63 protein-coding genes (1 of these 63 running past the window's edge) are annotated in these 57,671 nt (G+C 42.0%); 22 read left to right on the top strand and 41 right to left on the bottom strand.

Annotated features, from left to right (window positions below; genetic code table 11):
- Positions 1-144: 144 nt before the first annotated feature.
- The 6 genes from NST59_RS17225 to NST59_RS17250 all read right to left on the bottom strand — a co-directional run bounded on the left by NST59_RS17225 (position 145) and on the right by NST59_RS17250 (position 7,033).
- Positions 145-342, bottom strand: a complete 198-nt coding sequence (locus tag NST59_RS17225; RefSeq protein ID WP_082700883.1) for a hypothetical protein — start codon at positions 340-342, stop codon at positions 145-147.
- Positions 343-479: 137 nt separating this feature from the next.
- Complete coding sequence (locus NST59_RS17230; protein ID WP_099663766.1) at positions 480-1,622, bottom strand: acyl-CoA dehydrogenase; 1,143 nt, start codon at positions 1,620-1,622, stop codon at positions 480-482.
- Between the two features lie 16 nt (positions 1,623-1,638).
- Positions 1,639-2,751, bottom strand: coding sequence for an acyl-CoA dehydrogenase family protein (locus NST59_RS17235; RefSeq protein WP_341040847.1), 1,113 nt, complete (start codon positions 2,749-2,751; stop codon positions 1,639-1,641).
- Between the two features lie 11 nt (positions 2,752-2,762).
- On the bottom strand, positions 2,763-3,626 hold the full coding sequence (locus NST59_RS17240; RefSeq protein WP_039182159.1) for a 3-hydroxybutyryl-CoA dehydrogenase: 864 nt from the start codon (positions 3,624-3,626) through the stop codon (positions 2,763-2,765).
- Entirely contained in the window at positions 3,626-4,819 is a 1,194-nt protein-coding gene (locus NST59_RS17245) for an acetyl-CoA C-acetyltransferase (protein ID WP_341040848.1), read from the bottom strand. The genes NST59_RS17240 and NST59_RS17245 overlap by 1 nt, the downstream gene beginning before the upstream one ends.
- A gap of 102 nt (positions 4,820-4,921) precedes the next feature.
- Entirely contained in the window at positions 4,922-7,033 is a 2,112-nt protein-coding gene (locus NST59_RS17250; RefSeq protein WP_341040849.1) for a heterodisulfide reductase-related iron-sulfur binding cluster, read from the bottom strand.
- A gap of 143 nt (positions 7,034-7,176) precedes the next feature.
- Here NST59_RS17250 and cls (NST59_RS17255) point away from each other — a divergent pair, with 143 nt between their 5' ends.
- From cls (NST59_RS17255) to NST59_RS17265, 3 genes are all read left to right on the top strand, one after another.
- Complete coding sequence (cls, locus tag NST59_RS17255; protein WP_059374562.1) at positions 7,177-8,373, top strand: cardiolipin synthase; 1,197 nt, start codon at positions 7,177-7,179, stop codon at positions 8,371-8,373.
- Between the two features lie 12 nt (positions 8,374-8,385).
- Positions 8,386-9,348 (top strand): UV DNA damage repair endonuclease UvsE, encoded by a 963-nt coding sequence (gene uvsE / locus NST59_RS17260; protein WP_144489918.1) that lies wholly within the window; start codon positions 8,386-8,388, stop codon positions 9,346-9,348.
- A gap of 73 nt (positions 9,349-9,421) precedes the next feature.
- On the top strand, positions 9,422-9,676 hold the full coding sequence (locus NST59_RS17265; RefSeq protein ID WP_039182170.1) for a hypothetical protein: 255 nt from the start codon (positions 9,422-9,424) through the stop codon (positions 9,674-9,676).
- A 29-nt stretch (positions 9,677-9,705) separates the two neighbouring features.
- Here NST59_RS17265 and NST59_RS17270 read toward each other — a convergent pair whose 3' ends face one another.
- The 4 genes from NST59_RS17270 to cls (NST59_RS17285) all read right to left on the bottom strand — a co-directional run bounded on the left by NST59_RS17270 (position 9,706) and on the right by cls (NST59_RS17285) (position 14,524).
- Entirely contained in the window at positions 9,706-10,704 is a 999-nt protein-coding gene (locus NST59_RS17270; RefSeq protein WP_341040850.1) for a S66 family peptidase, read from the bottom strand.
- A gap of 87 nt (positions 10,705-10,791) precedes the next feature.
- Complete coding sequence (locus NST59_RS17275; protein WP_039182177.1) at positions 10,792-11,034, bottom strand: hypothetical protein; 243 nt, start codon at positions 11,032-11,034, stop codon at positions 10,792-10,794.
- A 151-nt stretch (positions 11,035-11,185) separates the two neighbouring features.
- Entirely contained in the window at positions 11,186-12,901 is a 1,716-nt protein-coding gene (locus NST59_RS17280) for an ABC transporter ATP-binding protein (RefSeq protein ID WP_047202612.1), read from the bottom strand.
- Positions 12,902-13,006: 105 nt separating this feature from the next.
- Complete coding sequence (gene cls, locus NST59_RS17285) at positions 13,007-14,524, bottom strand: cardiolipin synthase (protein WP_249117613.1); 1,518 nt, start codon at positions 14,522-14,524, stop codon at positions 13,007-13,009.
- Positions 14,525-14,661: 137 nt separating this feature from the next.
- On the opposite strand from cls (NST59_RS17285), the gene NST59_RS17290 reads away from it, so the two are divergent.
- On the top strand, positions 14,662-15,633 hold the full coding sequence (locus NST59_RS17290; protein ID WP_099663759.1) for a S66 family peptidase: 972 nt from the start codon (positions 14,662-14,664) through the stop codon (positions 15,631-15,633).
- A gap of 411 nt (positions 15,634-16,044) precedes the next feature.
- Here NST59_RS17290 and argS read toward each other — a convergent pair whose 3' ends face one another.
- The 5 genes from argS to speE all read right to left on the bottom strand — a co-directional run bounded on the left by argS (position 16,045) and on the right by speE (position 20,460).
- Positions 16,045-17,718 (bottom strand): arginine--tRNA ligase, encoded by a 1,674-nt coding sequence (argS, locus tag NST59_RS17295; protein ID WP_058838538.1) that lies wholly within the window; start codon positions 17,716-17,718, stop codon positions 16,045-16,047.
- Positions 17,715-18,137, bottom strand: coding sequence for a DUF1934 domain-containing protein (locus NST59_RS17300; RefSeq protein ID WP_003215400.1), 423 nt, complete (start codon positions 18,135-18,137; stop codon positions 17,715-17,717). The genes argS and NST59_RS17300 overlap by 4 nt, the downstream gene beginning before the upstream one ends.
- 124 nt (positions 18,138-18,261) lie before the next feature.
- Complete coding sequence (locus NST59_RS17305) at positions 18,262-18,609, bottom strand: hypothetical protein (protein WP_341040854.1); 348 nt, start codon at positions 18,607-18,609, stop codon at positions 18,262-18,264.
- 78 nt (positions 18,610-18,687) lie between these two features.
- Complete coding sequence (gene speB / locus NST59_RS17310; protein WP_039182190.1) at positions 18,688-19,560, bottom strand: agmatinase; 873 nt, start codon at positions 19,558-19,560, stop codon at positions 18,688-18,690.
- 69 nt (positions 19,561-19,629) lie between these two features.
- Positions 19,630-20,460, bottom strand: coding sequence for a spermidine synthase (gene speE / locus NST59_RS17315; RefSeq protein ID WP_003214614.1), 831 nt, complete (start codon positions 20,458-20,460; stop codon positions 19,630-19,632).
- 224 nt (positions 20,461-20,684) lie between these two features.
- Between speE and NST59_RS17320 the strand changes: the two genes are divergently transcribed.
- Entirely contained in the window at positions 20,685-22,754 is a 2,070-nt protein-coding gene (locus tag NST59_RS17320; RefSeq protein ID WP_341040856.1) for a transglycosylase domain-containing protein, read from the top strand.
- A 125-nt stretch (positions 22,755-22,879) separates the two neighbouring features.
- Here NST59_RS17320 and NST59_RS17325 read toward each other — a convergent pair whose 3' ends face one another.
- Together NST59_RS17325 and NST59_RS17330 are read right to left on the bottom strand one after the other, a co-directional pair.
- Complete coding sequence (locus tag NST59_RS17325; protein ID WP_039182196.1) at positions 22,880-23,398, bottom strand: YwhD family protein; 519 nt, start codon at positions 23,396-23,398, stop codon at positions 22,880-22,882.
- A gap of 12 nt (positions 23,399-23,410) precedes the next feature.
- Positions 23,411-24,067, bottom strand: a complete 657-nt coding sequence (locus tag NST59_RS17330; protein WP_371412193.1) for a site-2 protease family protein — start codon at positions 24,065-24,067, stop codon at positions 23,411-23,413.
- Positions 24,068-24,180: 113 nt separating this feature from the next.
- On the opposite strand from NST59_RS17330, the gene NST59_RS17335 reads away from it, so the two are divergent.
- The gene (locus NST59_RS17335) at positions 24,181-24,366 is read left to right on the top strand and encodes a 2-hydroxymuconate tautomerase (RefSeq protein ID WP_003214939.1); all 186 of its coding nucleotides are present in this window, start codon (positions 24,181-24,183) and stop codon (positions 24,364-24,366) included.
- A gap of 50 nt (positions 24,367-24,416) precedes the next feature.
- On the opposite strand, the gene NST59_RS17340 is transcribed toward NST59_RS17335, so the two are convergent.
- Complete coding sequence (locus NST59_RS17340; RefSeq protein ID WP_058838532.1) at positions 24,417-25,229, bottom strand: zinc-dependent metalloprotease; 813 nt, start codon at positions 25,227-25,229, stop codon at positions 24,417-24,419.
- Positions 25,230-25,597: 368 nt separating this feature from the next.
- Here NST59_RS17340 and NST59_RS17345 point away from each other — a divergent pair, with 368 nt between their 5' ends.
- Positions 25,598-26,926, top strand: coding sequence for an LLM class flavin-dependent oxidoreductase (locus tag NST59_RS17345; protein ID WP_059377951.1), 1,329 nt, complete (start codon positions 25,598-25,600; stop codon positions 26,924-26,926).
- Between the two features lie 39 nt (positions 26,927-26,965).
- On the opposite strand, the gene NST59_RS17350 is transcribed toward NST59_RS17345, so the two are convergent.
- The gene (locus NST59_RS17350) at positions 26,966-27,850 is read right to left on the bottom strand and encodes a LysR family transcriptional regulator (protein WP_330545658.1); all 885 of its coding nucleotides are present in this window, start codon (positions 27,848-27,850) and stop codon (positions 26,966-26,968) included.
- A gap of 150 nt (positions 27,851-28,000) precedes the next feature.
- Between NST59_RS17350 and ssuE the strand changes: the two genes are divergently transcribed.
- Genes ssuE through NST59_RS17390 form a run of 8 tightly spaced genes read left to right on the top strand, consistent with a single transcriptional unit; the run spans position 28,001 to position 33,507 of the window.
- Positions 28,001-28,552 (top strand): NADPH-dependent FMN reductase, encoded by a 552-nt coding sequence (ssuE, locus tag NST59_RS17355; RefSeq protein ID WP_251180974.1) that lies wholly within the window; start codon positions 28,001-28,003, stop codon positions 28,550-28,552.
- The gene (locus tag NST59_RS17360) at positions 28,536-29,561 is read left to right on the top strand and encodes an LLM class flavin-dependent oxidoreductase (protein ID WP_341040857.1); all 1,026 of its coding nucleotides are present in this window, start codon (positions 28,536-28,538) and stop codon (positions 29,559-29,561) included. Before ssuE ends, NST59_RS17360 begins: the two co-directional genes overlap by 17 nt.
- Positions 29,561-29,815 carry a glutaredoxin family protein gene (locus NST59_RS17365; RefSeq protein ID WP_251180972.1) on the top strand — a complete coding sequence of 85 codons (255 nt, stop codon included), beginning with the start codon at positions 29,561-29,563 and terminating at the stop codon, positions 29,813-29,815. The genes NST59_RS17360 and NST59_RS17365 overlap by 1 nt, the downstream gene beginning before the upstream one ends.
- A gap of 26 nt (positions 29,816-29,841) precedes the next feature.
- Positions 29,842-30,405: a GNAT family N-acetyltransferase gene (locus NST59_RS17370; RefSeq protein WP_058838526.1), complete on the top strand. Its 564-nt coding sequence runs from the start codon at positions 29,842-29,844 to the stop codon at positions 30,403-30,405.
- Between the two features lie 13 nt (positions 30,406-30,418).
- Positions 30,419-31,180, top strand: coding sequence for an amino acid ABC transporter permease (locus tag NST59_RS17375; protein ID WP_048237685.1), 762 nt, complete (start codon positions 30,419-30,421; stop codon positions 31,178-31,180).
- 17 nt (positions 31,181-31,197) lie between these two features.
- Positions 31,198-32,040, top strand: a complete 843-nt coding sequence (locus NST59_RS17380; protein WP_341040860.1) for a transporter substrate-binding domain-containing protein — start codon at positions 31,198-31,200, stop codon at positions 32,038-32,040.
- A gap of 16 nt (positions 32,041-32,056) precedes the next feature.
- Positions 32,057-32,767, top strand: a complete 711-nt coding sequence (locus NST59_RS17385) for an ABC transporter permease subunit (RefSeq protein ID WP_144468026.1) — start codon at positions 32,057-32,059, stop codon at positions 32,765-32,767.
- Positions 32,764-33,507: an amino acid ABC transporter ATP-binding protein gene (locus NST59_RS17390; protein ID WP_058838523.1), complete on the top strand. Its 744-nt coding sequence runs from the start codon at positions 32,764-32,766 to the stop codon at positions 33,505-33,507. Before NST59_RS17385 ends, NST59_RS17390 begins: the two co-directional genes overlap by 4 nt.
- Positions 33,508-33,599: 92 nt before the next feature.
- Here NST59_RS17390 and NST59_RS17395 read toward each other — a convergent pair whose 3' ends face one another.
- From NST59_RS17395 to NST59_RS17405, 3 genes are all read right to left on the bottom strand, one after another.
- Positions 33,600-34,100 (bottom strand): YwgA family protein, encoded by a 501-nt coding sequence (locus tag NST59_RS17395; RefSeq protein WP_058838522.1) that lies wholly within the window; start codon positions 34,098-34,100, stop codon positions 33,600-33,602.
- 30 nt (positions 34,101-34,130) lie between these two features.
- Positions 34,131-35,432 carry an HD domain-containing protein gene (locus NST59_RS17400; RefSeq protein WP_341040862.1) on the bottom strand — a complete coding sequence of 434 codons (1,302 nt, stop codon included), beginning with the start codon at positions 35,430-35,432 and terminating at the stop codon, positions 34,131-34,133.
- A gap of 170 nt (positions 35,433-35,602) precedes the next feature.
- Complete coding sequence (locus tag NST59_RS17405) at positions 35,603-35,824, bottom strand: DUF1450 domain-containing protein (RefSeq protein ID WP_003215259.1); 222 nt, start codon at positions 35,822-35,824, stop codon at positions 35,603-35,605.
- A gap of 242 nt (positions 35,825-36,066) precedes the next feature.
- Between NST59_RS17405 and NST59_RS17410 the strand changes: the two genes are divergently transcribed.
- Positions 36,067-36,876: an RsfA family transcriptional regulator gene (locus NST59_RS17410; RefSeq protein WP_034281253.1), complete on the top strand. Its 810-nt coding sequence runs from the start codon at positions 36,067-36,069 to the stop codon at positions 36,874-36,876.
- A 33-nt stretch (positions 36,877-36,909) separates the two neighbouring features.
- Here NST59_RS17410 and NST59_RS17415 read toward each other — a convergent pair whose 3' ends face one another.
- From NST59_RS17415 to pta, 17 genes are all read right to left on the bottom strand, one after another.
- Positions 36,910-37,143 carry a DUF5970 family protein gene (locus NST59_RS17415; protein WP_024426379.1) on the bottom strand — a complete coding sequence of 78 codons (234 nt, stop codon included), beginning with the start codon at positions 37,141-37,143 and terminating at the stop codon, positions 36,910-36,912.
- Positions 37,140-39,416, bottom strand: a complete 2,277-nt coding sequence (locus tag NST59_RS17420) for a glycosyltransferase (protein ID WP_247543879.1) — start codon at positions 39,414-39,416, stop codon at positions 37,140-37,142. The genes NST59_RS17415 and NST59_RS17420 overlap by 4 nt, the downstream gene beginning before the upstream one ends.
- A gap of 105 nt (positions 39,417-39,521) precedes the next feature.
- Positions 39,522-40,007: a tetratricopeptide repeat protein gene (locus tag NST59_RS17425; protein ID WP_047202590.1), complete on the bottom strand. Its 486-nt coding sequence runs from the start codon at positions 40,005-40,007 to the stop codon at positions 39,522-39,524.
- A 36-nt stretch (positions 40,008-40,043) separates the two neighbouring features.
- Positions 40,044-40,889, bottom strand: coding sequence for a lipoate--protein ligase family protein (locus NST59_RS17430; protein WP_058838518.1), 846 nt, complete (start codon positions 40,887-40,889; stop codon positions 40,044-40,046).
- A 240-nt stretch (positions 40,890-41,129) separates the two neighbouring features.
- Positions 41,130-41,543, bottom strand: coding sequence for an SMI1/KNR4 family protein (locus tag NST59_RS17435; RefSeq protein ID WP_332606913.1), 414 nt, complete (start codon positions 41,541-41,543; stop codon positions 41,130-41,132).
- Between the two features lie 87 nt (positions 41,544-41,630).
- On the bottom strand, positions 41,631-41,900 hold the full coding sequence (locus NST59_RS17440; RefSeq protein WP_064498876.1) for a hypothetical protein: 270 nt from the start codon (positions 41,898-41,900) through the stop codon (positions 41,631-41,633).
- A 174-nt stretch (positions 41,901-42,074) separates the two neighbouring features.
- A complete protein-coding gene (locus NST59_RS17445; protein WP_106025648.1) occupies positions 42,075-42,437 on the bottom strand; it encodes a hypothetical protein in 363 nt (120 codons plus the stop codon).
- Between the two features lie 343 nt (positions 42,438-42,780).
- The gene (locus NST59_RS17450; RefSeq protein ID WP_106025496.1) at positions 42,781-43,176 is read right to left on the bottom strand and encodes a CDI toxin immunity protein; all 396 of its coding nucleotides are present in this window, start codon (positions 43,174-43,176) and stop codon (positions 42,781-42,783) included.
- Positions 43,177-43,187: 11 nt separating this feature from the next.
- Complete coding sequence (locus NST59_RS17455) at positions 43,188-44,723, bottom strand: T7SS effector LXG polymorphic toxin (protein WP_247543887.1); 1,536 nt, start codon at positions 44,721-44,723, stop codon at positions 43,188-43,190.
- Positions 44,724-44,734: 11 nt separating this feature from the next.
- Complete coding sequence (locus tag NST59_RS17460) at positions 44,735-45,013, bottom strand: YwqI/YxiC family protein (RefSeq protein ID WP_073978845.1); 279 nt, start codon at positions 45,011-45,013, stop codon at positions 44,735-44,737.
- 4 nt (positions 45,014-45,017) lie between these two features.
- Positions 45,018-45,416: a YwqH-like family protein gene (locus NST59_RS17465; RefSeq protein WP_099663812.1), complete on the bottom strand. Its 399-nt coding sequence runs from the start codon at positions 45,414-45,416 to the stop codon at positions 45,018-45,020.
- A 173-nt stretch (positions 45,417-45,589) separates the two neighbouring features.
- Positions 45,590-45,856 carry a hypothetical protein gene (locus NST59_RS17470; protein WP_039182253.1) on the bottom strand — a complete coding sequence of 89 codons (267 nt, stop codon included), beginning with the start codon at positions 45,854-45,856 and terminating at the stop codon, positions 45,590-45,592.
- Positions 45,857-45,869: 13 nt separating this feature from the next.
- A complete protein-coding gene (locus NST59_RS17475) occupies positions 45,870-47,204 on the bottom strand; it encodes a TRAP transporter large permease subunit (protein ID WP_341040863.1) in 1,335 nt (444 codons plus the stop codon).
- 46 nt (positions 47,205-47,250) lie between these two features.
- Positions 47,251-48,126, bottom strand: a complete 876-nt coding sequence (locus NST59_RS17480) for a prephenate dehydrogenase/arogenate dehydrogenase family protein (protein WP_341040864.1) — start codon at positions 48,124-48,126, stop codon at positions 47,251-47,253.
- Positions 48,127-48,139: 13 nt separating this feature from the next.
- On the bottom strand, positions 48,140-48,811 hold the full coding sequence (locus tag NST59_RS17485) for an RraA family protein (protein WP_341040865.1): 672 nt from the start codon (positions 48,809-48,811) through the stop codon (positions 48,140-48,142).
- A gap of 150 nt (positions 48,812-48,961) precedes the next feature.
- A complete protein-coding gene (locus NST59_RS17490; RefSeq protein WP_341040866.1) occupies positions 48,962-49,813 on the bottom strand; it encodes a MurR/RpiR family transcriptional regulator in 852 nt (283 codons plus the stop codon).
- A gap of 129 nt (positions 49,814-49,942) precedes the next feature.
- The gene (gene pta / locus NST59_RS17495) at positions 49,943-50,914 is read right to left on the bottom strand and encodes a phosphate acetyltransferase (protein WP_024423792.1); all 972 of its coding nucleotides are present in this window, start codon (positions 50,912-50,914) and stop codon (positions 49,943-49,945) included.
- A 240-nt stretch (positions 50,915-51,154) separates the two neighbouring features.
- On the opposite strand from pta, the gene hemQ reads away from it, so the two are divergent.
- The gene (hemQ, locus tag NST59_RS17500) at positions 51,155-51,925 is read left to right on the top strand and encodes a hydrogen peroxide-dependent heme synthase (protein ID WP_024423793.1); all 771 of its coding nucleotides are present in this window, start codon (positions 51,155-51,157) and stop codon (positions 51,923-51,925) included.
- A 121-nt stretch (positions 51,926-52,046) separates the two neighbouring features.
- Here the strand turns inward: hemQ and NST59_RS17505 are convergent, their stop codons facing one another.
- Positions 52,047-53,015, bottom strand: a complete 969-nt coding sequence (locus NST59_RS17505; RefSeq protein WP_341040868.1) for an alpha/beta hydrolase family protein — start codon at positions 53,013-53,015, stop codon at positions 52,047-52,049.
- A gap of 120 nt (positions 53,016-53,135) precedes the next feature.
- Complete coding sequence (locus NST59_RS17510) at positions 53,136-53,615, bottom strand: Lrp/AsnC family transcriptional regulator (protein WP_047202792.1); 480 nt, start codon at positions 53,613-53,615, stop codon at positions 53,136-53,138.
- 145 nt (positions 53,616-53,760) lie between these two features.
- Between NST59_RS17510 and NST59_RS17515 the strand changes: the two genes are divergently transcribed.
- The 5 genes from NST59_RS17515 to NST59_RS17535 all read left to right on the top strand — a co-directional run.
- Entirely contained in the window at positions 53,761-54,993 is a 1,233-nt protein-coding gene (locus tag NST59_RS17515) for an MFS transporter (RefSeq protein ID WP_058838509.1), read from the top strand.
- A 149-nt stretch (positions 54,994-55,142) separates the two neighbouring features.
- Positions 55,143-55,745: a bacilysin biosynthesis protein BacA gene (locus tag NST59_RS17520; protein WP_024423797.1), complete on the top strand. Its 603-nt coding sequence runs from the start codon at positions 55,143-55,145 to the stop codon at positions 55,743-55,745.
- 1 nt (position 55,746) lies between these two features.
- Positions 55,747-56,454 (top strand): cupin domain-containing protein, encoded by a 708-nt coding sequence (locus NST59_RS17525; protein WP_058838508.1) that lies wholly within the window; start codon positions 55,747-55,749, stop codon positions 56,452-56,454.
- A complete protein-coding gene (locus NST59_RS17530; protein ID WP_144489897.1) occupies positions 56,451-57,212 on the top strand; it encodes a glucose 1-dehydrogenase in 762 nt (253 codons plus the stop codon). The genes NST59_RS17525 and NST59_RS17530 overlap by 4 nt, the downstream gene beginning before the upstream one ends.
- Positions 57,213-57,227: 15 nt before the next feature.
- Positions 57,228-57,671: the start of an ATP-grasp domain-containing protein gene (locus NST59_RS17535; protein WP_058838506.1), read on the top strand. Its footprint extends 978 nt past the window's final position; only the first 444 of its 1,422 coding nucleotides appear in the window; its start codon is at positions 57,228-57,230; its stop codon lies off the right edge, out of view.

Raw genomic sequence — 57,671 nt, forward strand, 5'->3', positions numbered from 1 at the left:
AAATTAGGGGAGTTTATGCCACCTTTATTGTTGTTAATTTTTGATTTTTATCACGAGTAGCGCCAAGAGGTCCATCATCTGTATGAAAATGGACCGGTTCTTGTATACGGCATACTTTTTGTCTTTCAGTTGATCACGTCTATTTTAAAACTGGATATTCTGAATGGATGAGAGAACGAGAAAAATCGTGAATAACATTCCCGCTGACATGAGTACGATTAGTTTTCTGCGGCTGTTGTTTTTTTCTTCCTTCTTTTTTGTAGACTTTGTAAGCTCTGCGGAAACCATAATCCAGATAACCATTGTGACGATTGCTGTAATGCCCATAAATGTTGAGTTCAATATCACACCCCCATATTATTCCTATTTTTAACATAATACCACATGCTTATGGATTATGATTGGAAATTACATTACATACTAACTGCATGGCCCACCAAAACAGACCACCTCACATTCAGGTGGTCTTTGCTTCGTTTCTACATATCTAGCAGTTTCCTTGAGATGACCAGACGCTGGATTTCCTGTGTTCCTTCATAAATTTGAGTGATTTTCGCATCACGCATGTATCGTTCGACTGGGTAATCCTTTGTGTAGCCGTACCCGCCGAAGATTTGAACCGCTTCTGTTGTCACCTTCATCGCTGTATCACCGGCAAAGAGCTTGGACATGGCTGATTCCTTTCCATACGGGAGGCCTTTCGTTTCGAGCCATGCCGCCTGGTAAGTAAGCAGCCTTGATGCTTCAATCGCGGTGGCCATATCAGCCAGCTTAAAGGCGATCCCTTGCTGCTGAATAATCAGTTTGCCAAATTGTTTACGCTCCTTGGCATAATCAACCGCCGCATCAAGAGCGCCTTGAGCAATCCCAACTGCCTGTGCAGCAATGCCGTTTCTGCCGCCATCGAGCGTCATCATGGCTATTTTGAATCCTTCTCCTTCTTGACCGAGCCGGTTCCTTTCATGGATTCGGCAATCTTCAAATCGAATTTCAGTTGTTGGCGATGAGCGTATGCCCAGTTTGCTTTCCTTTTTGCCAACGGAAAAACCAGGTGTCTCTTTTTCTACAATAAAAGCAGTTGTATTTCGAGATGAAGCTCCTTGGTCTGTTACGGCAAACACAATATAATAATCTGCAATGCCTCCATTTGTAATAAAGATTTTCGCCCCGTTCAGAACATATTCACTGCCTGCCTTGACAGCCGTTGTCTTCATTCCGCCAGCATCTGAGCCTGAACCACTCTCTGTGAGCGCATATGCTCCTATCTTCTGCCCTTCTGCAAGCGGCTTTAAATAGGTCTCTTTTTGTTCATCTGTTCCAAATGTATAGATTGGCCATGAAGCAAGAGAGGTATGGGCAGACAGGGTGACGCCTGTAGAGGCGCATACTCTTGAAAGCTCCTCAACTGCTATAACGTAGGCTAAATAGTCACTGCCGATTCCGCCCACGTCTTCCGGCCAAGGGATACCCGTTAAACCGAGTTCCGCCATTTTGCGAAAAATAGATGGATCATATGTCTCTGTTTCGTCTCGCTCTGCTGCTGTTGGCTCCACTTCATTTTTCGCAAAGTCTCTCACCATTTTTTGAATCATTTCATGTTCGTCACTTAATTGGAACTGCATCGTGAGCCACCTCGTTTCATATTAGCTGTTTACAGATGACCAGCCTTTGAATTTCACTTGTTCCTTCATAGATTTCACAAATTTTTGCATCACGAAAGTAACGTTCTGCTTGATAGCGATTCGTATAACCATCCATGCCTAGCAAATGGATCACTTCTGTACTGATCTCCACCGCCGTTTTTGACGCAAATAGCTTTGCCATTGATGCTTCCTTTGTGACGGGACGATTGGCCTCTTTGAAAGAAGCAGCTTGATAGACGAGCAGTTTGGCCGCCTCAAGCTTCGCCGCCAAATCGCCCAGTCGAATGGTCGTTTCAAGACCTGCTGGATGTCGCTTTAAATAGCTGACTGCCTCGGTTAAAGCAGCTTCTCCAATGCCAAGGCTTTGAGCCGCAATTCCGATTCTCCCTGCATTTAAGCTAGACATGGCAATTTGAAAGCCTTCTCCTTCTGCACCAAGCAGCTGATCTTTTGGAATCCGCACGCCATCAAAATGAAGCGTGACTGTTTTTGAACCGTGCAGTCCCATCTTTTTCTCATCTTTTCCAATCGTAAATCCCGGCGTATCTTTCTCGACAATGAACGCCGATATATTTTTTCTCGCAGAAGCCGGATCGGTCACCGCAAAGACAAGATATAGCTCTGCTTCTCCGCCGCTTGTGATAAAGATTTTCGTTCCATTTAATACATAATCGCCGCCCATCCGCTCTGCTCTTAATTGAATACTGGAGGCATCTGATCCAGCCTTTGGTTCAGTCAGACAAAAGGCGCCTAGCTTCTCTCCTGATGCAAGCAGCGGGACATAGGATTCTTTTTGTTCCTTCGTTCCAAAAGTCAAAATAGGCATCGTCACAACAGATGTATGAACGGACACAATGACACCGATGGTCGCACTCACTTTCGATAATTCATGGATTGCGATGATATACGTTGTAAAATCTGCTCCTAAGCCTTGATACGAAGCTGGTATTGGAATCCCTAGATAGCCTTGCCTTCCCATTTCACTTAAAAGGGTTTTTGGAAACCGGCCTTGTTCCATGGCTTCTACTTCAGGGAATATACGCTGGCGTGCAAATTCTGCTGTCTTTTCTCTCCAGAGACGCTGTTTATCCGTAAGCAAAACATCCATCTTGACTCCCCCTATGAGTGGTCGTGGTATGTGTAAAAACCTCTCTTTGTCTTTTTGCCCAGCCAGCCTGCATTCACGTATTTTTTTAAAAGAGGACAAGGTCGATATTTGCTGTCTCCAAGTCCTTCGTGAAGGGTATTCATAATAAATAAACATGTATCCAGTCCAATGAAATCAGCTAGACGAAGCGGCCCCATTGGATGATTCATCCCAAGTGTCATCACGCCATCAATGCTTTCTGCATCTGCCACGCCTTCATATAGGGTGTAAATGGCTTCATTGATCATTGGCATCAATATGCGATTTGAGACGAACCCTGGGAAGTCTTCCACTTCAATTGGGGTTTTGTTTAATGTCTTCGCTGTTTCATAAACAAATTGATATGTGTCATCACTCGTTTGCAGCGCGCGAATGACTTCAACGAGTTTCATGACAGGGACGGGATTCATAAAATGCATGCCAATCACTTTCTCCGGTCTGCTCGTCACAGCTGCTAATTCTGTGATCGACAAGGAAGACGTGTTTGTCGCAAATATGGCCTCCGCCTCTGCAAATTGATCAAGTGTTTCAAAGATTTGTTTTTTGACACTCATTTGTTCAGAAGCAGCTTCAATTACTAAATGAGCCTGCTGGACGTCTTTTAAATCTGTGGATACGGCAAGCCGCTGCGTGATATCTCGGACGGCCTGATGTGCCAGTTTTCCTTTTTCTGCCCGCTTCGTCAGTTGTTTGGTCATGGAGGAAATCGCTCGATGAATCTGCTTTTCTGATGCATCATGGAGCAGGACTGTATAGCCTGACTGTGCAAACACTTGAGCAATGCCTGATCCCATTTGACCGGCTCCAACGACCAAAACGGTCTCTTCTATACTCATCAAAAAACGCCCCCCTTTTCATCTACCTTTATCATGATCGCATCTCCTTGACCGCCTCCACTGCAAATCGCTGCAATGCCAATGCCACCGCCTCTTTGTCTTAATGCATGAATCAATGTCAATATGATACGTGTTCCGCTTGCCCCAATCGGATGACCGAGTGCGACAGCCCCTCCGTTGATATTCATTTTCCGCCGGTCGATCCCGGTCATTTTTTCACATGCCAGAGCCACAGCTGAAAAGGCCTCATTGATTTCAACCAAATCGATATCCTCTAGGCGCTTTCCTGTTTTCTTTAAAAGCTTCTCGATGGCAAGGGCTGGTGTTTTCGGGAAATCCTTCGCCTCTACAGCAACCTGAGTATGACCGAGAACGACTGCCATAGGCTTTACACCATGCCGTGCAGCATACGTGTCTTTCATTAGAAGAAGTGCACTTGCACCATCATTGACACCTGGTGCATTTCCAGCGGTGATGGTACCTGTCTGATCAAAAACAGGCATGAGCTTTGACAGCCGTTCATATGACGTATCACGCCGCGGAGATTCATCTTCTGTGATAAGCCTTTCTCCCGTTTTTGTTTTGACGGTGACGGGGGTGATTTCATATTGAAAAAAGCCACTTTTTTGCGCTTCGATGGCCCGTTCATGACTTCTGAGTGCCCACAGATCCTGCTCTTCCCGCGTGATGCCCAGCTCCTTTGCAGCCATACTTCCATACTCACCCATATGAACGCCTGTAAACGAACAGGTTAAGCCATCTAAAATCATCGCATCTTGTACTGCACCATCTCCCATTTTGTAGCCCCATCGCGCTTTTTTTAGCAGATAAGGAGCGTGAGACATGGATTCCATACCGCCCGCCGCGATGACCTCAGCATCTCCGGCTCGAATGATTTGATCTGCCGTACTCACACTTCGCATGCCCGATGCACAGACTTTATTGATGGTTTGTGTTGGAACAGACCAAGGAAGATCAGCATATCTTGCTGCTTGCCTTGAAGGAATCTGCCCTTGCCCTGCTTGTAAAACACTTCCCATAATGACCTCATCTATTTCATGAGAACCCGAAACTCTTTCCAGTGCAGCCTTGATCGCTATACCGCCTAGTTCTGCGGCAGTCAAACCACTGAGAGCACCGCCTAGTTTTCCAAATGGTGTTCTTGCTCCAGATACAATGACCGTCGTACTCATGTATGTCCCTCCTAATTGTTACCGCTTACATATCATCTAGGCAGCTGATGTAACAGCGCCATGGATAAGCCGATGAACATTCTATTCATCGGCCTGTCATCTTTACGACACCTGTTTTCCAGGCTCGCCAAACACTGATTTTTCAAGAAGTTCGGCGACATCAAATGTGCCTACCTGCTCCTCTACTTCCTTCGCCTTCGTCCCATCTCCCAGCATCGTTAAGCAATAAGGACACCCTGAGCTGATGATGGACGGCTGGACCTGTAGCGCCTGCTCCGTTCGTGCAGTGTTAATCCGGGTACCCGTCTCTTCTTCCATCCACATTAAGCCCCCGCCTGCTCCGCAGCACATACCAGTTTCACGGTTGCGTTCCATTTCTTTCAGCGTCACACCTGGAATGGCTTTTAAAATGTCTCTTGGCGGGTCGTACACTTCGTTATATCTACCTAAGTAGCAAGAGTCGTGGAAGGTAATTACCTCGTTCACTTCATGTACAGGCGTTATTTTCCCTTCTTTCACTAACTCTGCCAATAATTCTGTATGATGGTACACTTCTGCCTCAAGTCCGAAGTCTGGATATTCATTTTTAAATAAGTTGTAGGCATGTGGATCAATCGTGACGATCTTTGTGACGCCGTTTTTCTGGAATTCTTCAATGTTTTTTGCAGCAAGCTCTTGGAATAAAAATTCGTTTCCGAGTCTTCTTGGTGTATCGCCTGAGTTTTTCTCTTTATTGCCTAGGATCGCAAAAGATACCCCCGCTTCATTGAGGAGTTTTGCAAAGGCAAGTGCAATCTTTTGGCTTCGATTGTCATATGCCCCCATTGAACCAACCCAGAATAAATAATCAAAGGTTTGCTCTGCTTTTTTCAGCTCTTTCACTGTCGGCACACGCACATCTTCTCTCAGTTCACGCCAATTTTCTCTTTCTTTCCGGTTCAATCCCCACGGGTTCCCTTGGCGCTCAATGCTTGTCATGGCACGCTGTGCATCTGCGTCCATTTTTCCTTCGGTCAGCACAAGATATCTGCGCATATCAATAATCTTATCAACGTGTTCATTCATGACAGGGCATTGGTCTTCACAGTTTCGGCATGTCGTACATGCCCAGATCTCCTCTTCTGTAATGACCTCTCCAATAAGAGAAGGATGATATATAGAGCTGGCAGCCGACTCTTCCGCACCTGCTCCTCTCGCCTGCAGTGCCAGCTGGTTTCCTGTTGTCTGCTTGAAGGCTAGATGCGGGACCCAAGGTGTTTTCGATGTAATGGCGGCCCCTTTATTGGTTAAATGATCTCTTAACCTTAAAATCAAATCCATTGGAGACAGCATCTTCCCTGTCCCTGTTGCCGGGCACATATTCGTGCAGCGCCCGCATTCCACACAGGCGTAAAGATCGATCAGCTGAGACTGACGAAAGTCTTCGATTTTCCCCACACCGAAGGTCTCTTGTGTCTCATCTTCAAAATCGATTTTTTGCAGCTTGCCTGGCGGGTCTAATCTGCTGACAAATACGTTGACAGGCCCTGCAATCAGATGGGCGTGCTTTGACTGAGGAACGTATACTAAGAATGTCAGCAAAATAAGAAGATGCACCCACCATGCGGCATAAAAAACAATCGCAGCCGCAAGAGGTGAAATTCCTCCCAGCAAGAAAGCAATACCAGAAGCGATTGGCTCAGTTGGTGATAGAGAGTGCCCATGCCAGATGATGTTCATGCCGTTCCCTAGTAAGACTGTCAGCATTAATCCGCCAATAAATAAAAGCACTAGACCCGATTTAAAACCTCGTTTTAAACGGACAAGTTTTTCCACATATCTTCTATGGAAAGCCCATACAACGGCCACTAAAATGAGAAGTGTGACCACCTCTTGGAAAAACGTAAAGACGCCGTACACCGGACCTAAAGGAAGCCCGCTGTCTGGAACAAGCCCCTTCAAAATAAAATCAAGGGCTCCGAACTGTACAAGGATAAATCCGTAGAAAAACAGCACATGAATGATGCCGCTCTTCTTGTCCTTTAACAGCTTCTTTTGCCCAAATACATTGACCCAAACACGCTCTAAGCGTTTCTTCATGTCTTGTTGAAACTCTTCTTTTTTACCAAGACGAATATACGCCGCTCGTGTTCGAATGAGATAAACAAACAAATACAGAGCGTAAGCGGTCACCGCCGCAAATGCGATCAAGTTGATGATTAAAAGGCTATTCATCTTGCTCCCCCTTTCATTCCCCAAAACCCACTTTGTTCCGTTTCCATGTTGTACCTCTATCATAAATAATGAATGAGTATTCAGTCAATATTTTTTACGCGTTTGGGTACACTATTGAAATATGCAAAAAAGGAGGAAGTTTCATGATCGCATTGATCATCCTACTCGTACTCATTGCCATCGTTTTGCTCGTCATGTTAGACCTTTATATGGGGAAGAAATATTTTTCTACGCATGCATTTGAACGGTCTTTTGACCAAACAAGCGGCGATGCCACCTTTTATCATGATGGCGAACCATTTTTCGATCAGCTGCTTACGGATATACAGCAGGCCTCTTCTTCTATTCATATGATGTTCTTTATTGTAAAGAACGACAAGATTGGTCAAAGGGTGTTCCAAGCATTGAAAGCCAAAGCGGAGCAAGGCGTTTCCGTCTTTTTGCTAACCGACCGATTAGGCTCCTATCCGTTTGATCAAAAGTCGATTGACATGCTAGAAAGAAGCGGCATTCAATTTTACTTTTTAAATAAGCCCCGTTTTCCTTTTTTGATTTACCGGTTAAACATGAGAAATCACCGTAAAATTACGGTGATTGATGGGAAGATTGGCTATATTGGCGGATTTAATATAGGCGATGAATATGTTGGGAAAAAAGGCCGCTTTGGCATTTGGAAAGATTATCATTTGCGGATGACTGGACAGGTTGTCGCAGATCTCCAGCATGTGTTTCTGAATGATTTGTACCGGTCGTCTGGCATTCATCAGCTGCAATATGAGGTTTTCCCTGCATTGGAACCGGGAACATTACAATGCACAACACGAGCGACTGCCGGTTTTTCTTTAGAAGCTTTATTTCTCCAAGATATTGAGCAAGCAAAGAAACAGATCATCATCTGTACGCCTTATTTTATTCCATCAGCCCATCTTCTGAAGGCGCTGCTTGATGCACGAAAGCGGGGCGTCACAGTTGAAATTATCATTCCAATGAAAGCGGATCACCCACTTGTCAAAGAGGCTGGTTTTCATTATTTGAAGGATCTCATTGCCTCTGGATGTCTTGTTTATCGTTTTTATAAAGGGTTTTATCATTCGAAAGCCATATTGATTGATCACAGCCGCTGTATGATCAGTACCGCGAATTTTGATAAACGAAGCTTGTTTTTAAACGAAGAAGTAGATGTAGCCATTGATGATCCCAACTTTACTGCACACGTAGAGGAAAAAATTCGGGAGCATATGGAAGTATCTGAGATCCTGACAGAAGAAACATTGTCAAAGCGCCCTCTTTTCACACGGCCGCTTGAGTGGGTTGCCGCCATGTTCTCGTATTTTTTATAAAGGAGATGACCTATGCGTTATCGATTTGGTTATGTATCCAATGCCGTCACCTTGTGGGAAGCTTCTCCTGCCAAGTCGTTGACCTTTGCAAGATACAGCAAGCTCTCTAAGGAAGAAAGAAAAGAGGCTTTATTGCGAACAACGAAAGCCAATCTTGTGAATACATTAAGAACGCTTTATTTCGCCATTGCTCATGATATCCCGCTGTACCGTTTTTCAAGCTCGATCGTCCCGCTCGCGACCCACCCCGAGGTGCGCTGGGACTTCGTGACACCTTTTCACAAAGAATTTCTTGAGATTGGCAAGTTGGTGAAACGGCACAACTTACGGGTAAGCTTTCACCCCAATCAATTCACCTTGTTTACCAGCCCAAAACTTTCAATTACAGAAAATGCCGTCATCGATATGACGTACCATTATCAGATGCTTGAGGCGATGAAGCTCGAAAAGGAAGGTTACATGAATATTCATGTAGGCGGGGCGTATGGCGATAAAGAATCGGCTCTTCAACGCTTTGATGAAAATATCAAACAGCTTCCGGCTCATATCAAAGCGAGAATGACACTTGAGAACGATGACAAAACATATACGTCGCTCGAAACGCTTGGTGTATGTGAAAAGCATGACATTCCGTTTGTTTTTGATTACCATCATCACGTGGCAAATAAAGATGACGATGCCGCACTCGATGACATCCTTCCAAGAATGTTCGACACTTGGACAAAGACTGGCATTCCGCCCAAAATCCACTTGTCTTCACCTAAATCAGAAAAAGCCATACGCAGTCATGCAGATGGTGTAGATATGGACTTTGTCTTACCGCTTTTTCAAGCATTAAAACCGTATGGCCGTGATGTAGATTTTATGATTGAAGCAAAATTAAAGGATCAGGCTCTGCTCCGTCTAGTCGAAGAGCTGTCTGCGATTAGGGGCAATAAGCGGACGGGCGGAGGAACCATTGAATGGAAATCATAGAGAAAGGTTTACCTTTGTGCAAATGGGGGTAACAAAGCTATTGTGAAAAAGTAATTAACAGGAGGATATGAAGATGTCTCAAATCTATTCAATCCGAATCGCTGCAAAAGCGTTGAATTTACATAAGCTTATTTCTCTTTATGAAAAGTGCCAGCAGGCTCAGCATCGTATATATGTGTATTCTAAAAAAACAATGTGCAGCATTAAGAACATCGTAGAGCTTGAAACCTTCAGGCTCACTCATTTAGAATCTGATTACTTAATTGTGGTTGAAGGGAAAAAAGCGCAAGATCTTCTTCAGCCGTTTGAGAAAGAAAAGGTTTCATAAAAAAGAGCAGCCTCGGGCTGCTCTTTTTCTTATATCCAATCTTCTGTTAACCAAACTTGTTTAGAAGCTGCATCTATTTTCACTTGTGCCCCAATTGGCATCGTAAGCATTGGGTGCGTATGGGCACAGTCAAAATCAGCGATGAGTGGTCTCTTCGTCTCTCCGAGCACCTCAAGCAAAATCTCGTAAGGCTCTTTGCCCGTCCCTTCATCATCAAACAGCTCATGTTTTCCTAAAAGAATCCCTGACACCCGTTCAAACACTCCATTTACTTTCAATAAAGAGAAGTTCTTTTCTACAACAGAAGCGGTTTTCATGCAATCTTCAATGAGGAGGATGTCTCCGTTTTGGATGGCTGGCATGAACTCACTTCCCCAAATGCCGTACATCGCATTCAGGTTCCCTCCGATCAATCTGCCTTCTGCCTGTCCCTCTATGACGCACAGCCAATCATTCGGACGCTGCTTTTTGTCACGCGTCTTTTCTTCCCAATTGATTCGTTCATCTGTCCAAAAAGGCGGTTTTTCAATCTGATAAGGAATGCTTTGAGGAGACATCAAGATGTCCTCAAATGACTGATATGTATAATCGACAAACGGTTCAAACTCGCCAAAAGAAGGAACAAGCGCCGGCCCGTAGAAAACAGGAAGTCCCGTTTTTTCATACGCCGCCAGTAGAATCGCTGTCGCATCTGAATAACCGATCATGATTTTCGGACGTTGATTCAGCAGCTCAAAATCAAGATAAGGCAGCAAGCTATTTGAATTCGTCCCGCCAATCATTGACATGATGCACGCCAAGTCCTCTCTAGCCATCAGCTCATTCAGCTCATCAGCTCGTTCTTGAATTGTACCGGAACGGTAGTGATCCTCTTTCCCTGTTAATGATCCTGGGATCACAATGAATCCTTTTTGCTCAAGCCACTTCTTCGCCCGCTGATACCTAAGAGGCGAGGTCGCTGATGCAGGACTGGAAGGTGAAAAAATACCGATCTTATCGCCCTTTTGTAATCGCCGAAGCCCCTTCATTCCATCAGATCCTTCCTACACGCATTTTTTCTATCCTAACAAAAAAAGCCCTTTATCAAAAGGGCTACTGAACGAATGAAAATCTTTTCAAAAAAATATTTTAAAAAGGCCAAGTAATATGAGCGTAAAACTAATAATCAATGCTATCGATATTTTGACTTTGCTTAAAGAACTGTCTATAACGTTTACAAAAAGGTGGATGCCAAATAGAATAATCCCAATGTAAAAAAATACTGGGTTGATTCCAGCTGGAATGATCAATATAAATAAACCAACAAGAGTCACGTAGTGAATGCTTTTCAGCATGAATGTTTTTGCTGTTTCGCTCAAACAACCCTCTCCTTTTGGATCTAATTTCCTTAAATTATATCAAAATTCCATTTAAATGGTGATTTAAATATTTGCAGGACGAACCACTTTTTATTATCACATGTAAAAAAATGAGTCCAACTCAATAGCTGAACTCATTTACGCCTTACTATCAATGACCAAACTGCGCTTCATGCAGTCTGCTGTATACGCCGCCCATTTGGATGAGTTCTTGGTGGCGGCCTTGTTCTTGAATGCCTTCTTCTGTTACGACGATGATACGATCGGCGTGTTTAATTGTTGCCAGGCGGTGGGCAATAACGAGTGTCGTCCTGCCGACAGCCAGTTCGCTCAGTGCATCCTGTATAGCTTTTTCTGTTTCTGTATCAAGTGCTGATGTGGCTTCATCTAAAATAAGAATTGAAGGATTTTTTAGGAACATCCGCGCAATCGACAGGCGCTGCTTTTGACCGCCTGACAATTTGACGCCGCGCTCTCCTATGACAGTATTTAATCCTTCTGGGAAACGCTGAACGAGTTCCTCTAAATGCGCACGACGTACAGCCTCCCAAATCTCTGCATCGCTGGCTTCTAGGTTGCCGTACGCAATGTTTTCTCGAATGGTGCCTGAGAATAAAAAGACATCCTGCTGCACAATGCCGATCTGCTGTCTTAAAGAAGAGAGGGTCATCGATTTTGTACTCACACCATCAATCGTAATTTCCCCTTCATCCACATCATAAAAACGCGGCAGCAAACTGCAAATCGTCGATTTTCCGGCTCCTGAGGGCCCGACAAACGCAACGGTTTCTCCTTGTTTGATTTTCAAATCGATATCCTTTAACACATGACTGTGCTCATCGTAGCCAAATGTCACGTTTCGATATTCAATTTCACCTTTCAGCCCGAATACATCACGAGCTCCTTCTGTATCCTTCACATCTGGCTCTGTTTCAAGTAAGTCGACATAGCTTTTAAAGCCCGCAATGCCTTTTGGATACATTTCAATCACTGTGTTAATCTTATCAATCGGTCTGAATAAGACGTTTGTAATCAGAACAAACGCGATAAATCCACCTGCCGTTAATTGACCCTGCAGAACAAACCATGTCCCTGCTAGAAGGACAAACAGTGTCACAAGACGTGTCAGAATGTAACTGATTGAGCCGTTAACCGACATGATTTTATATGAAAGAAGCTTCGCTTTCCGAAAGCGGTTGTTGTTTTCAGCAAAACGCTTTTTCTCAAAATGTTCGTTGGCAAAGGCTTGAACAAGACGAATACCGCCGATATTGTTTTCAACCCTTGCATGAAAGTCTCCAATGTCATTGTTCAGCTGTGTAATCGCCTGTGTCATCTTTTTATTAAAATGAAGGGCAAGCCAAATGATGACAGGCATGATCAGGAAGGTTAAAATGGCAAGCTGCCAGTTAATCATTAGCATAACAGCAAAGGCGCCAAGAATCGTCATAATCGCAATAAACAAATCCTCAGGTCCGTGATGAGCCACCTCACCAATGTACATGAGGTCATTTGTCATCCGAGACATAAGCTTACCCGTTTTGTTGTTATCAAAAAACTTAAATGAGAGACGCTGAAAATGATCAAACAGCTTCTTCCTCATATCTGTTTCAATATTAATGCCAAGCATGTGTCCCCAGTACGACACAATAAATTGCATCACTGAGCTGAGGGCATAAATGATAAACAGAGCAAGTGCGGTCCAGGCAATGACTGTCCAGTTCCCTGTTGGTAATAACGTATCAATGAAGTAGTTCACGATCAGCGGGAAACCAAGTTCCATTAATCCAACTGCGACAGCGCAAAAGAAATCTAAAAAGAACAGACCGCGATAGGGCCTGTAATAGGCGAAAAAGCGTTTTAGCATATGTAAAAGGACCTCATTTCCTCTATAATTGATAATCATTTTCAATTATAGAGGAATCCTCTGCAAAATACTAGATCAGGAAATGATTTCTTTGACTGGAAACCCTCATAATACGCCAGAAAACAATCGGGCAAATGATTCCTTCAACCGCTCTTTTAAGCCTCTTTTATAAAAATGAACAGGACCCATTTGCTCACATTCCTTCATATCTTCCTCATAGTGGGCCATCAATTGCTCAATTGGCTTTTTCGCTGCTGTAAAGACATTGACCTCAAAATTAAGCTGAAAGCTTCTCATATCAACATTTGCGGTGCCGACAGAGGCGAGTTCTCCATCTGCGATCATCACCTTTTGATGCATGAACCCTTTTTGATAGTGATACACCTTGATGCCCTCTTTTAGAAGCTCAGAAAAATAGGAACGTGTGGCATATTGCGTGAGAAATCCGTCATTGATCTCCGGTACCATCACCCGCACATCCACCCCTCTTGTGGCAGCGATTTTGAGCGCAGTGCGAATCGATTCGTTTGGTACAAAATAAGGTGTGGCAATCCAGACAAATTGTTTCGCATTAGAAATGAGAGCATCATATAAATCACTCATACTTTCTTTCATATCAGGTCCAGTTGGTACAACCTGAATGACATCCTCTCCTGTCACAGGATGCGGCGTATGATACTTCGGATCATCAATTAATACTTCATCTGATACATATTCCCAGTCGAGCATAAAAACGGAGTGAAGGGTCTGAACAGCCTCACCCTTTAACATGGCATGCGTATCACGCCAAAAGCCGATCTTTTCATCCCGTCCTACGTATTCCTTGCCAACATTTAATCCGCCGACAAACCCTGTTTCTCCATCAATAATGACGATTTTTCGATGATTTCGGAAATTGAATTTTTGATTAAAGAATCCATATTTTAAAGGTAGAAAAGGAGCGACCTTAACCCCTGCCTGCTTCAAGCGTTTAATATCTTTTCGTGAGAAACGAATGCTGCCCGCCGCATCATATATGAAGCGGACCTCTACCCCTTCTTTCACTTTTTCAATCAAAATCTCCATCATCCGGTGGCCGAGGAAATCAGATTTAAACATGTAATATTCAATATGAATGAATGATTTTGCTTTTTTTAACTCTTCAAAAATTCGGGGAAACGTCTCCTCTCCATTCTTTAAAATGTCCATATCACTATTTGTATTCACATGCATGCCTGTAGCTTTTTCTGTGTATTGAAAAAAACCACGCTGATTATCGGTTAAACGTGATTCATCCGGCTTGCTCTCAAGCTCAGATATTCTTCTTAATTTTTCACGGTTATACATTCTCTTTGATTTGAATAAATGACCTTTTACATAGAGCTGCCCTGAGAACAGATAAAACATATAGCCAATGATCGGGAAAAAAACCAGCACATATATCCATAATAACGTGTGCTGTGATGTACGATTCTCCAACATGAGTGAGACGATACTAAATAAAATAATGGCGATATAAATCGCTGCGTACAGCTGAACGCTCCACGCTGGCACAGTCCACCAATACACCACATATGCCCCAAATATCATAAAATATAAAAATAAAAATTCCAGTCTTCTCTTTTTCACATTCTCCGCCCTCATTCTGTCTTTTTCTCTTCCATACCCTTTGCACAGCTCGTATGAAACGCACGACCCATTCCTTTCTCCTAGCCTTTACAGACTTTCGCTATTTGATCCGATATAATAGAGAAATATGTGATGGAAAGGAAGATCTGTTTATGCATACCCCCTCACCTCTTAAAAAAGGGAGCCATATACGTGTTATTGCCCCAAGCCGAAGTGCCAGCATTTTATCAGAAGAAGGAATTGCTCAAGCGAAAAAACATTTAGAGGCTTTAGGCTTCACTGTCTCTTTGGGACAGCATGTGTTTGAATGTGACCTTCATTCCTCATCGTCTATTGAACACCGCTTGTCTGATCTGCATGAGGCGTTCAGAGATCATGATGTCGATGGTATTTTGACAGCCATCGGAGGCTTCAACTGCAATGAACTTTTGCCTTATATTGATTACGACTTGATCCGTCAGCACCCTAAAGTCCTCTGCGGCTATAGTGACATCACTGCACTTGCAAACGCCATTACAGCGAAATGTGATATGGTGACATATTCCGGCCCCCATTTTTCCAGCTTTTACATGGAGCAGGGGCAGGAGGAGCAGACTGCCATGTTTCAAGCTTGCTTGATGAACGGCGGCGAACCGTTTGATGTGATTCCTTCGACAAAATGGAGTGATGATGCTTGGTATCTCGATCAAGCGAACAGGCAGTTTCATCCGACAACATGGGGGATTTATCAGGAAGGAACAGCTGAAGGCACCTTGTATGGCGGAAACCTTTGTACACTGAACTTACTGCAAGGGACATCGTTTATGCCGAATGTAAAGGATGCGATCTTATTTGTCGAGGATGATGAGCTGGTATTCCCTGAAATGTTCGCCAGAGACCTTACCTCCCTCTTGCAGCATGCACAATCAATCAAAGGATTGATCATCGGACGATTTCAGAAGAAATCCAAGATGACAGAGGAACATTTGAGATTCATTCTAGATAAGCACCCAATGCTCAAACACATCCCAGTGATTTACGATGTCGATATCGGACATACACAGCCCGTCTTCACCTTCCCAATTGGCGGAAACGTTCAACTAGCGTGTACAAATGGAGACATAAAGCTACGCATTCATTCATAACTAAAGGCAAAAAAGCACCCGAATAGGCGGTGCTTTTTTCTATGCCACCATCTTTTTTAAAATTTTTTTAGAAAAAGTGATCCACCCCTTCATTCCCTTCGTTAAGTAGATGTAAAAAGAAAAGAGAGGAGGCAAAAATATGTTTTCTGATGTACTTAGCCAATTATTCGATTCTATCTCCAACATTATTAACACACTTGGATAATTTCATTTGACGCACACATACTACATGCTTACCGAAGGGAGGCACACTCTATGTTCTCTGATGTACTTAGCCAATTATTTGATTCTATTTCTAACATTATTAATACACTTGGATAATTTTTAAAACCCGCTATCTCTTGAGGATAGCGGGTTTTTTATATGAAAAAGCCCCACTCATCCAATAGAGTGGGGCTTTCTTTCATTTCATTACATCTTTTCCGGAGCCGATACACCAATTAGTTTTAATGCATTAGCAAGTGTGATTTGTGTTGCTTTCATGAGTGAAAGACGTGCTGTTGTTTTTGTTTCGTTTTCTACATCGATGACCTTCTCGGCATTGTAGAAGCTGTGAAGGGCTGATGCAAGGTCGTAAATATAGTTCGTCACGCGGTGCGGAATACGTTTTTCAGCTGCTTCTGCTACAACTTCTGGGAAGCTACCAATGATTTTCAGAAGATCGTATTCTTTTTCCGATTGAATGTGAGAGAAATCGGCTTTTTCAAGGTTTGGTTCGTAGCCTTTTTCTTCTCCTTGACGTAGCATGCTGCAAATTCTCGCATGCGCATATTGTGCATAGTACACAGGGTTTTCGTTAGACGTAGAAATGGCTAGGTCTAGGTCAAAGTCCATATGTGTCGCCGCACTTCTCATCGCAAAGAAATAACGAGTCGCATCTAAGCCGACTTCTTCAATGAGATCACGCATTGTGACAGCTTTTCCTGTACGCTTACTCATCTTCATCTTTTCACCGTTTTTATAAAGATGCACAAGCTGGATAATTTCTACTTCAAGCTTGCCAGCTGGATATCCAAGTGCTTGGATCGCCGCTTTCATTCGAGGGATATAGCCGTGATGGTCCGCTCCCCAAATATTAATAAGCTGGTCAAAGCCTCTGTCCAATTTGTCTTTATGATATGCGATGTCTGGAAGCAGGTAAGTGAAGCTGCCGTCTTTTTTAATCAACACACGGTCCTTGTCATCGCCAAAATCAGTCGAACGCAGCCATGTTGCGCCGTCTTCTTCAAAGACATAGCCTTTTTCACGAAGTGTTTCCAGCGCTGGTTCGATTTTTCCGTTTTCATATAAAGAGGTTTCTGAATACCATACATCAAATGGCACACGGAAATTCTCAAGGTCTACACGTAATTTCTCTAATTCGTATTTCAATCCGTATTCACGGAAGAACTTCATCCGCTCTTCTTCTGGTTCATGAACGAAACGGTCACCAAATTCATCCGCAAGCTTTTGTCCGATGCCTTTGATGTCTTCCCCTCTGTAGCCGTCTTCAGGCATTTCTTTTTCAAGACCGAGTGCCTCAAAATAACGTGCTTCGACAGATAAAGCGAGATTATTGATTTGATTCCCTGCATCGTTGATATAGTATTCACGGCTCACATCGAACCCTGCTTTATCAAGGATATTGCAAAGGGAATCTCCTACAGCTGCTCCGCGGGCATGTCCAAGGTGAAGGTCACCTGTTGGGTTGGCTGAGACGAATTCGACTTGCACCTTTTGACCGCCGCCTGTATTCGTTTCGCCATACGCTTCTTTTGCTTCAAGGACAGCTGGAATCAGCTTTGTTAAATACTGATTGTTCATATAAAAGTTAATGAATCCTGGACCTGCGATATCCAGTTTTTCAATGGAAGCTTTCCCTTTATCAAACGCATTGACGATGTCTTCTGCGATTTGACGAGGTGCTTTTTTCGCAATGCGGGCAAGCTGCATCGCCATGTTGGTAGAGTAATCACCGTGAGTTTTGTCTTTCGGCACTTCTAAAAGGACATCTGGCACCTGGCTTTCATCGGCAAGTCCTGCTTTGACGACTGCCGCAATGATTTCTTCTTTTAACGCATCTTTGACCTGTTCTGCGATATTCATGAACGTAAATCCTCCTTATACGAAATCGATAATGTATGTAAATGCTTTTGATCTTCTCCTGTCAGCATATCGTACGTAATGTGCAGCAGTCCCTTGTCCACATCGAGATCAATGCCATGTGTGTGCACATCTAACTGAAGTGTACCGAATGGCATCGTGTAATGTGTGACGGTCGTTTCTCCAATGAGAAAGCGCTGCTTCATTTGAATAGCTCCTGATCTCATGACAAAAATTTCTTTTTCACTCATTTTCACAACGGTTTTTACTTGACCCATTTCATGTTCTTCATGGTAAGTGAGATACGTTTTGTCATTCTTCTCTTGATACGTTCCAGTCGTGCGGAATTCGATCGTTTCAGCCGGCTCCGTCTCTGGTTTCATCACTGACTTTACATGAATTGAAATTTGGTTTTGTGTCATTTTGCACTTCCTTTGCTAAGACCCGTTTAACTAAAATAGTATACCATAATCATGAGCGCCTATCATACCATCATTTCTCTTCTTCACGGCGATTAAACTTCGTTTTTCATCTTCAGCCATCCCTTTAGAAAAAAAGAAAAATGCAACTGACCAATACGACAAGTCCAGCCTTTACGCCTAAGTCTTTTCTTTTCAGTAAATAAAAAAGAGCTTGTATGCCTGAACTTGCCAAAAATGCCTGAAAAAAATCAATTGGTGCGATTTGATTCTTCTTAAATACCACCTGCATGAATAACGCAATGGCCGTAAGATAGAAAAAGCCCCGATCCTGAAATAAACCAACTAACTCCACCTTTGCTTCCTTTTTAGAAGCAAAAACAGGCGGATCAGCTGCGAGCTCTCGTTTCAGTGTGAGAAAGCCTGCCGCTAATACGCATAAAGCGAGGGACACCATCAATATTGACGAAAGCATGAGCTGCCTCCTTTATTTTTTGACCAATGTAAAAAAAGAGCTTGTCCACATGAGATGACAAGCTCCTCTATCAACTGATTATTTCACAAACCCAAGCAGCATTTCGCGTAAAAGCTTACTCGCTGTATTCGCTGTTTGGTCAGAATGATCATATACAGGTGCTACCTCGACTAGGTCTGCCCCGACTACTTGGACGTCAGATCCTGCAATCGCATGAATGGATGCAAGCAGCTCTTTTGATGTAATACCGCCAGCATCTACCGTTCCAGTACCAGGTGCATGGGCTGGGTCAAGTACATCAATATCGATCGTCACATATACTGGACGCCCTTTTAGCTTTGGCAATACTTGCTTCAATGGCTCCAGCACTTCAAATTTAGAAATGTGCATACCCGCTTCTTTTGCCCATTCAAATTCTTCTTTCATTCCAGAACGGATGCCGAAAGAGAATACATTTTCAGCTCCAATAAGTCCTGCAACTTTACGAATTGGTGTTGAATGTGAAAGCGGCTCACCTTCATATTCCTCACGAAGATCTGTATGTGCGTCCATATGGATGATCGCCAAATCAGGGTATTTCTTATACATCGCACGGAAAACCGGCCAAGACACAAGATGCTCGCCGCCCATTCCTAATGGAAATTTCCCTTTTTCTAAAATGCTGTCGACATACTCTTCAATTAAATCTAAGCTCTTTTGTGCATTCCCAAAAGGAAGTGGGATGTCCCCCGCATCAAAGAATGGCACCTCGTGCAGCTCACGATCTAAATAAGGGCTGTATTCCTCTAAACCGATCGATACTTCACGAATGCGGTTCGGACCGAAACGTGAACCTGGGCGGTAGCTAACTGTCCAGTCCATCGGCATGCCGTATAAAATGACCTTTGCATCTTCCCATGTCGGATGACTTCCAATAAACACTTTTCCTGAATAAGCCTCGTCGAATCTCATGCAAGATTCCTCCTTTTACGCTTCAAAAAATGCGCAAACCGTCATTTGCGCATTTCCATTTCGCTCGATTTATTTGATTAAGTCGCTCACAAACTTCGGCAGAACGAATGCCGCTTTGTGCAATTCTTTTGTGTAATATTTCGTATCAATATCAAAGAAACGGCTGTCTTCTACAGCAAGTGGATCATATTTTTTAGAACCGATGGTGAATGTCCAAAGACCGCTTGGATACGTTGGAATATTCGCTGTGTAAAGCTTCGTAATTGGAAAAATTTCTTTTACATCACGCTGTACATTTGTAATCAGCTCAGGTGTGAACCAAGGGTTGTCCGTTTGTGCAACGAAAATACCGTCTTCTTTGAGTGCCTTTGAGATTCCTGCGTAAAATCCTTTAGAGAATAGGTTCACAGCTGGTCCAACCGGCTCAGTTGAGTCCACCATGATCACATCATACTCGTTGTCAGCTTCAGCAATGTGCATAAAACCGTCTCCGACTTTGACATCTACACGAGGATCGTCTAATTTCCCAGCAATAGAAGGAAGGAATTTTTTCGAGTATTCGATAACCTTTCCGTCAATATCAACAAGTGTCGCTTTTTTCACACTTGGGTGTTTGAGGATTTCACGAATAACACCGCCGTCTCCTCCGCCTACGACAAGAACATTTTCCGGGTTTGGATGAGTGAAAAGAGGAACATGAGCCACCATTTCGTGGTATACAAACTCATCTTTCTCAGATGTCATCACCATGCCGTCTAAAAACAGCATATTGCCAAACTCTTCTGTTTCCACCATTTCTAAATGCTGAAAGTCTGTTTGTTCTGTGTGAAGGGTTTTGTTCACCTTCAATGTAATACCAAAATTCTTCGTTTGCTTCTCTGTATACCAAAGTTCGCTCATTGTTCATCTTCCTCTCATCCAATAATAAACAAACATCTATTGTTAGCGCCTTTTATCGGCTTTGACTATATCGATTGTCCAAGAAAAAAGTATAGTGGATTCATATCAAATTGTAAAGAACCGCTTGAGTTCTCTTCATTTTTTAAAGTGCTCCTGCAATCGCTTGTTTAAAACGGTTTTCTTTGTTCCATACTGATAAAAAACCGTCAAAATGGGGGCTTTGCATGGACACAATCATGAGTAATAAAAAAATCCGCATGACCGTGAAAACGATTCGAGCCTGTTTTTTTATCGGCTTGCTCGCTTTTCTATTTGCAGGCACTGTCTTTTTGACGATTCTATTAATAGCTAAATGGCAAGGTGCCCCTTCTGTTCAAGTTCCCCAATCCACGACCATTTATGCAGCTGATGGGTCAAAGCTTGGAGAATCCAGTTTTGGAGAAAAGAGATATTGGGTGCCATTAAAGAATATGTCTCCTCATATGAGACAGGCTGTTGTGGCTGTTGAGGATAAAACCTTTTATGAGCATCATGGCTTTGATGTGAAACGGATGGCAGGTGCTGCGGTGGCCGATATTCGTGCCATGGCTAAGGTACAAGGTGCCAGCACGATCACCCAGCAATATGCACGAAATCTGTATTTAGATCATGATAAAACGTGGAAGCGGAAGTGGAATGAAGCCTTTTACACGATTCGTTTAGAGCAAAACTATACAAAAGATGAGATTTTAGAAGGATACTTGAACACCATTTATTATGGTCACGGAGCGTACGGTGTGGAAGCAGCGTCACGTCTGTATTTCGGAAAAAAAGCAAAGAACTTAACCCTCGCTGAATCTGCCCTTCTTGCCGGTATCCCAAAGGGGCCTTCTCTCTATTCCCCTTATGTGAATGAGGAGAAAGCCGGCGCAAGAAAGAATATGATTTTGAGACAAATGCAAGAGGATGGCATGATTACGAAAAAAGCAGCCAATGACGCTGCGAAAGAAAAGCTGTCCTATCGCCCTTTGCAGAAGAAGCAGCTGCAAGCAAAGCAAGCCCCATATTTTTATGACGATGTGATTCGAGAGTTGAAACAAAGCTTGGGGTTAACAGAGGAACAGATCGAAACCTATGGACTTCATATCCAAACGACCCTTAATCCAAAATTACAGAAAATCGCAGAAAAGACGTTAAAAAACACGATGGATTCCAAATCAGATATCCAAATTGGCTTTGCCGCCATCCATCCTCAAACAGGCCATGTACTTGCCCTCATAGGTGGGAGAGATTATGAGAAAAGTCCATTCAACCGGGTGACACAAGCAAAAAGGCAGCCCGGTTCAACCATGAAACCCCTTCTTTATTACATTGCCTTGCAAAACGGGTTTACACCCGCAACCGTCATGCGCAGTGAGGAAACGGTGTTTGAACTGGATGATCAAGGCAGCGGTGCGGCTTATTCACCGAGCAATTATCACGGCTATTACGCCAATGACGGCATTACAATGCTACAAGCTTTAGCGCTGTCTGATAATATTTACGCTGTAAAGACCCATCTATTTTTAGGAATGGAGCAGCTTGTACGTGCTGGCAAGACATTTGGACTCAAGGAGAAACTAGATCAAGTACCATCTCTTGCTCTAGGCACGTCTCCTGTGAAACCCATTGAAATGACCAATGCTTACGCCATGCTCGTCAATGGCGGAAAACGCGTCAAACCAACCTTTATTACGAAAGTAACCGACGCAAAAGGCAATGTGCTTTTTGAAGAGAAACAAAAACGAGAACAAATCCTCGATGAAAAAGCAGCCTTTGTCATTACCGATATGATGTCAGGAATGTTCAACGATCAATTAAACGGCTATACAAGTGTCACTGGCCGCACCATTATAAAGGACCTTACACGAACATACGGAGGAAAATCCGGGACAACAGGAGCCGACAGCTGGATGATCGGCTTCTCTCCCCAGCTCGTCACAGGTGTATGGACTGGCTATGATAAAGGCCGCACCATTGACTCAGTCGAAGAAACGGCCTATGCGAAAAAAATATGGGCTTCCTTTATGGAATCAGCCCTCTCGAAGCAGCCAGCCTCCTCCTTCATGCCGCCTGACGGTGTCAAAGGGGTATATATCAATCCAAAAACTGGCGATCTCGCAGGACCAGGATGTGAATCAAAGGTATTCACCTATTTTATAGAAGGAACAGAGCCGACAGGTGTCTGCTATGGTGCTGAGGACAAAGCCTCTGAGCAGGAACCAGTTCAAGATCAAAAGCCAAAGAAATGGTGGGAAAAGTGGCTGAAACGTTAAAAAAAGACATGAAAAACCCCGAGATCTGCATCTCGGGATTCTCCATGTCCTAGCTTTAACACCAGTTTACTCAAAAAACGGATGGATTTGGTAGTGATCCGCCATTCTTCACAAAAATTTCACAATTATTCAGGGACAGCCAATCCTTCTTTTAATTCATCTGTCGATGCGTCCCATAGTGCTTCATTATGACCCTTTAAGAAATCAGCCAGCACCTTTTTGGATACGTCATCCATATGACTCACGACGATTTTTCGCTTCATCGATTTATCCATTAAATTCACATGCTCTGGAAGTGACTTATACCCGCGGCGAATCGAACGGTCAACGGTCATTTCACAAGCCGTCACACCTGCATAATAAGGCCCTTCTTCTCTGCGGTCAATCGTCACCCATACGAGCCAATAAGGCTTTCCGTTCGGTACCTCTTCTTTTGTTTTCAAAAATTTAATTCCTTTTTCGACGGCACTTCTTGCATGCATGGCACCAATATCAATGACAGCTTCCTTTTCCTCTACATCAATGATGACTGGCGAGATATTATCAAGGCTGAGTGCACCTGCCCCAAAGCCTCCATGTCCGTCGGTTGCATCTGTTTTTTTAATGATGTTAAAACCAATTGGTTTCTTCTTTTTACCTTCCATTCATTAAACCTCCTAAAGCAGCGGCTTCAAAATAAGATTAAACCAGTATATGATTTGATCCCGCATTCCGATCAATGGACCAAACACAAACTGACCCAGCGGTGTGATCACGAATATGAGAAAAATAATGATCCCATATTGTTCAAATTGCGTCATTTTCGCACGAATACTAGGACTGACGACGTCCTCAATGATACGATATCCATCAAGCGGCGGAAGCGGCAATAAGTTAAATAGGAACAAGATGACGTTTAAGTTAATAAAGATCTGGAAGAAATAATCGACTCCCGGCTCAAAACGCATGATCCATTCCCCGCCAAACTTCTGAAGAAGCACATACACAAGAAAGCCCAAAAACGCCAGCACTAAGTTACTTAATGGTCCAGCAATAGAGACACAAATCCCTGCTAAACGCGGTTTTTTAAAATGGTAACGATTCACTGGTACAGGTCTCGCCCAGCCAAACCCGGCCACAAAGATCAAAATCGTCCCGAAAATATCGAGATGCTTCAGTGGATTTAACGTCAGTCTCCCTTGATTCTTAGCCGTCGGGTCTCCGAAACGGTACGCAACATATGCATGTGCCAGCTCGTGCATCGTAAATGCAACAACAAGCGTAATGGCGACATATGGAATAAGTTCTAATGGATAAACAAGAAATTGGTTCAAAGGCATGAATCCCTCTTTCTTTCTATACAATGATTTACTTCATTCAGTATACTATAAGAAGTCCCTTAAACTAAAGGGAAGCGTAGCATTAAAGGAAAAAGGAGGTTTTCGCCATGCCGATTGTCACCGTACAAATGCTTGAAGGAAGAACAGACGAGCAAAAAAGAGCGCTTGTGGAGAAAGTCACTGATGCTGTTGTTGAAACAACAGGCGCAGGTGCAGAAAAAGTCTCTGTTATTATTGAAGAAATGAAAAAAGAACACTATGCCGTAGCAGGAAAGCGAATGAGCGACCTGTAAGCATATAAAAAGGACAAACCCATAAGGTGTTTGTCCTTTTGTCTTCTTTCTTATCTGTACCAAGCTTTATTACGGTTCACTTGATTTTTATGAGCCGCATCAAAGTAGTCAACTGTGTAGGAATAATCATAATTCATTAAGCAGACAATGCCGCTTCCTTGAGGGTCATGCGGTAAGCCAAAGTTATGGCCGTATTCGTGTGTAGCCGCTTTTGCTGTATTCGCTGTTCCTTGGTCAAGGTTCACGGCGAATGCACTTCCGCTTGGTGCACTATTGTAGACATAAGCGATTCCGCCAGCATCAAAGTTTGGATTTGCTGTAAATCCAGTGACAAAGTCGTATCCTCTGCCATCAAAGCTGCGCGCAAGGTTGGAAAGAATTTGTGATGAATTTGATCCCGAAGACGTCCAAGATCCTACTGCTTGTACGACAAAGTCCACATCATGATCACGGTTAAACGTGACATCTGCTTGTTCGATGATGTTGACAATCCGTGTTTGCCAGTCACTATATTTCGCACGATACTGCGCATCAGCAACCGCATAGACAGTGACCTTCTGACTGCCTGTACTTGCTTTTGTTGAAATTGAATCTCCTGTATTGGCTTTAAAGGTTCTTGAGCCTACCTGCTTACCAGACTCATCTAATACCTTTGTTGTCACATCTCGTTCAATTGGAGGTGCTGCCGTCAAATCTTTAAAACTGTTTGCTTTTGGCAACCCCTCACCAATATGGGTTTCGAACGGCGCATGACCATGATCATGCCCATGACCAGCACTCGCTACTGGTGCTGAAGCTGAACTTACTCCCGGTAACAAACTACCTACCAATAAAAATGACAAAAAGACTGAACGCTTTTTCATTCCTATCCCTCCTTTGTTTTTCACAAAGTTATATATTCACTGAAAATTCACCATTTTCCTTCTCTTCAGTCAAAAACAGGGAATTAGATGCACAGAAAAAAGTCGAATTACGTCATTTTCACTAATTTTTCAGATATTTTGACACACATTTCATCGAAAAATAGCGCTTTTGGTACGGGTCATTTACTTCGTAAACATCCATGTTTTTAAGAAATCATATCATGGACCTAACGACACATCTGAAAGAAAAAAATGATATTAGAAAAGATAAAGTCACACTTTACTGATACCAATTATACTTCTCTGCGGTTCTGCCTTATGATGAAGAACATAAAACATTGCTACCTCAAACAGAAGGGACGATCGGCATGACTGGAAAAAAGCACATACAATTTGGATTAATGTTACATGGCCCAGGGGGTCACATGAATGCATGGAAGGATGAATCGGTTCCAGCAGATGCAAGTGTTAACATTGATTATTATCAAGCGATGACAAAAAAGGCAGAATCAGCGGGTTTCCGTTTTGTTTTTGTTGCAGATGGTTTATATATCCACGAACATTCAATTCCTCATTTCTTGAATCGATTTGAACCATTAACCATCTTATCTGCGCTTGCCACAGTCACCAAACAGATTGGACTTGTGGGTACTGTATCCACTTCATACAGTGAGCCCTTTACCATTGCCAGACAATTTGCTTCCTTGGACAAATTAAGTAAAGGCCGGGCAGGCTGGAATGTTGTGACTTCCCCATTAGAGGGCTCTGCTGAAAATCACATCATCCGTTCGCACCCAAGCCACTCACTTCGATATGAAATTGCAGAAGAGTACTTACATGTAGTGAACGGGCTTTGGAGCTCATGGGAAGAAGATGCTTTTGTAAGGGATCGTTCAACGGGGGTTTTCTTCGATCGAGATAAATTGCACACTTTAAACCATCATGGAAAACACTTTTCTGTCAAAGGTCCTTTAAATATTGAACGCTCTGAACAAGGGCAGCCCGTGATTTTCCAGGCAGGCGCTTCAGAGGCTGGAAAAGATCTAGCCGCAAAAGAAGCAGACGCTGTATTTACAAATGCCGATTCACTCGAAAAGGCAAAAGCCTATTACCGCGACGTGAAAAATAGAGCCGAGGCGTTTGGTCGAAAACCATCTGATATTAAAATATTCCCTGGCATCCACCCGATTACAGGGAAAACAGTCGAAGAAGCAGAAGAAAAATATGAAGCCATTAAACATCTAGTCTCTATTGAAGAAGCTCTGCATTATCTGGGCCGATTCTTTGACCACTTGGACTTCAGTCAATTCCCGCTTGATGGACCTTTTCCGGATATAGGTGACGCTGGGTCAAACAGCTTCCAATCCACAACAGATTCCATTAAGAAAATGGCCAAAGAACAAAACCTGACCTTAAGAGAAGTCGCTTTACAAGTGACCACGCCTAAAAGTGCCTTTTTCGGCACTTATGAACAAGTAGCTGACAAATTAATTCAATGGATCGAAGAGGATGCCGCAGATGGATTTATTTTTGGCGCTCCGATTTTAGCTAGTGGTTTATCCGAATGGACGGAACACGTCATTCCGATATTAGTCGAAAGAGGATATTACGATCCAAATTATCCAGCTCATACCCTTCGCGAAAACTTAGGCCTGCCCATTAAGAAGAATCAATTTCTGAAACAAACAGTGAAATAAACTTGAAAGAGGGGCTAGCATATGGGCTAACCCCTCTTTTTATGATGGTTGGTGCAATCGACTTTCAATGAGATCAATGAACTGGAGCACAGCTCTACCAGGCGTATCATTTGTTTTCCTCAATAGACCAACTGGCGGGGAAACTTGAATGCCCTTTATTTCTAATACCTTCGTACCGGGGAGTGTAAAAGAATGGGCCGTTCGTGTAAACAGAGATACTCCTAAGCCCGCCTGAACATAGTGTTTATGGGACATGCTGCTAGTAATCTCTAATTTCTTGTAATTTGTCCCAATGACATCGACGATTTGTTGTTCAATTTGGATACGGATGGGGCAATTGTGAGGTGTGAATAGTATAGTCTCATTTTCTAAATCTGTTACCTCCACTGCCTCTTTTTCCGCCAATCGATGGGAAGACGGGACCAGCAGGACGATATCATCTTGAAAAAGCGGCTTATAGCTATTTTCCATCGAAGCTTCTGGTGCGCCGCAAATCGCAAAATCAATCTCATCATGGGAAAGCAAGGAACTCAGTGTATTTGCATCTGCTACTTGCACAGAAAATTCTACATTCGGAAACCTTTCCTTGAATTCTGCAAGGAGCGCCGGGAATTCTAAACTGGCAGTAGGCTCAGAAACACCGATGCGAATTAATCCCGCAATGCCCACTTCTAAATCTTGGAGCGTTTTCGTCAGTTTCTCATATTCATTGAGTAAAGAATTGGCTCTTTCATAAAAAAGCTGTCCTGATGCTGTTAACTTTAAGGTCTTCCCTCTCTCTAGAAGCTTCTCTCCAATTTCCTCTTCTAAATGTTTGATGTGCAAGGTAATGGTTGGCTGAGAATAATTCAGTGCTTCTGCTGCTTTTAAAAAATTCCCATATTTCACGATGGTGGCAAAGGTGCGGATCGCACGAATCTCCATAAAAACCCCTCTTTTCTCTATATTTTAAATAACTGAATCGTGTATTTATGATTACTAATTATACTTTTCAATTGGTTTGCCTTATTATAATTTATATTATCAACCATTCCAAGTTGTTTAGAAGGAATTATGTGAAATGGAGGAGACGAAATGACGAAAGTAACGATTATAGCAGGCGGACACTCCGTCCAATCTCGATTAACCGGTATTCTGCAGCATGTTCAGCAGCATTTAACGATCAATGGAATCGATATACATATCATTCAAGTTCACCAGCTGCCTAGCAGCGCACTAATACGTGCGGACTTTTCAAACGAAGAGATTGTCAAGGCGATTGAACTTGTGAATGAGAGTGACGGTGTCATTGTATTAACGCCTGTCTACAAAGCGTCATTTTCCGGTATTTTAAAAACGTTTTTAGATTTACTTCCACAGAAAGCGTTGCAAGGAAAACCCGTCCTTCCATTCGTTTTAGGAGGAACCTACGGTCACCTGCTCGTCATTGAATATGCTCTTAAACCGATTATTCATCAACTTGGTGCAACGGTTGTTCAATCTGGCGTGTATGTCGTGGATCAACAGGTCACAAAGCAGGAATCAGGTGATTATTTACTTGATTCAGATGCCGCAAACAGGTTAAACCTCGCATTATCTCAATATCAAAGTCTGATAGGAGGAACAGCCAATGTCGTTCACCCTTAGTATTCTTGATCAAAGCCTTGTTGGTGAAAACGAGAACGCAGAGACGGGCATTCAGCATACTGTCAGATTGGCTGAAGCAGCGGATCAGCTTGGCTATCACAGGTTTTGGGTGTCTGAACATCACAATAACCCTCAAGTAGCAGGTTCTTCCCCTGAAGCACTTGCCGGCTATCTCTTAGCAAAAACAAACAACATACGAATTGGGTCTGGTGGCGTCATGCTTCAGCATTACAGTCCGTTTAAGGTGGCTGAAACATTTCACGTCCTGGCATCATTAGCGCCTGGAAGGGTCGATTTAGGTGTTGGGAAAGCACCGGGAGGACTGAACCTATCGACACAAGCTCTTCAGGAAGATTATCAGGCGTCACGGAAGGATTTTTCTCAGAAATTAGTGGATCTCAACACCTATCTGACGGAACACACAAATGACTTGAATGCTCAGCCCATCCCGCGTATATCACCCGACATCTTCCTTTTAGGGGGTAGTACGGAGAGCGCTGAATTCGCAGCAAAACTTGGTATCTCCTTTGTGTTTGCCTTCTTTATTAATGGAGATGAAGCCTTATTAAAAGAAGCAAGAGAGACCTTCCAAACATATCAGAAAGCGGGCGCCCGCCAGCAGTTCCTTCTTGCCATCACCGTTTCTGTAGCTGAAGATCACGAACAAGCACTCTCGCACATCAAACAAAAGGAAACAGTAAAGGTCTCCTTTTCCGATGGAAGAAAGCTGAATGTCACATCGTTAGAGGATGCAGAAAAACTGGTGAAAGAAACGGAGAAGGAACACTACAACATTCACGTACAAAAAACCGGCTACACCGCTGGCACAAAAGAAACCGTTCGTCACAGACTGACTGAGCTATCCGAGTCATACGATATCGATGAATTCATCGTGCTGTCACCGATCGTAGATATTGATAAAAGGATCACGTCTATTACTTTATTAAAAGAAGCACTTGATCAAGAACAAACAAACCAAAAACCAATCAATCAAGAGGTGAACGTCTAATGTCAAACAATCAAAAAATCATTTTATGGAGCAAAAATGGATGCAGTTATTGCAAGGACATTCAATCCTACTTCAACGAACAGCAGATTCCTTTTTCAACGATTGATGTCACAGAGCATGACGATTACAGAAACATTTTAGAAGCAAAATACGGTGTCCGCTATGTGCCTGTAGTTGAGATCAGCCATGATTCCCACGTGTATCAAGCATTGCTGAATCCAGATATCGAGACTTTAAGAAAAGCGTTAATCTGACATTACATTTTGAATGGAGGTTTGTCATGAGTCGAGATATTTTTCGCATCGCTACCGAAGAAGATGCACCAGCTTTTTTAGAATTGCTGTCCAGTGCATTTAAACCGCTTGGTGAAATGGGCATCGATTGGCCATCCACGAACGCCACGCTTGAAATGGTCACAGAAAACATTAAACAGTCCGCTGCCGTTGTATTAGAACGAGACGGCCGGCTCATATCTACCATCACCATACGTTTTCCTTGGGAAAGCACTGAGCCGGTCTCAGGCTATCCATTTGTTTGGTGGTTTGCGACAGCTCCTGATTTAGCCGGTCAAGGGATTGGAAATAAGCTGCTCGATTATGTAGAAAACACCTTGCTTCGGCAGACATATAAAGCGCCTGCATATACACTGGGCACTTCTGGCCGGAAACACCCTTGGCTTTTAGAGATGTACGAACGAAAAGGATATACAAAATATATTGAACGCGAGGCTGAAAATGGAGATTTAGGTGTTTTGATGTATAAAGTGCTTATCCCTGAACGCTTTGATCCAGACATTCTAGGGACACCACCCGCAGAAGAAAAAGTCGAAACGACTTCTACATAGGAGGTGATTCAACGTGGGTGAGTTTTTCAAATGGGAGTACGTGGTCACACTCTTTCCTAAAGTATTATCAGCCCTTCCAACGACCTTGCTGATTGTTTTATTTGCCACTTTGATTGGCAGCTTTCTTGGATTCATCCTTGCTTATTTTCGAATTGAGCGCATTCCTGTTCTGCACCAACTCAGTGCAGTCTATGTCTCATTTATTCGCGGAACGCCTATCCTGGTTCAAATGTTTATTGTCTTTTATGGTCTGCCAGGTGTGCTCGCCGCAATTGGTCTTGATATCTCCATGTGGAACAAATTGATCTTTCTTTATATTACATATGGACTCAATACAGCTGCCTACTTTTCAGAAATATTCCGATCAGCCTTATCAAGTGTCCCAGCATCTCAATATGAAGCGGCTGCCTCAATTGGGCTGACGAAATGGCAGATTTATAGAAGGACACTCATTCCTCAAGCAGGTAGAATCGCGCTCCCGAATATTGGCGTAGCCATTGTCAACTTATTACAAAATACCTCCCTCGCCTTCACATTGGGCGTGATGGATATTATAGGAAAGGTTCAAACATTAGGAGCTTTATACTATCGCGTATTAGAAGGATACTTTATTGCTGCCGTCATTTTTATTTTGTTAAGTCTGCTGCTGGAAAAAGCGTTTGACCTATTGGAAAAACAGATCAATACACCGAAAACAAGAAAACAGCGTCAGACGACATTTGTTTCCTTAAAAAGACCCGAAACGGCTTTCACAGTAGAAAAGCGTGCGAAGTAAAACGAGGAGGATTTCACATGAAAAATAACAAACAATTCAAAAAACATTACATCATCGGTCTGCTTACACTTGGCTCATTGTTGCTTGCTGCCTGCGGAAATACAGAACAATCGAATGAAGTCAAAGCAGAAGCAGCGAATAATGATCCAGATGCGAAGGAAATCATCGTTGGCACAGGGAATGCTTACCAGCCTTTCGTTTACTTAGATGAAAACGGCAAATTAACTGGCTATGAGAAGGCTGTATTAGATGAAGTGGATCAGCTGCTTCCACAATATAAGTTTAAATATGAATCCTTCGAATTCAAAAATATTCTGCCCGCTTTAGATGCTGGCAAAGTAGATCTCGCTGCCCATCAATATGAAATCAATGATGAGCGCCAGAAGAAATATCTATTTGGAAAAGTTGGCTACACAGATTATACAAGCTATGTGGTTGTTGATAAAGCCTCCGGTCATGATTTTCAAAGCCTTGACGATTTGGCTGGACACAAAGTGCACACCTCTACAGGAAGTAATTTCGCTTATCTTCTTGAGCAATATAACAAAAAGCATGATCGGAAAATTGACATTGTCTACGGAGATGGCGGGAACGAGATTCTCGTCAAAAACCTTCAAAATGGCACAGTCGATGCGGCCCTGCTCACAAAGTATGACGTCAACAAGCTAAACAAACAATTTAATGCCAATCTAGTCACCTCTGGAGAGCCTGTAAACGTATCTAAAACGTATTATCTTTATCAAAAAAACAATACGAAACTTCAAAAAGACATTGATCAAGCATTACAAAAACTAATCGATAACGGCAAGCTCGCTGACTTGTCTAAGAAAATATTGGGCGGAGACTTTACTACATCATAAGAAAGGAGCGATCTGAGTGGATTTTGATGTTGCCTTTATGCTGCAGGCCTTTATAGCCGCACTTCATTATTTGCCAACGACATTGCTATTAGGCTTTCTACCGCTACTATTTGGCTCTGTCTTTGGATTTGGTATTGCCCTTATCCGTTTTTATCAGGTGCCTGTATTGTCTCCCTTGTTCAAATGGTTTGTGGCTATTTTTAAAGCAATTCCGGTTGTCCTGATTTTGCTCGTATCTTATCTGCTTTTTTCCGATACACTGGACCATTTGGCTGCATCTCTTTCTCTTCAGATTCGTTTCAGTGATTTGGACAGACGATGGATTGCCATTTTCGCCCTTACTTTATATGCCGTAAGCGGGTTATCTGAAATATTTCGAAGCTCTCTTGCATCTATTCCAAAGGGACAATTCGATGCTGCTCTATCCGTTGGTTTCACCAGCAAACAGGTCTTAAGAAGGGTCATCATACCGCAAGTCTTTCCCATCTCCCTTCCAATGCTGAACAACATGCTGATCAGTTTAATCAAAGCCTCTTCTCTCGTTTCTATGGTGTCTGTGGTCGATATTTTAAACGGCGCTTTAATTAAAGCCAATGTGAACTATCGTTATCTTGAAGCATACATCGCCGTTGCCCTGATCTACTGGGCCCTGTGTGCCTCAATCGAAGCCATTACAGCCGGATATGAGAAATATGGACACAAAAACAAAAGGAGACGATTGGCATGATTGATATCAAACAGGTGCATAAAGCGTTCGGTAAAAATCAGATTCTGAGAGGAATTGATTTAACGGTAGAAAGAGGCGAAGTGGTCGTCATTTTAGGTCCGAGCGGTTCTGGAAAATCAACCTTTCTGCGATGCTTGAATTTTCTTGAGCGTGCAGATCAAGGAGAAATCAGCATTGATCACACGACCGTCAAGTTCAATCAAGCAAAGCCTAAAGACATTCTCGCACTTCGCAGAAAAACCGCCATGGTCTTTCAGCAATACGATCTATTTCTTCATAAAACAGCACTTGAAAACGTCATGGAAGGTTTAGTCATTGCCCGTAAACAACCAAAAGATCAAGCCTATGACACAGCTCTCCAATTAATCACAAAGGTCGGATTACTAGAGAAAAAGGATGCCTATCCGCATCAATTATCCGGCGGACAGCAGCAGCGAGTCGGCATTGCACGGGCACTGGCTTTGAATCCAGAAGTCATTTTATTCGACGAACCGACCTCTGCATTAGATCCAGAACTTGTAGGAGAAACGCTTGATGTCATTAAACAGGTAGCACAAACCGGGGTCACCATGATCATCGTCACCCACGAGATGAGCTTTGCCTATGATATTGCTGACAGGGTGATTTTCATGGAGGATGGGGTCATCGTCGAATCAGGTACGCCGGAAGAAGTCTTTGAACAGACGAAAGAAGAACGTACAAAACAATTTTTAGCAAGATTCTCATATCACCATTCATAAAATTCAAGTCGATCCATGCGGTCGGCTTGTTTCTGTGCAAAATAAAAACCAGTCTGTTCTAGCCATCAGCCATCACATACTGGTTCTTCTCGTTAGTTCAATTCCTTCAACTGATCAATATAAGCAAGGGCAGCCTCAAATTCTTCGTCCGTATAGCGCTGCTTGCTTTTAATGGTGAAGACCTTTTCCTTTATCTCATCTTCTGGCAGGTCATCAAAATATAAAATCGTTGAGACAAGCTCCAGGAAACGGGACGATTGCTCGTTCATCTGCTGCGTCAGCACTTTGAGGTCAGGCATGTCCACTTCACATTGATCGAGAAACTCTTTCCCATTGTCCGTCAGCGAATAGCGATATTGATAGTATCCGCCCTTTTTTTCCTTCATTTCGTCCAAGAATCCAAGGTTGCACAGCTCTTCAATTCTGAGCGTCAACTCCTCTGAATAGGGGCCATAAAAATGAAAATCGTATTTCTCGTAAAATGGCAAATTTAGCTTTTTTGCTATGTAAATCATCTTTTGCAGCTTCTTCCGTCCAACGATTTCCCCTGATTCAGAGAATACCTTCATCAACTTTGCATGCTCTTTCAACAAATTCCCGACATCTCCTTTTTCAGTACTTCTTTATCCCAAACCAAGCAGCTCCATGATCGCCTTCTTTTCTTCAGCTTTTTCCGACATATCTACAATTAAGTCCATCGGGAAATAAAGTTTATGATCGGTTCTTCGTTTACCGGAAATGGCGTCAACAATATCTGACTGTCTCGACAGTTCTTTAATATGACCACTTTGCGTCAAAAGGTGAATTGGCAGCCTCTCTTCTTCCTCTCCTGGTCTATAAAAGTCATAGGGCAAGTCAGAAGACGAGTCGACCACTAAATAGTAGTCAGGATCAATTCCTGCCTCCTTAAACAAGGCGGTCAGCTTGAAATATTTCGTCATTTCTTCATTTGGATTAAACTCTGTATATTGGAACAATCGGCGGTTCATAAAACGGCGGCACAAATCGGCCAGCACGTGATCTTCTTCATCTTCCCACGCCTGAAAATAAAATAAAACAATAGATTCATCCAGCTTAATATAGTCCTCTGTGGTGACATTTCCCTCAAAGATTGAGTAAAAATGAACTGGGGCATGTGTAAAAATATAACCCGTTTCATGCAGCTCTTTTGCACGATGAAGGATTTTCGTTAAAATGACTTCAGCACTGCGTGTCACTGGGTGGAAATAGACTTGCCAGTACATTTGATAACGGCTCATAATATAATCTTCTACCGCATGCATCCCGCTCTGCTTCATCACAATCTGATCTTCTCTCGGGCGCATCACACGTAAAATACGTTCCATATCAAAGTGGCCGTAGCTGACGCCTGTATAGTAGGCATCACGCTGCAAATAGTCCATTCGGTCGGCATCGATTTGACTTGAGATCAAACTAACTACCTGTTTGTTTTGATACGTTTTGGCAATGACTTCAGCCACATGCTTCGGGAAATCATCACTCACCCGGCGGAGCACTTCATTGACTTCCGTCTGCCCTAAAATAATATCTCTTGTAAACGATTCATGGTCTAAGTGGAAGACCTTTTCAAAGGAATGAGAAAATGGACCATGTCCGAGGTCATGAAGCAAGGCTGCACTAAGTACAAGCTCGCGCTCTCCTTCATCCCATTCCGGCCGCCCTTTAAACACATCATCCACAATTCGTCTCACAATCTCGTATACACCGAGTGAATGATTGAATCGGCTGTGTTCTGCACCATGAAACGTCAAATACGTGGTTCCTAGCTGTTTAATCCGTCTCAGGCGCTGAAATTCTCTTGTTCCTATTAAATCCCATATTAATGCGTCCCTTACGTGAACATAACGGTGCACAGGATCTTTAAATACCTTTTCCTCAGATAATTTACCTTTTGGATACGCCATCGTTTCGTCCCTCTTTTTTTAAGACGTGTTTCTATTATATCGGGTAACTTTTCCCGAAAACATCCTTGAATTTGCTGGTGAATGTGTTCTCAAAGATTGCATGGACGTAAAAAGCCCGACCTGACAGGGACGGACCTCTTTTTAGGTCGACTGAACACATTCAGTGACATTTATTTGACTTTTTTTTGAACCTTTTCGAGTAATTCATCTTCTGTTGGTGCGGATAATGGGCGATTGTTCACAAACGCAAAAGCCTTTTTTCGTCCTGGACCACAATAAGATTGACAGCCAATCTCAATTTTTGCATCAGGGTCAACCGATTTGAGTCGAGGCAATAACGTCTTTAGGTTCGTCGCATCACAATCGTCACATACGCGAAACTCATTAGCCATGGTCTTACGCTTCCTTTCAATGATGATACTTCATTCTATATGAAACAGTTGGACAGCCAATCGTGATTAATATACCACCCAACATTGTACATCGAAGCGGCTGGACTTGCAAGACGCTTTGCCGTCCCAATGACGCGCTTACATAAAAGCTAGTATTTTCCACTATCCTTTTAGCAAACTTGTATAAACCATCATGAACTTGGCTAATCTAATACCATCAAATCATATGGGGGTTTAAACACATGTCAAAACAAAGACAAGATGCTTGGTCAGAGGAAAATGATCTCCTCTTGGCAGAAACCGTCTTACGTCACGTCAGAGAGGGCAGTACGCAGCTAAATGCGTTTGAAGAAGTAGGAGACAAGCTGAACCGCACCTCCGCAGCATGCGGATTTAGATGGAACGCTGTCGTGAGGCATCAATATGAAAAAGCGTTGGCACTTGCCAAAAAACAGCGAAAACAACGGATGCGCGCACTTGGCAATGGCCAGCCTGCGAAAAAACGATTACTTTATCAGCCGCAAGTAGAAGAAACGGTCACTCAGGAGGAATTCTCACAGGAATTGGAGCCAGCAAAGGAAGAAACATTTGCACCAGCTGCTGAAACTGCCGAACAGCTTCAGTTTGTGGATCAAAGCTACAATGAAGAGTTAGCTAGTTTATCACATTTATTGTCACAGGCTTCTCCTGCCCCAAATACCGCAGAGAAAAAGCCGGAAGCGAATCCATTTAGGCAGCATCAAGAATTAACCATCGACGATATCATTGATTTCTTACGCCGTTATGAAGGCGATGGTCAGCAATCCACTGCCTTACGTATGGAAAACAGCCGCTTAAAACGAGAAAACAATGAGCTTTCTCATAAAGTCTCGCAGCTAGAAGCTGAAGTGAAAAAGCTCGAAAAGGATCAGCTCACGATTCAAGAAGATTATGAAACACTCGTCAAAATCATGAACCGTGCAAGAAAACTAGTTTTGTTTGAAGAAGACGATAGTGCCGCACCAACCTTTAAAATGGACCGGAACGGCAACCTCGAAAAAATGGCAGAATAACAAAAAGTGCTCCCCGCCTCGGGAAGCACTTTTTTAAATGCCCAAAAATAGCATTACACTAAAAAGGACATTGATCAAAAACACGAACATAAAAATATACCTGACCTGCCTTACTTGAAAATCACCAAACATAAAAATATAAAGACCTGCGATGCCAAGTGTTAGTACAGGCTGAAGAAATGGCACTAAAAGCGAAATGCCGTAGCCGGCTCCCATGATGACAGGAAGCCATAGTAAATAGAGGTAACCGCCATTTTTGGATTTCAAGAAACCACTCCCTCTCTTTCTTCTATCTGCTTGATTTCAGGCTGAACAAACTTGAGTCCGGCTATTGTGCGGCCGCGTTTTTGTGATGTCCAGACCACAATCGCCGGCTGCTCTGTCAGAGATTCTGTATCAATGGTGATTAGCACTTTGTCATGTAATTCAATTGAAGCTTCAGACTCGATTTTACACCCAGATAAACTAATATCATGTATGTTCACCGGCACCTTCTCTTCTAACCGGTCCTCATAGACTAGCGTGCCTGCCACACCTTGCAATGGTCTTCTCATCCATTTGCGCCGAATAGCCTTTGGTACTTTCTCCGTTTCTCTTACAAAGCGGAGAAATGTCCGAACAGCATAGGATTTTTTCTCACGATCCGTTATCGATACGTGCTCTTGTGTGAATAAGAAGCGGATCAGTGATAGGTACTGTGATTTTTCTGTGTCAGTAAAAGCCACACCAACCATCAGCTTGTCTCCCTCCGGATGACTCCAGACCACATCACATGCCACACTTTCATTCTCTGAAAAGAATAATTGCATTTGTCCTTGATTTAGAGAAGAAGCTTGATCCAATGGAATGGATAGACGCGCACCTGAATCACTCATATCTAGTAGAAAACAAGCAATCGACTCATCTTGATGATCAGAACGGAGCTGCCCCTCTTTTTCAATGACAAACCGCTCTGATTTTCGATAACGCGGACGATCAAACGCCACAATAAGTGCCATGAACAGCCCTGCACCGTTATAAAGTACCCAAAAAATATTAATCAACGTGAGATCAGCATTCATCGTCCCATTTACCTTCATATCGTATCCTATTTTCACAAGGACTAGCAATGAGAGGAGCAAGAAGATCAAATGAGGAATCATCGTTTTCAAATGAAAATGTCTCTTGTCCGTTTGAATTCCCTTCGGTGTGACAAGAAATTCAACCCTCTTCTTCAAAAACAGCTCACTTAAAGCCACACCAGCCAGGTGGAATGCCATAGAGCTTTCGTAAATATGACTCCAAAACATACTTCTTTTTTGATTCGACACCAGTTTAAACGCTAAATACGAACTAAAGAACGCCGGCAGCCAAAACATGAAAATGGACTGAAAATCGGCCCAGAAACTTTGAATACCAAATAATAAAAACAATATCGGTGTAAGAATGTAAATCATTTTAAACAAACCGTTAAACCAATACACAATGCCATCTAAATAAAGAACGCGCTGCATAAGCGTTAAGCCGCGAACCTTCAATGGATTAAACTTACGGGCGCACTGAATGTTCCCTCTCGACCAGCGGTCTCGCTGCTTTAACAGATCAAGCCAGCTTTCAGGTGCCAGACCGACAGCTAATACCTCTCCGACAGACACAGATTTGAACTTCCCTTGGAGAAGCATTCCTGTCGCCATGTCTTCTGTAATTACCCCAGTAGCAAATCCGCCAATTTCCTCTAATGCTGTTCTTCTAAATACCGTATTACTCCCGACATACATGACCGCATTGAATCGATCTTTACCAGCTTGGAGGGTTTGCATGAAAAAGTCCTGCTCATTTGGAATTCGATCCTTCGAGAACATATTATATTGGAAAGGATCTTCGTTATAAAATGCTTGTGGAACTTGAACAAACGCAGTCGCTCCATCATGAAAGTAAGGCACTGTCTTTTCTAAAAAGGCAGGAAGGGGGACCATATCAGCATCAAGTGTGAGAATCAACTCCCCATTCGTTTGAGACATCGCATGGTTTAAATTCCCCGCCTTAGCAAACTTGTTATCTGTTCTTGTCAGATAATGAACACCAAACTCAAAAGCAAGCTGCTTCACAGACTCCCTCTTGCCATCATCACATAAATAAATATGGACGCTGCCTTTTGGATAAGACAAATTCAAACAACCTGCAACCGTGCGTTTTAACACTTCAATTGGTTCATTATATGTAGCTATGAAAATATCAACTGTTGGCAGCCTGTCAAGATCACTGATCATGACTTGTTTCCGATTTGAAGGCTTCCAAACAAGTGTATAAAACACAAGCAGCTGTAAAAATCCAATACATTCACAGGCAACAAGCAAAATTCCCATCACAATATTAAATGTACCTTCATGCGGCAGTGTAAAGAAGAGACGCCAGCAAATGTATGCGGCATTTGTTAACACACAGAGCACAATGGTGATTTTTTTAATCGTAGAGGCCATCGGCTGAATACGATACATCACATACAACAAAGACAAAACACAAAGCATAAACAGCGGGTAATACGTGGTGATGAATGACAATACATTTTCCTTCTTTCTTATGTCATAAAGGACTATCACATATATAAAATTTCATAACAAAGGAGGGGATTCTTCCATTACATTGCCCCTCCAAATCTATATAAATCATTTCCACAATCTATCTAACTGATTCGAATAAAAATCAATGGCTTTTCGATAACTCAAAATAGCAGGATCGTTTGTCGTCTCAGTTAAACAGTTCAGTAATATTTCCATCGCTTTGCTATGTTCCTTCAAATTATACAAAGTCATGGCATAAAACGTTTGAATGGCTTTATTATGCGGATAAGCTTCCATCGCATGCAGGAATATCTGTTTTGACTTTTCATATTCCCCTAAGGTTCTGTATGTACTTCCTAATCCTAGTAAAGCGTCTTCTAGTTCTTCTGAAGACAATCCTAACTCAATGGCCCTTTCATAAAAAAAGACAGCTTGTTTTTCTTTTCCTAACACATCATAACTCCAAGCACATTGATAATGGATGGAGGCATGGTCTGGATACTCTTCTACAAGACGGGTGAGCATGTCATTGGATTCTTGAAGATGTCCACTTTCTCGAAGTTCAATGGCTTTCAGAAGTTTCGTTTCCATTACATCACCCCTATTTTTTAAGATGGAAAGATGTGTTTACGAGAACACTTTCTCATTCCGCTCAATCATCCGCGTCATGTTTTTCTCAAACTCTAGCTGTTCCTCGGTGGTCAGTCCTGAAGCTGTCAGTTGATCGCTCAGCTTTTGGAGTTCTTCTAGTAAAAGACGCATGAGAAGCGCACAGTCAATTGGTTTTCCAGTTAATTCTGATAGGGATGCCATCGTATCCGGCTGTATATCAGGGAATACCGCTTTCACCTCATGTCGTTTATCCTTTAAGGCCACCTCATAAAAACGGCGAATCAAATCAGCTCGTTTTCGACCGCTTCCATCTGCACACAAATAGATTTGCACAGCGACCCCTCCGCGTAATCTACGCTGAGAAATGCCGGCAAATTTCTTTCCATTGATACTCAAATCGTAGCTGCCTGGACAGTAAGAGCCGACAATTTCATAGGCTTCAATGTCCACCTCGTACATTGACAGCATCCGGCGGATCAATTCCACCATCGCATCATACCCGCGGTCAATATCAATGCCCTTCTTTTGTTCAGCAAAGATTAAAGACACATTCAGTACGCCTTCATCCAGTACCACAGCAAGACCGCCTGAATTGCGCACAATCACACGATATCCTTCATCCTCAAGCAGCTTTACACCATCTTGGAGAAAAGGAAGTCTTGTATCCTGAATCCCAAGCACAATCGTATTGTGATGCACCCAAGAACGGGCTGTCGCTGGTGAGAGGCCCTTCCCCACCGACGCGCAAAGCGTATCATCCATCGCAAAGGATTGCTTTGGGTCTACATAGAGACCTAGGCTCGATTGATCTATGATTCGCCATGTCGGCTGTGTCAATAACTCAATAGGTTCATTTTTCATGTCCTGCATATCCTCTCGTTCATAAACTGTGTTTATTATACCATGGGAGGAATGGAGGGAGAATGCAAAAAAGCTCCATAACATTTGGCGTCACAGAGCGTTTCAGTTAGATGATTTTGTTTTCTTATTCTTCCTTTTCGAGATGAAATAAAAAGCTGCAATTAAAACGACAGGAACCCCAACCACGAGGCATGCAGCGATCAATGTATTCCACGGCAAATTGATCATCTCCTTAATAGACTAAACTTCTATGAAACAGCCCTCATTTACCCAGCTCAACAAGTCTTCAGCCACCAATTCCGCATGCTGCGGGTCCATCACACCAGCATCGACGATCCACACTTTTTTCTCCTCTTCTGCCTGCCGCATGAGAAGTACTCGCCCGCCGCCATCGTCGCCAATGGCTACATAGCTGCTGGCATAATGATGGACTTCCCGCGTTGTATTGCGTTCCACTATGTCCTCAGTTCCGTATAGTAGAACATCGCCTCCAACAGAACATCCATTTGTCTGTTTCAACAATTCCTTATAAGCATGGGGCAGCACCATGTTTAGCTGGGATTCTGCCTCTTTGATATGTATGTCACTTGCTGGTTTGTTCACGTGCAAATTTAGGATTTGAGTTAAATTGAGCATTTTAAGAGCCTCCTCTATGTTAAGCAGCTGATTTTTTCATGACCCTTTTATACATCTTTAAAAGAAAATAGCCTCATCTAGAACTATAGACAGCCATTTTATCTATTACAGCATTTCTTTTAGCAAACTCTCTGCTTTATGTAATTCATCTAGAAAGGGGTTTAAATAATCATTGTAACTATCCAAATAAGCTCTCACCCCGCCAATGATCAACATCTTTTGGAGATCTTCATTGTTCTGAATGATCCTTTGTGCATTTTTATATCTTTTGTATATTAATTGGAGAACACCTTGATTGATCTCTTTTGAATATTCTTTTTCTAGGATGTTGATGACGGTTTGGATTTGTTTCGTTAGTTCTTGTTTTTTGTTCATTGAACGCTCCTAAAGAATCTGCATTTTTTATTCTCTTGTCAATTCAACAAGCAATCCCTGAGTGTATCTGATCATTATCGTTCTTAAGCAGGTATATCGATTCAACTATTATTATATTTCAAATAACCCTTAAAAGTTTATAGACTTTCAAGGGTTTAAAGACATCATCTCTTACTAATAAATATCAAGTCGTTGACAATTAAAACTTATAAAATCGCCTTCATTTATATCTCCTGGTAAATTGTTATCCAATTCTAATAAAAGTCCGCCTACTCTCACTTTTTCATCATGCTTATCAATTAATTGTCCTAAGAAGCTATAGCTAAAATTATCATCTAATTTTTCAATTCTATACTCTGACAATTCAGCTTTCAATAGGTCTGACACATCTAAACAATAAATAGGCTCTAATAGTTCACTTTCTTCACGGTAATTTAATGGTTGAGCAAAACACATTATTTCCAGTTCACCATCTGTTACAATCACTTCAGCTTCTGAAGCTTCTTGTGAAATCCAGTTTATTTTTTTATTTTCAATACGATCACCCTTTTTTACTTCTTTGTCTTTACCCCTAAACTTGGTACTTTTCAGAAAGTTCTTCAGCACAGAGTAAGTTAAAATGCTTGTAATAAGTCAAATAGTGATGATTGTCTGTGGGCCGGATTGATAGTAAAGAGAAAAGTAAAATCAGATATAGCAATCAAACTTAGAATGACCTTCACAGAAACATTTCAAAAAAGCACAAGCTTACATTCAAAGATTATTTAACATTGCATCAAATAAAGTAGAAAAAGAAAGAATATCTTTTTTATTAACAATAATAAACATTTAAAAACCCTCAAAGAGACTCAAATTAATTCTTTTTGAGGGTTCATCTATTCTATTTCAACCCTACTTTTACTTCACCATCATGAAAAACTTCAATCGCATATCCAGAAGATAGTGAAAAAATCCACGTATCAAAACTGACAGCTGTAACATCATCTATAGCTTCAAATACTTTATCTAAAGTAGATTGAATAATTGGTAACGTCCCTTCATCCCAAATTACATAAACAATATCACTGTACTCATTCAGTTTTTGATTCAAAAAGGATCGTATTTCATCGAATGTATCCACTTGCTCATAAGAAGATATCTTCCTCCATTCAATTTGACCCCAATCAGTAAATGGAAAAGAATTTTCAAAATCATTTAATATTTGCTCTCTATTATCTTCATATAAAATATGTACATCCTCACCTAGTGCCTCAATACACTCATCTAATAAACTCATCTAAAATCTCCTTATCTATTCAAATGTTTTAATAAAGATTTAAAAGTGCTTTCATTACCCTCAAATGGAATAGCAATCTTTCGAGCATTCGCCCCTTTACCATTACGAAAATCTTCAATATTTATATGTGGTCCCTTTTTAGGGTCATAATCTAATCTCCATCTTACTTTTCCGTCAGCGGACTGTCTACCAACGACTTTACCATATCCAGCACTCGACTTAAGCGTACCTGTATATGGTTGTGAATTGGGTCCTAGGTCTCCAACTATGTCTACTGTCTTATTTCTAGCTTGCTCATATGTTTTAACTTTATCTAATAATTGTTCTCCTCTTCCAATACCCTTTACTTTCTTCTCAACTTTCTTAGCTGCTTTCTCCCCTTTAATAATCTTAAAAACATATTTCCCCACTTTAACAATGGTGGTGCTTGGAACCATGTACACTCCTGATATCAAACGATCCATATCCGCGACTTTATCACCTGTTATCGGATCTCTTCCTGTAATAACCCGAATTGCATCGTTTATTCCTGTAAATTCAACCGCTTTATTTAAGATATTTTGGGGTTTATCGCCTGTTTTTACATCAGAAATCGGTTTAACGCTCTCAATCGTTACTTTGTTTTTTTCTGATATTCGTAACCGATACAGCATTCCATCTCGCATGACGTCAACCGTTTTGGCATGTTCGAAGTTGATCTTTTTGTACTCATTTATGTTGTATACTTTTCCATTTAAAGTTAATGTGGTTTGATTGATTTTACTAGACGGCGTTTCCCGAACAACCGTCTCCACATTCGCTTGTTGTTTCTCTTTTAGTTTCTTCAGCATGATGATCATTGGATTGTCTTTTGGGTTGTCTATTTTGTCGTTCAATCCACTGATGGTGCTGCTTACTTTTTCTTCTTTTCCATCTTTGAAAATAGACCCCTTTTGATAGCTCGTAATGTCGATTTTAGGGCCGGTGAACATGGTACTTAAGGTATCTATGTATTGCTTCATTGTTTGAAGGGAGCTTTTGGTTTCATGTAAAGCATTTGTCTGCTCCCTGTCAAATGCATGAAGCAGACCAATGGTTCTTGAGGTCTCAAGCCATGCCTTTTGATAGTTTTGCTGAAACGCTGATTCGTCTACACTTGGCAAGTGAACAATATGACCAACTCTGCCGATGGCGTGGTTTACCTCTGATACGATTTCAGAAATCGTACGTTCAGCTTTTTTTAAGCCTTGATCAAGATCATGTTCGATAAACGCTTGTGAGATAAAGCCGTGCTCGTTTGATTCTAGTGCATGAAGAGCCTGCTTTGTGTTTTTCAATGCAGCACTATATTCCTCAGTGACGACCTGAAAGAATTGCAGGAAGGGAATATGGCATTCTGTATAAAAGGCGCGGATGGCTTGTCCTGCCTTTCCCTTTAGTGCCCCATCGAGTGAGATGATGTGATTAATTTGTTTTTCTATGGAGCTGATTTGCTGTGACTGCTGATTTAAAGCATTCAGCGTTTGATCTATTCCGTTTATTAGCGCAAAGGCGTCAAGGGTTTTCATTGCGTTCTCCTTTATTTTCTTTTACTGCTGGAAGCAAGCGCCTTGTCCGTTTCAATCATGGTGTTCACCGCTTGTTCTGTTTGTACAAGCTGTTTCTGAAGGATGCCTATATAGGAATTACTTAATTCGTTCAGCTGTTGATTGATCTTTTCTAATGAGTCTGCTGTCAGGAGCTGATTTCTTCCTTTGATGGTTGTTGGAAGGGCTGCATTCATTTGAGCGCCTGATTGTTTTGCTTGCTGTAATACTCGTTTGACCTGACTGGCATCTATTTTAATTTCTCTCGTCATGTGACTACCCTCTTTTTTCTTCCAGTTGTTTCTGCTTTTCTTTCTCTATTTTTCTTTCAACCGAATGAATTTCATGTTCTAACGATTGGATCTCTGATGTTAGGTCATTGATTTTCTCATCAATTCGATTTAATAAATTGGTTAGCTGTACACTTTTTATCTCTTGACTGGCGGAAGCCATTTCGTCTCGAATGTCATCAAACGTGTCTGCCAAATGGCCAAACCATGTATGTGATGTCAGATCTGGATGAGTGATTTTCTTGCTGGCATCTGACAGGGTTGATTTTGCCTCTTTGATTTCTTTGCGGCACATGTTGAGTTCGATGATTTGTTCTTTTTTTATAGATATATCTGCCTTTAATGAATACAAGGCTGTTTTATAACCGATGATTGCTCCAGATATCGTCAAACACCTCTATTCCTTAAATAGTCCTCCGTTATGTTACCATTTACTAGAACAAGAGGCATATGATTGAAAGTGAATTTACCAAAAAATGAATCGTACGTATTGGGTTTTAATACCTATTTCTCGCGCACAAAAGCTGAATTCATTTACTGAATCCAGCTGTTTATTGCTTATTTGAGCGAATCACTCGCTGATGCTGATGGATGATCGCTAAATGAGGTGTCTTTCTTTTCAGGAATATAATTGAGAGAGAAACCAACAAGACTAAAAAAGGCACTTAACACCAGTGTTGGGTTTTTGAATAGATTCGTACTCGCAATAATCATATCTCCCTTTTGCAAGAGAATCCCTAGTATTTGACCGAATACCAACAGGGCTCCTGACGTTAAGAACAGGACAAGCAGCACTTTAAATAATAATTCCATTAATGCTCTCATGTGTTTCTCCTTTCTATACTGGAAGTATTCCCATTCCGATGAGCCAGCCAATTCCCACGATTGGCAGCATATAGTAGAGAATCAGTGGTATAAAGGTTTTCTCAGGTTTGGCTCCTGCAAGACCAGAAGCAATGAAAATCGATCCTGATGCCGGAGGGGAAGCGCCTTCTGTCGATGAAAAAGCAAGAATGGCGACAACAGCCACAACTGGATCAACTCCGACTGAGACTAAAGCTGAAAATGAGACAAGTCCAACAGCTGTTAATGTAGCTGTTGAAGATAATGGCCCAGCCACCAGCGTGACAAGAATTCCCACAATGAGCACCATGAGCCACTTCGGAATGGTAAGTACTGATGTGATTTGCGTCAAATCTTCTGCCAATCCTAATTCAGCAAGCACCTGACTTGCTGCAACAGCAAACAGCATCAAGGCACCAATCGTTGTAAATTTAGGAATGGCCGACTTGAAAAACTGAGACCAATCTAGTGCAGAGGCCTTTTTCCTTCCAATTGTTAAACTAATCAACATCATGAGAATCGGAATCCACGTAATTAAAGAAATCTGATCCATTGCCTCTGGTCCAATGTTTGGATTACTTTTTAAGTAGTTTGCCAGCGGGCCTATTGTGATAATGATAGGAATCAAGGCACCGAAAAAAATAAAGATCGACTTCCATCCTTGTTTCACAGCTTCCCTAAAAGGAAGAATATCATCTGGCGGCATGGCCTGAATTTTATTCTTTTTCACCAGAATATACACCAAAATAAATCGGTATACGACTTGATACAGTCCTCCTATGAGAAGCGCAATATATAAATCTCCTTCAGATACAAGGGCTGCAATTGGTGCAAAACCCAGCATGATAAACATGGAAGAGTTCGGAGGCAGTGCTGCTCCAAGTCCGCCATTCCCTGCTAAAATGGTCGCTGTATGGGTTCGGCTCCAGCCTGATTTAATCATCCAAGATGCCGTGATAGAGCCAGTGGCAGCTGTGTTTGCAGAATTTGAACCTGAAAGAGCACCTAAGACTGCTGAGCCTAACGTACTCATATAAGCCGCTCCACCAGGAAGTTTACCTACAACCGAATTTAAGATTCGCAAGAGTGCATGAATTAATTCCAGCTTTTCAATCAAATAAGCCATGAATACAAATGCGACAGCTGCATAGAGCACCTCATATGTGGATGCAAATTTTAATCCATCCCAGAAAAGTCTTAATGCATCCAATCCGCCAAATAATGTGGTTGCAATAAAGCCCAATAGCATGGCTTCTCCCATATTCCGTTTCACGACGACATTCCATACAATGATGACAGCTATGAATACAATCAACGCAATAAAACCCATATCGTTTTTTCGCCTCCCCTTCGTTAAATAAAACGCTTACAATTCATTACCCCTGCTGTATCACGTCAATGACTTCTTCCCAGCTGGCCGGCTTTTTCCCATTAAACCGTTCAACGAATTGAAAGTCTGCTAATCTCTCTAGCTTCTGTTGCGCTGCCCGAGACATGCTGGCATCAACCTCTGCTTCATCTAACATTTCAATAGAGCCAAGAAGCTCGATCGCTCGTCGTTTTGCATGTAATGCACTCCCTGTCACAAGACGGTTCATGGTCTCTTCAAAACTTTTGCTATCCATTGTATCGCTTAATGAAGAAATCACTTGTTGTTCCACATTATATTTTTTGGAAATTTCCAAAAATTCAATCATGAGACCAACGATCCCCTTCATATAAACGCTTCTGATCAGCTTTAAGGCAGAAGCATCTCCTGGCTGGTCACTGATTTTTGTGATATTCATGCCATAAGCATTCATTACTTTCATGAATTGGTCGGTTCCACTGCCGCTTGCCGTGATCGGAACCTTGTGTTTGTTGACTGGAAGAGGCCCTAGCATGGCAGCATCTACGAATAGAGCTTTTTGCTTTTCAATTTCGTTTGCCACTTGTTTTTTGATGTCTGGTGTTGATGCTGACACATCTACATATAGTTGATTCTTTTTCAAACTTCCCGTTACAGATTGTGCCACTTCTAAGGTTTTATTCGCTGGCACAGCTGCAATCACAATATCAGATTTCTCAATGACTTCGCTGATACTGCTGGTTAATTGAACTCCTGTCTGCGATGCTTTTTCTTTCAACGTTCCAGCCAATTTCTCATTTTGTAAAAGTACATCATACGCATAAAATTGATCTAATCCTTCTGTTTTCAATCCCGTTGATAGCTCATATGCTGCTTCTCCATAACCGATAAACCCTATTTTCATCACCGATTCTCCCCTATTCCTGAAATTTTTTCAATTTGCCTGCCAGCCATGCAGGTGCTAAGAGACTAGTGTCTTGCTTTCCTTCGTCCACATACTGTTGAATCGTGTTTAATCTCTGATTTTCATACGCTTGTTTCTCTTCCGCTAGTGTGAGCAGGTGTTCCGCCTTTTCCTGTGGAACGATGACGACTCCATCATCGTCAGCAATGACTAAATCACCTGGTGCTACTTTAACACCGCCGCACGAGATGGTTTGATTCAATTCCCCAGGACCATCTTTAAAAGGTCCGTTTGGCATAAACCCCTTACTGTATATCGGAAATGCCAGCTCCTCTAAAGAGAGTTTGTCGCGAACAAGCCCGTCTATCACGATCCCTTCTATACCTACAGCCTTTGCTGAATGTGCCATCAATTCCCCTAAATATGCATGACCTTTATGGTCTTTTCCATCAACAATCAGTACATCTCCTTCTTTAGCAGAGTAGATCGCTTGATGAAGAAATAAATTATCCCCTGGCCGTAAGCTAACCGTAAAAGCTGTCCCTACTATATTCATGCCTCTTGCAACAGGTTTAATTTGATGATCCATCGCTCCGGTGCATCCCATCACGTCTGACAGCAAGGTTGAGTTAAGCTTTCTTGCCCGATCTATTAGATCATTTGACACGAATTGAACAGTACTCATTGTTTCCATCATCCCCTTTGAGTTATATTCGTTACATTAAACTTTATTAAAGTAATATATATTACTTTCGTGACACGATCATACCATCTCGATTTTATTTAGTAAAGCGCTTTCATAAAAATTAAATGAAAAAAATGAGTCACCACACGACTAATGTGTTGTGTGATAACTCATTTTCGTTAACATATGATTGATTTGATCTAAACGAGGTTTTGTTCTTTCAGGGTCATTAATGGCTAAGGCACTTAAAATATAATCTACGATAAAGATAGCAGATACGACAGAGTTATGAGAGCCCACACTTGCTGAGGAACATGGTAATACATATTGTGCATACTTAGTTAGTGGAGAGCTGTAGCTGTCTGTAATTAAAAGCACTTCCACCCCATATGACTTCGCTGCCTCCAGCAAGTCCTTTATACGCTTTGCATAGCGAGGATAGCTGACCGCTATAATGAAATCATCAGATTGAAAATGAACGAGATCATCCACCCAGTCGCTTTTGTCCGCATCAATATATTGACAGTTCCCCAATAGCCGATTGATTCCAAATGACAGATACTCGCCAACAGGTCTTCCACTTCGGACACTTGTACATAGAACCTGGCGGGAGCTGGCTATTTTTTCAACAATATGCTGAAAGGTTTCTTCCGTGATATTGTCTAAAGCGTACTGGATATTTTGAAATTGCAGGTCTAAATGATTATGCAGAAGCTTACTTTTATTTGAATGCTTGAGGTTCGCTTCAAGTCTCGTTTGAGGGGCAGCTTTATGCTTCATGTTTGATTGAAGCTCTTTTTGAAGCTCAGAGAAACCGGAATACCCTACAGCAGCAGAGAATCTCATGATGGTAGCTGTACTCGTCCCTACTTTTGAAGCCAATTTATCTACAGTTAAAAACGCGACCTCCATCGGATTGTGCACGATATAATCTGCAATTCTCCTTTGTGCCTCTGTTAATCCCGCGACCTTATGCTGAAGCTTATGTATTAAATCGTTCATTATAGCACCTGCCCATTCTATCGGCTTTATCTACGATCAAATTTTTTCTTTTCCCCTATATTGTACACATTTGTCATCAAAAAAACAGCCAGCACGAATCTATCGTACTGGCTGCCTTTGTCGAGATCATTATAATGCTTGAGCTGCTGTGATCAGCGCAAGGTTGTAAACGTCTTCGGCATTACAGCCTCTTGAAAGATCGTTTACTGGCTGGTTTAAGCCTTGCAGGATAGGACCTACAGCTTCAAAGTTACCTAAACGCTGTGCAATTTTGTAACCGATGTTTCCAGCTTCGAGGCTAGGGAAAACAAATACGCTAGCATCACCTTTGATCACGGAATCTGGCGCTTTTTTCGCTGCTACTGAAGGAACGAAAGCTGCATCAAATTGGAATTCTCCATCAAGTACAAGCTCAGGTGCCTTTTCTTTTGCAATGCGAACTGCTTCAGATACTTTTTCTGTTTCGTCTGATTTTGCTGAGCCTTTTGTAGAGAAGCTAAGCATTGCCACACGTGGTTCGATATCAAACATTTTTGCTGTGTTTGCACTTTCGATCGCAATTTCAGCTAGATCTTGGCTGTCTGGAGCAATGTTGATTGCACAATCAGCAAACACATACTGCTCTTCGCCGCGAGCCATAATGAAGACGCCAGATGTTTTCTTTACGCCTTCTTTTGTTTTAATGATTTGAAGTGCTGGACGCACTGTGTCAGCAGTTGAATGTGCCGCACCGCTCACAAGTCCGTCTGCAAGACCTTTATATACAAGCATTGTACCGAAGTAGTTTTCATCTAGTAATGCTTTTCTTGCTTGCTCTTCTGTTGCTTTGCCTTTACGTCTTTCGACGAAAGCTTGTACAAGCTCTTCAAAACCTTCATATGTATGAGGATCATACACGTCAACACCATCAAGTGTAAGACCTAATTCTTTTGCTTTTGCTTCAACTTCTTGTTTTTTACCTACCACAATTGGCTGTAATACTTTGCCATCTGCTAGTTTTTGAACGGCTGTTAGAATGCGTTCGTCCATTCCCTCAGGAAAAACGATCTTTACTCCTTTACCTGCAACCTTTTCCTGAACTGTTGAAAAAATATCTGCCACTACAATACCCTCCTTGATTTTACAAAAAAAGCGTTCTCTTTTAAGCATACTCTTCTTCTACCTAAATTCAAACTACCAACTTATATTATAGCGCTTACAAATTAAATTCTTATTTTTCAAACTAATTTAATCAATTTTGATAAAAGCTGTTTTCTTCGTTCAAGTTTTGATCACATCTCCATTTGGACAAACTATGTTATAGTTGGAACAGATGGAAAACTGTTAATAGGAGTGAAAGAAATGAGCGAACAACATACAACAAATGAAGCAGCTCAAACACTAGATGGCTGGTATGCGCTGCATGATTTTAGAACGATCGACTGGACAGCTTGGAAGCTGCTGACAAGTGATGAGCGCCAAGCCATCATTCATGAGTTCACAGGTCTATTGGAAAAATGGAAAACAGCTGAGCAAGATAAAGCTGGAAGCCAAACAATCTATAGTATTGTCGGCCAAAAAGCAGATATTATGCTCATGATTTTACGTCCGACAATGGAAGAACTAGGTGAAATTGAACTTGAATTCAACAAAACACGACTAGCAGAGTTTACGATTCCAGCTTATTCGTATGTTTCAGTTGTTGAGCTCAGTAACTACTTAGCAGGAGGCGGCGATGGCGGAGATCCTTACGAGAACCCGCATGTACGTGCGCGCCTATATCCAGAGCTTCCTTCTTCTCAATACGTGTGCTTCTATCCAATGGATAAAAGACGTTCTGGCAATGACAACTGGTACATGCTTTCCATGGATGAGCGTAAATCTCTTATGAGAAGCCATGGCTTAATTGGCCGAAGCTATGCTGGAAAAGTAAAACAGATCATTACAGGTTCTGTTGGTTTTGATGATTATGAGTGGGGCGTTACCCTTTTCTCTGATGATGTGCTCCAATTTAAAAAATTGGTTTATGAAATGCGCTTTGATGAAGTCAGTGCACGCTATGGCGAATTCGGTTCCTTCTTTGTTGGAAACCGATTAGCAAACGAGCAGCTGGCGTCTTATTTCCATGTATGATAAACTCTTAAGGCTTCGGATCTTTCCGAAGCTTTTTTATGTATTTGTTTAGAAAGGTGATCACATCATGAAAAACATCATTTTCAGGATAAGTAAGAAACAAAACTAAATGAACATCATTTTATTTCTTTAGCCTGCTTTCAATAAATTGAAGTGTGTCAGCTGCTATTTTATTTCTAGATAGTACAATTCCAGCATGCCCACAACTGTATACGTGCCTTTTAGGTTGATTCCAGCTATTCCACAGAGTATCAGCATCGTTTATGTCAATATACATGTCATATTTCCCTGATATTAAGAGTACATTTTCTTTGTCTACGAGAAGTTTTGCTTTACTTGGGTTCATAATATCCCAAGCTTTGTCGAGTTCTTCATACGTTGCCCCATGTTCCTCCAGATCTCTTCGTATATACTTCCCAGGAAGAGTGTTCCAGATGGAATGTGCAATATTATTCGCATAAAAAGCTGATACAACAATATTCACATCTTTCTCCACTGTTGCTAATAAGTTTGTTAGCCACCCTCCTAAACTAATACCAACTACGATTATTTCTCCACCTTCATTTTCCTTGATCCATTTAATCAGCCCTCTAAGTTCAACAATAGCTTGCTGGGAGGATTGCACTGTTCGACTTATATTGGCGCTAATCATATGTTCACCAGAATATGTTGAATTTTGTGGTTCCCTATCGAAATGATAAGGCAGCGTGTAGTAATACATATTCCAATCATAATTTTTAACGATCTGATCATGATAAATCTTCTTAATTCTGCCGTATGAATCCATGCGCCATCCATGTACGAAGATTACATTGGGCTTGTGCTTAGACTCTTTTCGCAAAAACACTTCCCCAGAAACCTTGTCATTCTTATCTTCACCAGATTTGATGCTTGAATTAAAAGAAAATATTCCACTTTTTAAGTTTGCTGTATGGTTATCAATGTGAAATTCTAAATCAATTGGCTGAGCACTAAAAAAACGATCCCTGTTACCTACGTCAATAGGCAAATTATTACAGTGACTTTCTTTGCTTCTTATTCTGTGCATATCAATTAATGCTGCGTAATCTATTACTTTTAAAAGCTTCAAAAAAATTAACTCCTTTAATCTCAAATTATTACTATAAAGGCTTTCTATCACGCTGAGCTGAAAGAAGACAAAGGGCTAAAATAAAGATCATTTAGCCCTTTGTCAACAATCTGAAGCTTTTTATTTCATCACGGTCATTTCTGGCTCTTCTATTTGTTTCAAGCGTTCCTGAATAGGGTGAGAAAAAGAGTGCTCTGACAAGACAATATGGGAGACGGTTTTTGTAAATCCAGACACTTCTTGAATAAAGGCTTCAATTTCTTCAAGAGACGAAACTGACAGCTTAATGAAAAAGCAAGACTGTCCTGCCACTCGATAAGCAAAAAAAGCGCGTGGGTGCTCGTTCATAAAAGCCACAAAACGCTGATACTCCCCATTTAACACCGTAACTTCCAGCAGGCAGTCAATCAGAAGCCCTAATTTTTTATAATTGACCTGAACAGAATACCCTTCGATAATCCCTGCGTCCTCTAATTTACGCACTCTTTCTGCTACCGCAGGTGCTGATAAATTCACTCGTTTGGACAATTCCCTCATGGATAAGCGGGCATCTTCTCTCAATTCATTTAAAATATGCACATCAACATCGGTGATTTTCATTCGTACCTCTCCTATCCAAAAATCGTTCCATTTGAAAAGTATTTGATGATAATACTTATGATGCGAAATGTAAAATAAAACTAAATAATGGTAGAATTTATTTTAACGGAATTGAATGAAAAAGCAAGTATGGAGGGATCACTTGATGAAAGAATCTTTAGACAGCCAGGCTTCTAAAACATTTCCCATCACACTTGCCATCGCACTCACACTTGGCGTTTTTGCGGCGGGATCGGAGGAACTGGTGATTTCACCACTGCTGCCTGATTTATCAAACTCATTTCAGCACTCTCTTGATGTTCTCGCTCTTTCCATCAGCATTTATGGGTTAGCTGTGCTGGTTGGAGCTCCGCTTCTCGTTCCTTTAGGGGACCGGTATTCAAGAGAGCTGTGTTTGATAATTGGGCTGTCTTTCTTTTTGATTGGAACAGTGATGTGTGCTGCTGCCCCAAATTTGGCCGTGTTTTTTACCGGCCGTGCTATTTCTGGGCTGGCGACTGGTGTATTTGTGCCAACAGCCTATGCTCTTGTGGGGGACCGGGTTCCATATGAATATCGCGGCAAAGTGATGGGACTCATTGTCTCGAGCTGGTCTCTTTCTCTTGTCCTTGGTGTGCCCATTGGCGCTTTTATCGGTCAAAGTTTGAACTGGCGCTGGACATTTTGGATTTTCGCCATGATGAGTCTCGTTGTCCTGCTGCTCGTCATCCTTGAATCTAGAAAACAAGTCGCCACAGCTGATAAGAAGGCACCTCAAGCTAGGGAGAAATCAGGTTCTTTATGGGGGGCTTTGAAAATCGACCGTGTCCCTGCCTATTTGACCGTGACATTTTGTAACATGCTTGGATTTTATGGCATGTACTCATTTTTAGGAGCTTACCTGCAAAGTTTGTTTTCCGGAGGGCAATCAACAGCTGGACTTCTGATCATGGCTTATGGCGTTGGTTTTTCCATGAGTATATTTACCGGGAAATTAGCAGATTGGTTTGGCAAAACACGGTCTCTTTTCTTTGTGCTGGGCGGGATTGCGCTCGTTCTTGCCTTACTTCCTTATGCACCGTTCTCATGGACATTGCTCATTTTCGCTTTATTTATTTGGGGTGCCATGCAAAGTTTATCCGTCACGCTTTTGAGCACCGTCCTGAGCGACTGCTCCCAAACCCACCGAGGCAAAGTGATGGCTTTTTATAGCCTTGCTTCCAATCTAGCCGTTATGCTTGGGTCCGCTTTAATGGGACCTGTTTATGTCCATTTCGGCTATCATACAGTAGGACTTGTATGTGCACTCATTACGCTTGTTGGTTTTCTCATCAGCTTCATCAGCTATAAACGTGAAAAAACCTTACAGCAGAAACATAAAAACACCTTTGAAACGTGAGCTCATTTCACTGCACATCTCGATATGTGCAGTTTTTTAGATCAATTTTTAATATTATTATAAAATACATTTTTTATAAATTATGTTGACAATTACCAATTTTATTTTTTATAATCTAGTAAAAATTTGAAAAAGATTGGATGGTAAACATGATCTTAAAGAATGATGTTTTTCATTTCAAAGAAGAGCCCATCGTTTCACCTAAGATGTTTACAGTCAATACATTAGGCCCTAAGGGGACAAGCAGTGAATATGCAGCAAAACATTTCATCTCTCATTCCACCACTACACTCGGCACTCATACGAAACTATCCCTTTACGACACATTCGAAACTTGCATTGAACATACTCTCTCTAACGCACTCCAATACACTCTCGTTCCACACGCATACGAAGGAATTAAACACTTCTACATGAGACCTGACCTGCAGCTTTTACAAATATTCAGATGTGACACGCCCATGTATGGTTTGGCTGTCAGACCAGATTTCCCCTTTCAAGAACAAATGCTTCACCATTTAAAAATTGTTTCTCATCCTGCACCTGTGAATTTGATTCAATATTTTATTCATCAAAATGCTGAATTTGAGCTTGTCAATTCCACAAGTACAGCCGCACAAAAAGTAAGAGACGGCGAATTTGATTTCGCTTTAACCAATGAGGTGGCTAGAGCTACATACGGCCTCACCTTCATTCGAACATTTAAAAGCATTCCTATGAGCTGGTCTATATTCGGAAAAGGAGAGATGTAACATGACAACTGAACAAAAGGTGCAAGAATTATATTTTCCTCAAGCGAAAAAACGAGAATGGGATAATGGTGTCATCCAATATTCTACTGTCAGAGGCGATACGGAAGTGTTAATTTCACACGTCCCTCCTCACACGATCATCGAACCTCACGAGCATCCAGAAGCACAAATCGGCATCGTATTAAAAGGCGAGCTTCAAATGACGGTCGGCCAATCGACCCAAGTGCTCACCCCATTAGAATCAGCCTATATTGCACCACCATTCGTTCCTCACGGCGCATCGAATCTGACAGATGAAGAAGTGATCGCCATTGATATTAAGAGATTAAAAGATGGCGAGGAATATACGGCTCCTCCTACTTATTTCTTAGACATTTTCAAAACGCGTGATTTGCTTCCTGGCATGGAAGTGACTTTTTTTGTTGAGGACTGGATGGAGCTTATGATTGCTAACATTCCGGGAAATGGCGGGGAAATGCCTTTTCATAAGCACCGTAATGAACAAATTGGGATTTGCATTAGCGGTGGATACGATATGACGATTGAAGGCTTTACAGAGAAGATGGAATTTGGCACGACCTACTTCTGTGATCCAAAAGAAGATCACGGCGCCATTAATCCAAAGCCAGAAGCATCAAAGTCTATTAATCTCTTCTTCCCTCCACGCTATAACCGCTTAAAGCCAAAAGCGTCTAAGGTGAAGAAATGAACATTGCCGGAAAAGTCGTCCTGATTACAGGAGGTGCGTCTGGGATTGGGCTTGCCGCCGTCAAGCTTTTCCTTGAACACGGAGCAAAAGTAGCTGTGGCTGATATTAATGAAGATAGCGGTAAACAACTCGTTGAATCATTGCCTCATGAACATGCTGCGTTTTTCAAAACAGATATTACAAATGAGGCTGACTGTCAAAAAACCGTTCAATCCGTGCTGAGCCAATTCGGGACAATTGATGTGTTGATTAACAATGCAGGCATCGAAATTGTCTCACCTATTCACGAGATGACACTGGAAGATTGGAACCACATTCTACAGGTCAACCTGACGGGTGTATTTCTCATGAGTAAGCATACATTGCCGCATATGCTTGAGAAGAAAAGCGGGAGTATTATTAATACTGGATCTGTAGGAGGTCTCGTTGGCTGGCCTGACATTCCTGCATACAACGCAACAAAGGGCGGTGTCATCCAGCTCACCAAATCGATGGCGATTGACTATGCCGCTCATCAAATCAGGGTGAATTGTATCGCCCCAGGCATCATTGATACGCCATTAAATGAAAAATCCTTTTTAGACAATCATTCAGAAAGTCTTGAGGTTGTCAAAAAGGAAAAAGCAAAGGTGAATCCCTTGCTTCGTCTCGGAAAACCTGAAGAAATTGCGGGCGTGATGCTGTTTCTCGCCTCAGATCTATCCAGCTATATGACTGGAAGTGTTGTCACAGCAGATGGCGGATACACCGCTAGATAAAAAGGAGTGCTTTCATTGAGTAAAAAAACCGTACTTGTCATTGCTGACTTAGGAGGGTGCCCGCCCCATATGTTTTATGAAAGCGTGGCGGCACCTTATCATATCGTTTCTTATATCCCGAGACCCTTTGCCATTACAAAGGGACACGCTGAGCTAATAGAAAAATACTCCATTGCCGTCATCAAAGATCGCGATTATTTTGAGACACACCCTTCTTTTGAACACCCTGATTCTATTTACTGGGCACATGATGATTATTTGAAATCAGAGGAAGAGGTGGTGGATGACCTAGTCCGTGTGGCTTCCTTTTTCAAAGCTGATGCCATCACCACCAATAATGAATTATTCATTGCACCAATGGCAAAAGCCGCCGAACGGCTGGGGCTGCGCGGCGCTGGGGTAAAAGCAGCTGAAATGGCGCGTGATAAAAGCCAAATGAGAGCTGCATTCAACGCTGCT

Origin of the sequence: Bacillus sp. FSL R5-0439, assembly GCF_038008805.1 — a bacterium.
Classification (GTDB): Bacteria; Bacillota; Bacilli; order Bacillales; family Bacillaceae; genus Bacillus; species Bacillus safensis.

Excerpts from the sequence above, each read along its gene's own strand:
- uvsE (WP_144489918.1), top strand. The coding sequence starts at position 8,386 with ATGCGTTATCGATTTGGTTATGTATCCAATGCCGTCACCTTGTGGGAA.
- NST59_RS17405 (WP_003215259.1), bottom strand. The coding sequence starts at position 35,824 with ATGGCTAATGAGTTTCGCGTATGTGACGATTGTGATGCGACGAACCTA.
- NST59_RS17515 (WP_058838509.1), top strand. The coding sequence starts at position 53,761 with ATGAAAGAATCTTTAGACAGCCAGGCTTCTAAAACATTTCCCATCACA.
- speE (WP_003214614.1), bottom strand. The coding sequence starts at position 20,460 with ATGAGCGAACTTTGGTATACAGAGAAGCAAACGAAGAATTTTGGTATT.
- NST59_RS17485 (WP_341040865.1), bottom strand. The coding sequence starts at position 48,811 with ATGAGTACTGTTCAATTCGTGTCAAATGATCTAATAGATCGGGCAAGA.
- NST59_RS17470 (WP_039182253.1), bottom strand. The coding sequence starts at position 45,856 with ATGAGAGCATTAATGGAATTATTATTTAAAGTGCTGCTTGTCCTGTTC.
- NST59_RS17525 (WP_058838508.1), top strand. The coding sequence starts at position 55,747 with ATGACAACTGAACAAAAGGTGCAAGAATTATATTTTCCTCAAGCGAAA.
- cls (WP_249117613.1), bottom strand. The coding sequence starts at position 14,524 with ATGAGGGCGGAGAATGTGAAAAAGAGAAGACTGGAATTTTTATTTTTA.
- NST59_RS17475 (WP_341040863.1), bottom strand. The coding sequence starts at position 47,204 with ATGGGTTTTATTGCGTTGATTGTATTCATAGCTGTCATCATTGTATGG.
- NST59_RS17235 (WP_341040847.1), bottom strand. The coding sequence starts at position 2,751 with ATGGATGTTTTGCTTACGGATAAACAGCGTCTCTGGAGAGAAAAGACA.
- NST59_RS17350 (WP_330545658.1), bottom strand. The coding sequence starts at position 27,850 with ATGGAGATTCGTGCGATCCGCACCTTTGCCACCATCGTGAAATATGGG.
- NST59_RS17305 (WP_341040854.1), bottom strand. The coding sequence starts at position 18,609 with ATGCTTTCGTCAATATTGATGGTGTCCCTCGCTTTATGCGTATTAGCG.
- cls (WP_059374562.1), top strand. The coding sequence starts at position 7,177 with ATGATCGCATTGATCATCCTACTCGTACTCATTGCCATCGTTTTGCTC.
- NST59_RS17480 (WP_341040864.1), bottom strand. The coding sequence starts at position 48,126 with ATGAAAATAGGGTTTATCGGTTATGGAGAAGCAGCATATGAGCTATCA.
- NST59_RS17250 (WP_341040849.1), bottom strand. The coding sequence starts at position 7,033 with ATGAATAGCCTTTTAATCATCAACTTGATCGCATTTGCGGCGGTGACC.
- NST59_RS17460 (WP_073978845.1), bottom strand. The coding sequence starts at position 45,013 with ATGACGAGAGAAATTAAAATAGATGCCAGTCAGGTCAAACGAGTATTA.
- NST59_RS17290 (WP_099663759.1), top strand. The coding sequence starts at position 14,662 with ATGCATACCCCCTCACCTCTTAAAAAAGGGAGCCATATACGTGTTATT.
- ssuE (WP_251180974.1), top strand. The coding sequence starts at position 28,001 with ATGACGAAAGTAACGATTATAGCAGGCGGACACTCCGTCCAATCTCGA.
- NST59_RS17425 (WP_047202590.1), bottom strand. The coding sequence starts at position 40,007 with ATGGAAACGAAACTTCTGAAAGCCATTGAACTTCGAGAAAGTGGACAT.
- NST59_RS17335 (WP_003214939.1), top strand. The coding sequence starts at position 24,181 with ATGCCGATTGTCACCGTACAAATGCTTGAAGGAAGAACAGACGAGCAA.
- NST59_RS17520 (WP_024423797.1), top strand. The coding sequence starts at position 55,143 with ATGATCTTAAAGAATGATGTTTTTCATTTCAAAGAAGAGCCCATCGTT.
- argS (WP_058838538.1), bottom strand. The coding sequence starts at position 17,718 with ATGAATATCGCAGAACAGGTCAAAGATGCGTTAAAAGAAGAAATCATT.
- NST59_RS17340 (WP_058838532.1), bottom strand. The coding sequence starts at position 25,229 with ATGAAAAAGCGTTCAGTCTTTTTGTCATTTTTATTGGTAGGTAGTTTG.
- NST59_RS17380 (WP_341040860.1), top strand. The coding sequence starts at position 31,198 with ATGAAAAATAACAAACAATTCAAAAAACATTACATCATCGGTCTGCTT.
- NST59_RS17530 (WP_144489897.1), top strand. The coding sequence starts at position 56,451 with ATGAACATTGCCGGAAAAGTCGTCCTGATTACAGGAGGTGCGTCTGGG.
- NST59_RS17390 (WP_058838523.1), top strand. The coding sequence starts at position 32,764 with ATGATTGATATCAAACAGGTGCATAAAGCGTTCGGTAAAAATCAGATT.
- NST59_RS17360 (WP_341040857.1), top strand. The coding sequence starts at position 28,536 with ATGTCGTTCACCCTTAGTATTCTTGATCAAAGCCTTGTTGGTGAAAAC.
- NST59_RS17245 (WP_341040848.1), bottom strand. The coding sequence starts at position 4,819 with ATGAGTACGACGGTCATTGTATCTGGAGCAAGAACACCATTTGGAAAA.
- NST59_RS17440 (WP_064498876.1), bottom strand. The coding sequence starts at position 41,900 with ATGAACAAAAAACAAGAACTAACGAAACAAATCCAAACCGTCATCAAC.
- NST59_RS17510 (WP_047202792.1), bottom strand. The coding sequence starts at position 53,615 with ATGAAAATCACCGATGTTGATGTGCATATTTTAAATGAATTGAGAGAA.
- NST59_RS17450 (WP_106025496.1), bottom strand. The coding sequence starts at position 43,176 with ATGAGTTTATTAGATGAGTGTATTGAGGCACTAGGTGAGGATGTACAT.
- NST59_RS17430 (WP_058838518.1), bottom strand. The coding sequence starts at position 40,889 with ATGAAAAATGAACCTATTGAGTTATTGACACAGCCGACATGGCGAATC.
- speB (WP_039182190.1), bottom strand. The coding sequence starts at position 19,560 with ATGAGATTCGACGAGGCTTATTCAGGAAAAGTGTTTATTGGAAGTCAT.
- NST59_RS17455 (WP_247543887.1), bottom strand. The coding sequence starts at position 44,723 with ATGAAAACCCTTGACGCCTTTGCGCTAATAAACGGAATAGATCAAACG.
- NST59_RS17270 (WP_341040850.1), bottom strand. The coding sequence starts at position 10,704 with ATGAAGGGGCTTCGGCGATTACAAAAGGGCGATAAGATCGGTATTTTT.
- NST59_RS17400 (WP_341040862.1), bottom strand. The coding sequence starts at position 35,432 with ATGGCGTATCCAAAAGGTAAATTATCTGAGGAAAAGGTATTTAAAGAT.
- NST59_RS17490 (WP_341040866.1), bottom strand. The coding sequence starts at position 49,813 with ATGAACGATTTAATACATAAGCTTCAGCATAAGGTCGCGGGATTAACA.
- NST59_RS17280 (WP_047202612.1), bottom strand. The coding sequence starts at position 12,901 with ATGCTAAAACGCTTTTTCGCCTATTACAGGCCCTATCGCGGTCTGTTC.
- NST59_RS17325 (WP_039182196.1), bottom strand. The coding sequence starts at position 23,398 with ATGGAAGGTAAAAAGAAGAAACCAATTGGTTTTAACATCATTAAAAAA.
- NST59_RS17240 (WP_039182159.1), bottom strand. The coding sequence starts at position 3,626 with ATGAGTATAGAAGAGACCGTTTTGGTCGTTGGAGCCGGTCAAATGGGA.
- NST59_RS17230 (WP_099663766.1), bottom strand. The coding sequence starts at position 1,622 with ATGCAGTTCCAATTAAGTGACGAACATGAAATGATTCAAAAAATGGTG.
- NST59_RS17345 (WP_059377951.1), top strand. The coding sequence starts at position 25,598 with ATGACTGGAAAAAAGCACATACAATTTGGATTAATGTTACATGGCCCA.
- hemQ (WP_024423793.1), top strand. The coding sequence starts at position 51,155 with ATGAGCGAACAACATACAACAAATGAAGCAGCTCAAACACTAGATGGC.
- NST59_RS17410 (WP_034281253.1), top strand. The coding sequence starts at position 36,067 with ATGTCAAAACAAAGACAAGATGCTTGGTCAGAGGAAAATGATCTCCTC.
- NST59_RS17320 (WP_341040856.1), top strand. The coding sequence starts at position 20,685 with ATGGACACAATCATGAGTAATAAAAAAATCCGCATGACCGTGAAAACG.
- NST59_RS17365 (WP_251180972.1), top strand. The coding sequence starts at position 29,561 with ATGTCAAACAATCAAAAAATCATTTTATGGAGCAAAAATGGATGCAGT.
- NST59_RS17300 (WP_003215400.1), bottom strand. The coding sequence starts at position 18,137 with ATGACACAAAACCAAATTTCAATTCATGTAAAGTCAGTGATGAAACCA.
- NST59_RS17265 (WP_039182170.1), top strand. The coding sequence starts at position 9,422 with ATGTCTCAAATCTATTCAATCCGAATCGCTGCAAAAGCGTTGAATTTA.
- NST59_RS17370 (WP_058838526.1), top strand. The coding sequence starts at position 29,842 with ATGAGTCGAGATATTTTTCGCATCGCTACCGAAGAAGATGCACCAGCT.